The sequence below is a fragment of the Siminovitchia acidinfaciens genome (genome assembly GCF_003605385.1).
Lineage (GTDB): Bacteria > Bacillota > Bacilli > Bacillales > Bacillaceae_C > Siminovitchia > Siminovitchia acidinfaciens.
Genome location: NZ_QYTV02000004.1, coordinates 288,357 through 346,027 on the forward strand (window position 1 = coordinate 288,357; position 57,671 = coordinate 346,027).

The 57,671-nt window shown below is 44.9% G+C and carries 54 protein-coding genes (2 of these 54 cut by a window edge); 16 read left to right on the forward strand and 38 right to left on the reverse strand.

Going from position 1 to position 57,671, the window contains the following annotated elements:
* The 4 genes from hutI to D4T97_RS11290 form a co-directional block, all read right to left on the reverse strand.
* Window positions 1-798 carry the 5' portion of an imidazolonepropionase gene (hutI, locus tag D4T97_RS11275; RefSeq protein WP_126050728.1) on the reverse strand. 513 nt of this gene lie to the left of the window's left edge, so the window shows 798 of its 1,311 coding nt (coding positions 1-798); the start codon lies at window positions 796-798; its stop codon lies off the left edge, out of view.
* Window positions 795-2,477 carry a urocanate hydratase gene (gene hutU / locus D4T97_RS11280; RefSeq protein ID WP_126050729.1) on the reverse strand — a complete coding sequence of 561 codons (1,683 nt, stop codon included), beginning with the start codon at window positions 2,475-2,477 and terminating at the stop codon, window positions 795-797. Before hutU ends, hutI begins: the two co-directional genes overlap by 4 nt.
* 78 nt (window positions 2,478-2,555) lie before the next feature.
* Window positions 2,556-2,801: a ferredoxin gene (locus D4T97_RS11285; RefSeq protein WP_126050732.1), complete on the reverse strand. Its 246-nt coding sequence runs from the start codon at window positions 2,799-2,801 to the stop codon at window positions 2,556-2,558.
* Window positions 2,802-3,069: 268 nt separating this feature from the next.
* A complete protein-coding gene (locus tag D4T97_RS11290; protein WP_126050734.1) occupies window positions 3,070-4,092 on the reverse strand; it encodes an NAD(P)/FAD-dependent oxidoreductase in 1,023 nt (340 codons plus the stop codon).
* A 650-nt stretch (window positions 4,093-4,742) separates the two neighbouring features.
* Here D4T97_RS11290 and D4T97_RS11300 point away from each other — a divergent pair.
* Window positions 4,743-6,059 (forward strand): Na+/H+ antiporter family protein, encoded by a 1,317-nt coding sequence (locus D4T97_RS11300; RefSeq protein ID WP_126050738.1) that lies wholly within the window; start codon window positions 4,743-4,745, stop codon window positions 6,057-6,059.
* 856 nt (window positions 6,060-6,915) lie between these two features.
* Here D4T97_RS11300 and nadA read toward each other — a convergent pair.
* The 3 genes from nadA to nadB form a co-directional block, all read right to left on the reverse strand.
* Window positions 6,916-8,022, reverse strand: coding sequence for a quinolinate synthase NadA (nadA, locus tag D4T97_RS11305; protein WP_126050740.1), 1,107 nt, complete (start codon window positions 8,020-8,022; stop codon window positions 6,916-6,918).
* A 503-nt stretch (window positions 8,023-8,525) separates the two neighbouring features.
* On the reverse strand, window positions 8,526-9,392 hold the full coding sequence (gene nadC / locus D4T97_RS11310) for a carboxylating nicotinate-nucleotide diphosphorylase (RefSeq protein ID WP_126050741.1): 867 nt from the start codon (window positions 9,390-9,392) through the stop codon (window positions 8,526-8,528).
* Window positions 9,361-10,956 carry an L-aspartate oxidase gene (nadB, locus tag D4T97_RS11315; protein WP_126050743.1) on the reverse strand — a complete coding sequence of 532 codons (1,596 nt, stop codon included), beginning with the start codon at window positions 10,954-10,956 and terminating at the stop codon, window positions 9,361-9,363. The genes nadC and nadB overlap by 32 nt, the downstream gene beginning before the upstream one ends.
* 103 nt (window positions 10,957-11,059) lie before the next feature.
* On the opposite strand from nadB, the gene D4T97_RS11320 reads away from it, so the two are divergent.
* Window positions 11,060-12,181 carry an IscS subfamily cysteine desulfurase gene (locus tag D4T97_RS11320; RefSeq protein WP_126050745.1) on the forward strand — a complete coding sequence of 374 codons (1,122 nt, stop codon included), beginning with the start codon at window positions 11,060-11,062 and terminating at the stop codon, window positions 12,179-12,181.
* 505 nt (window positions 12,182-12,686) lie between these two features.
* Window positions 12,687-12,968 carry a hypothetical protein gene (locus D4T97_RS11325; RefSeq protein ID WP_126050747.1) on the forward strand — a complete coding sequence of 94 codons (282 nt, stop codon included), beginning with the start codon at window positions 12,687-12,689 and terminating at the stop codon, window positions 12,966-12,968.
* Between the two features lie 464 nt (window positions 12,969-13,432).
* On the opposite strand, the gene yhfH is transcribed toward D4T97_RS11325, so the two are convergent.
* A complete protein-coding gene (gene yhfH, locus D4T97_RS11330) occupies window positions 13,433-13,561 on the reverse strand; it encodes a protein YhfH (RefSeq protein ID WP_126050750.1) in 129 nt (42 codons plus the stop codon).
* Between the two features lie 217 nt (window positions 13,562-13,778).
* Between yhfH and D4T97_RS11335 the strand changes: the two genes are divergently transcribed.
* Together D4T97_RS11335 and D4T97_RS11340 are read left to right on the forward strand one after the other, a co-directional pair.
* Entirely contained in the window at window positions 13,779-14,765 is a 987-nt protein-coding gene (locus D4T97_RS11335) for a processed acidic surface protein (protein WP_164525550.1), read from the forward strand.
* Window positions 14,765-15,379: a class D sortase gene (locus tag D4T97_RS11340; protein ID WP_126050753.1), complete on the forward strand. Its 615-nt coding sequence runs from the start codon at window positions 14,765-14,767 to the stop codon at window positions 15,377-15,379. The genes D4T97_RS11335 and D4T97_RS11340 overlap by 1 nt, the downstream gene beginning before the upstream one ends.
* A 985-nt stretch (window positions 15,380-16,364) precedes the next feature.
* On the opposite strand, the gene D4T97_RS11345 is transcribed toward D4T97_RS11340, so the two are convergent.
* From D4T97_RS11345 to D4T97_RS11390, 10 genes are all read right to left on the reverse strand, one after another.
* Window positions 16,365-17,411 (reverse strand): NAD(P)/FAD-dependent oxidoreductase, encoded by a 1,047-nt coding sequence (locus D4T97_RS11345; protein ID WP_126050755.1) that lies wholly within the window; start codon window positions 17,409-17,411, stop codon window positions 16,365-16,367.
* Window positions 17,412-17,638: 227 nt separating this feature from the next.
* Window positions 17,639-18,409, reverse strand: a complete 771-nt coding sequence (locus D4T97_RS11350) for a TerC family protein (protein WP_126050757.1) — start codon at window positions 18,407-18,409, stop codon at window positions 17,639-17,641.
* 12 nt (window positions 18,410-18,421) lie between these two features.
* Complete coding sequence (locus D4T97_RS11355; RefSeq protein ID WP_126050759.1) at window positions 18,422-18,682, reverse strand: ferredoxin; 261 nt, start codon at window positions 18,680-18,682, stop codon at window positions 18,422-18,424.
* 105 nt (window positions 18,683-18,787) lie between these two features.
* Window positions 18,788-18,967, reverse strand: a complete 180-nt coding sequence (locus tag D4T97_RS11360) for a hypothetical protein (RefSeq protein ID WP_126050761.1) — start codon at window positions 18,965-18,967, stop codon at window positions 18,788-18,790.
* A gap of 36 nt (window positions 18,968-19,003) precedes the next feature.
* A complete protein-coding gene (locus D4T97_RS11365) occupies window positions 19,004-19,354 on the reverse strand; it encodes a 2Fe-2S iron-sulfur cluster-binding protein (RefSeq protein ID WP_126050763.1) in 351 nt (116 codons plus the stop codon).
* Between the two features lie 231 nt (window positions 19,355-19,585).
* A complete protein-coding gene (locus D4T97_RS11370; protein ID WP_126050765.1) occupies window positions 19,586-20,089 on the reverse strand; it encodes a GlcG/HbpS family heme-binding protein in 504 nt (167 codons plus the stop codon).
* 389 nt (window positions 20,090-20,478) lie between these two features.
* On the reverse strand, window positions 20,479-21,945 hold the full coding sequence (locus D4T97_RS11375) for an aldehyde dehydrogenase family protein (RefSeq protein WP_126050767.1): 1,467 nt from the start codon (window positions 21,943-21,945) through the stop codon (window positions 20,479-20,481).
* 201 nt (window positions 21,946-22,146) lie between these two features.
* Window positions 22,147-22,875 (reverse strand): TenA family transcriptional regulator, encoded by a 729-nt coding sequence (locus tag D4T97_RS11380; protein ID WP_126050769.1) that lies wholly within the window; start codon window positions 22,873-22,875, stop codon window positions 22,147-22,149.
* A gap of 154 nt (window positions 22,876-23,029) precedes the next feature.
* On the reverse strand, window positions 23,030-23,797 hold the full coding sequence (locus D4T97_RS11385; RefSeq protein WP_126050771.1) for a creatininase family protein: 768 nt from the start codon (window positions 23,795-23,797) through the stop codon (window positions 23,030-23,032).
* 77 nt (window positions 23,798-23,874) lie between these two features.
* On the reverse strand, window positions 23,875-24,207 hold the full coding sequence (locus tag D4T97_RS11390; protein ID WP_126050773.1) for a 2Fe-2S iron-sulfur cluster-binding protein: 333 nt from the start codon (window positions 24,205-24,207) through the stop codon (window positions 23,875-23,877).
* A 355-nt stretch (window positions 24,208-24,562) separates the two neighbouring features.
* Between D4T97_RS11390 and D4T97_RS11395 the strand changes: the two genes are divergently transcribed.
* On the forward strand, window positions 24,563-24,895 hold the full coding sequence (locus D4T97_RS11395; protein ID WP_126050775.1) for a hypothetical protein: 333 nt from the start codon (window positions 24,563-24,565) through the stop codon (window positions 24,893-24,895).
* A gap of 840 nt (window positions 24,896-25,735) precedes the next feature.
* On the forward strand, window positions 25,736-27,106 hold the full coding sequence (locus D4T97_RS11400; protein WP_126050777.1) for a hypothetical protein: 1,371 nt from the start codon (window positions 25,736-25,738) through the stop codon (window positions 27,104-27,106).
* Between the two features lie 131 nt (window positions 27,107-27,237).
* On the opposite strand, the gene D4T97_RS11405 is transcribed toward D4T97_RS11400, so the two are convergent.
* From D4T97_RS11405 to yyaC, 3 genes are all read right to left on the reverse strand, one after another.
* Entirely contained in the window at window positions 27,238-28,686 is a 1,449-nt protein-coding gene (locus D4T97_RS11405) for a hypothetical protein (protein WP_126050779.1), read from the reverse strand.
* 545 nt (window positions 28,687-29,231) lie between these two features.
* The gene (locus tag D4T97_RS11410) at window positions 29,232-29,912 is read right to left on the reverse strand and encodes a GntR family transcriptional regulator (protein WP_126050781.1); all 681 of its coding nucleotides are present in this window, start codon (window positions 29,910-29,912) and stop codon (window positions 29,232-29,234) included.
* Window positions 29,913-30,006: 94 nt separating this feature from the next.
* Window positions 30,007-30,579 carry a spore protease YyaC gene (gene yyaC / locus D4T97_RS11415; RefSeq protein ID WP_164525551.1) on the reverse strand — a complete coding sequence of 191 codons (573 nt, stop codon included), beginning with the start codon at window positions 30,577-30,579 and terminating at the stop codon, window positions 30,007-30,009.
* Between the two features lie 229 nt (window positions 30,580-30,808).
* Here yyaC and D4T97_RS11420 point away from each other — a divergent pair, with 229 nt between their 5' ends.
* Window positions 30,809-31,282: a hypothetical protein gene (locus tag D4T97_RS11420; protein WP_126050785.1), complete on the forward strand. Its 474-nt coding sequence runs from the start codon at window positions 30,809-30,811 to the stop codon at window positions 31,280-31,282.
* Here the strand turns inward: D4T97_RS11420 and D4T97_RS11425 are convergent.
* The 3 genes from D4T97_RS11425 to D4T97_RS11435 all read right to left on the reverse strand — a co-directional run bounded on the left by D4T97_RS11425 (window position 31,274) and on the right by D4T97_RS11435 (window position 33,931).
* Complete coding sequence (locus D4T97_RS11425) at window positions 31,274-32,401, reverse strand: hypothetical protein (RefSeq protein ID WP_235872223.1); 1,128 nt, start codon at window positions 32,399-32,401, stop codon at window positions 31,274-31,276. The two genes, D4T97_RS11420 and D4T97_RS11425, sit on opposite strands and share 9 nt — an antisense overlap.
* A 15-nt stretch (window positions 32,402-32,416) precedes the next feature.
* The gene (locus D4T97_RS11430; RefSeq protein WP_126050790.1) at window positions 32,417-33,439 is read right to left on the reverse strand and encodes a Nif3-like dinuclear metal center hexameric protein; all 1,023 of its coding nucleotides are present in this window, start codon (window positions 33,437-33,439) and stop codon (window positions 32,417-32,419) included.
* A gap of 129 nt (window positions 33,440-33,568) precedes the next feature.
* Entirely contained in the window at window positions 33,569-33,931 is a 363-nt protein-coding gene (locus D4T97_RS11435; RefSeq protein ID WP_126050792.1) for a Na-translocating system protein MpsC family protein, read from the reverse strand.
* Between the two features lie 563 nt (window positions 33,932-34,494).
* Here D4T97_RS11435 and D4T97_RS20975 point away from each other — a divergent pair.
* The 3 genes from D4T97_RS20975 to D4T97_RS11445 all read left to right on the forward strand — a co-directional run bounded on the left by D4T97_RS20975 (window position 34,495) and on the right by D4T97_RS11445 (window position 38,011).
* Window positions 34,495-34,611, forward strand: coding sequence for a symporter small accessory protein (locus D4T97_RS20975; protein WP_328588768.1), 117 nt, complete (start codon window positions 34,495-34,497; stop codon window positions 34,609-34,611).
* A complete protein-coding gene (locus tag D4T97_RS11440) occupies window positions 34,608-36,212 on the forward strand; it encodes a sodium:solute symporter family protein (RefSeq protein WP_126050794.1) in 1,605 nt (534 codons plus the stop codon). Before D4T97_RS20975 ends, D4T97_RS11440 begins: the two co-directional genes overlap by 4 nt.
* Window positions 36,213-36,502: 290 nt before the next feature.
* Window positions 36,503-38,011: a glycine betaine uptake BCCT transporter gene (locus D4T97_RS11445; RefSeq protein ID WP_126050796.1), complete on the forward strand. Its 1,509-nt coding sequence runs from the start codon at window positions 36,503-36,505 to the stop codon at window positions 38,009-38,011.
* 553 nt (window positions 38,012-38,564) lie between these two features.
* Here the strand turns inward: D4T97_RS11445 and D4T97_RS11450 are convergent.
* From D4T97_RS11450 to D4T97_RS11495, 10 genes are all read right to left on the reverse strand, one after another.
* Window positions 38,565-38,945 (reverse strand): 5-carboxymethyl-2-hydroxymuconate Delta-isomerase, encoded by a 381-nt coding sequence (locus D4T97_RS11450; protein ID WP_126050798.1) that lies wholly within the window; start codon window positions 38,943-38,945, stop codon window positions 38,565-38,567.
* Between the two features lie 78 nt (window positions 38,946-39,023).
* On the reverse strand, window positions 39,024-39,809 hold the full coding sequence (locus D4T97_RS11455) for a fumarylacetoacetate hydrolase family protein (RefSeq protein WP_126050800.1): 786 nt from the start codon (window positions 39,807-39,809) through the stop codon (window positions 39,024-39,026).
* A complete protein-coding gene (locus tag D4T97_RS11460; protein ID WP_126050802.1) occupies window positions 39,809-40,594 on the reverse strand; it encodes a fumarylacetoacetate hydrolase family protein in 786 nt (261 codons plus the stop codon). The genes D4T97_RS11455 and D4T97_RS11460 overlap by 1 nt, the downstream gene beginning before the upstream one ends.
* A gap of 339 nt (window positions 40,595-40,933) precedes the next feature.
* Window positions 40,934-41,392, reverse strand: coding sequence for a flavin reductase family protein (locus D4T97_RS11465; protein ID WP_126050804.1), 459 nt, complete (start codon window positions 41,390-41,392; stop codon window positions 40,934-40,936).
* A gap of 150 nt (window positions 41,393-41,542) precedes the next feature.
* A complete protein-coding gene (hpaD, locus tag D4T97_RS11470) occupies window positions 41,543-42,526 on the reverse strand; it encodes a 3,4-dihydroxyphenylacetate 2,3-dioxygenase (protein WP_126050806.1) in 984 nt (327 codons plus the stop codon).
* A 14-nt stretch (window positions 42,527-42,540) separates the two neighbouring features.
* Window positions 42,541-44,016, reverse strand: coding sequence for a 4-hydroxyphenylacetate 3-monooxygenase, oxygenase component (hpaB, locus tag D4T97_RS11475; RefSeq protein WP_126050808.1), 1,476 nt, complete (start codon window positions 44,014-44,016; stop codon window positions 42,541-42,543).
* A 19-nt stretch (window positions 44,017-44,035) separates the two neighbouring features.
* Window positions 44,036-45,577, reverse strand: a complete 1,542-nt coding sequence (gene hpaE, locus D4T97_RS11480) for a 5-carboxymethyl-2-hydroxymuconate semialdehyde dehydrogenase (protein ID WP_408021600.1) — start codon at window positions 45,575-45,577, stop codon at window positions 44,036-44,038.
* 150 nt (window positions 45,578-45,727) lie between these two features.
* Window positions 45,728-46,657, reverse strand: coding sequence for a 2,4-dihydroxyhept-2-ene-1,7-dioic acid aldolase (gene hpaI, locus D4T97_RS11485; RefSeq protein WP_126050812.1), 930 nt, complete (start codon window positions 46,655-46,657; stop codon window positions 45,728-45,730).
* A 168-nt stretch (window positions 46,658-46,825) separates the two neighbouring features.
* Window positions 46,826-47,497, reverse strand: coding sequence for a GntR family transcriptional regulator (locus D4T97_RS11490; RefSeq protein WP_408021603.1), 672 nt, complete (start codon window positions 47,495-47,497; stop codon window positions 46,826-46,828).
* 83 nt (window positions 47,498-47,580) lie between these two features.
* Window positions 47,581-48,924, reverse strand: coding sequence for a hemolysin family protein (locus D4T97_RS11495; RefSeq protein ID WP_126050814.1), 1,344 nt, complete (start codon window positions 48,922-48,924; stop codon window positions 47,581-47,583).
* Window positions 48,925-49,198: 274 nt separating this feature from the next.
* On the opposite strand from D4T97_RS11495, the gene D4T97_RS11500 reads away from it, so the two are divergent.
* Window positions 49,199-50,053 (forward strand): undecaprenyl-diphosphate phosphatase, encoded by an 855-nt coding sequence (locus D4T97_RS11500; protein WP_126050815.1) that lies wholly within the window; start codon window positions 49,199-49,201, stop codon window positions 50,051-50,053.
* Between the two features lie 412 nt (window positions 50,054-50,465).
* Here D4T97_RS11500 and D4T97_RS11505 read toward each other — a convergent pair whose 3' ends face one another.
* Genes D4T97_RS11505 through D4T97_RS11520 form a run of 4 tightly spaced genes read right to left on the reverse strand, consistent with a single transcriptional unit; the run spans window position 50,466 to window position 54,070 of the window.
* Window positions 50,466-51,185, reverse strand: a complete 720-nt coding sequence (locus D4T97_RS11505; RefSeq protein ID WP_126050996.1) for an IucA/IucC family C-terminal-domain containing protein — start codon at window positions 51,183-51,185, stop codon at window positions 50,466-50,468.
* Window positions 51,166-51,993 (reverse strand): ABC transporter ATP-binding protein, encoded by an 828-nt coding sequence (locus tag D4T97_RS11510; protein ID WP_126050817.1) that lies wholly within the window; start codon window positions 51,991-51,993, stop codon window positions 51,166-51,168. Before D4T97_RS11510 ends, D4T97_RS11505 begins: the two co-directional genes overlap by 20 nt.
* Before the next feature lie 20 nt (window positions 51,994-52,013).
* The gene (locus tag D4T97_RS11515; protein ID WP_126050819.1) at window positions 52,014-53,069 is read right to left on the reverse strand and encodes a FecCD family ABC transporter permease; all 1,056 of its coding nucleotides are present in this window, start codon (window positions 53,067-53,069) and stop codon (window positions 52,014-52,016) included.
* Window positions 53,066-54,070: a FecCD family ABC transporter permease gene (locus tag D4T97_RS11520; protein ID WP_126050820.1), complete on the reverse strand. Its 1,005-nt coding sequence runs from the start codon at window positions 54,068-54,070 to the stop codon at window positions 53,066-53,068. Before D4T97_RS11520 ends, D4T97_RS11515 begins: the two co-directional genes overlap by 4 nt.
* Window positions 54,071-54,247: 177 nt before the next feature.
* On the opposite strand from D4T97_RS11520, the gene D4T97_RS11525 reads away from it, so the two are divergent.
* The 4 genes from D4T97_RS11525 to D4T97_RS11540 all read left to right on the forward strand — a co-directional run.
* Entirely contained in the window at window positions 54,248-55,219 is a 972-nt protein-coding gene (locus D4T97_RS11525) for an ABC transporter substrate-binding protein (protein ID WP_126050822.1), read from the forward strand.
* A gap of 88 nt (window positions 55,220-55,307) precedes the next feature.
* Window positions 55,308-55,721 (forward strand): DoxX family membrane protein, encoded by a 414-nt coding sequence (locus D4T97_RS11530; protein ID WP_126050824.1) that lies wholly within the window; start codon window positions 55,308-55,310, stop codon window positions 55,719-55,721.
* 90 nt (window positions 55,722-55,811) lie between these two features.
* A complete protein-coding gene (locus D4T97_RS11535) occupies window positions 55,812-57,221 on the forward strand; it encodes a LysM peptidoglycan-binding domain-containing protein (protein ID WP_126050826.1) in 1,410 nt (469 codons plus the stop codon).
* A 321-nt stretch (window positions 57,222-57,542) separates the two neighbouring features.
* Window positions 57,543-57,671 carry the 5' end (the start) of a ring-cleaving dioxygenase gene (locus D4T97_RS11540; RefSeq protein WP_126050828.1) on the forward strand. Its footprint extends 831 nt past the window's final position, so 129 of the gene's 960 nt are visible here — the first part of the coding sequence; the start codon lies at window positions 57,543-57,545; its stop codon lies beyond the right edge, outside the window.

Sequence of the window (57,671 nt, forward strand, 5' to 3'; positions counted from 1 at the left end):
CTCTGCTCCGCCATATGGCGCAATTTCATCGGCATGAATTTTTGGAGTAAGACCATAACGCTTGCCCGCTTCTAAAATCCTCTCCGACTGTTCAGGTGTATAGACATCTTTCTCACAGAATACATCGTTAAACTCAGCCAATTTTTCTTCGGCAACGACAGGAAGCATTTCTTCGATGACAATGTCGACGAATTCATCTTCACGCCCTTTGTACTCTGGCGGAACCGCATGGGCACCCATAAATGTCGGTACAATATCGACCGGATGGGTCTCTTGCAGCTTTTTCATGACGCGGAGCTGCTTCAATTCAGTCTCCAGATCCATTCCATAGCCGCTTTTTCCTTCAACAGTTGTTACACCATGGGCAAGGAAGGAGTTCAATCGGCGTGTAGACTGCTCGATCAATTCCTTTTCTGAAGCTTCCCTTGTCATGCGGGTGGTGGCATGAATGCCTCCACCCGCGTTCATGATCTCCATATACGTGGAACCTTCAAGCCGCATTTCAAATTCCCGTTCACGGCTTCCTCCGTATACTACGTGTGTATGAGGATCGACAAGTCCTGGGGTTATCAAATGGCCGGATGCATCCACAATATCCGCTTCATGCGCTCTTGAAGCATATTGCTGTTCAAGCTCCGCCGTTGTTCCTACTGCCTTGACAACACCGTCCTCAAGCCACACACTTCCATCTTCAATTATTCCAAGTTCAGACATTGCCTCTCTTGAACGCGGTCCGTTCACATCAGAAGCAAGCGTTGCAAGCTGCGCCGCGTGTTTGATCCAAACAGGCTTAGTCAATTTTGGTCACTCCTTTTATCAAGCATTGGAATTTTCATACCTGTTTCACGTGCTTTATTGATTGCAATATCATAACCTGCGTCAACGTGGCGGACAACGCCCATTCCAGGGTCAGTTGTAAGTACGCGCTGCAGACGTGCTTCCGCTTCTTTCGTTCCGTCAGCTACGATAACGACTCCTGCATGGAGAGAGTAACCCATACCTACACCGCCGCCGTGGTGTACGGATACCCATGTAGCTCCGCCGACAGCATTGACCATCGCGTTGAGGATCGGCCAGTCAGCCACAACATCCGAACCATCTTTCATCGCTTCTGTTTCTCTGTTAGGAGAAGCAACAGAACCAGAGTCCAAGTGGTCACGTCCGATTACGATCGGCGCTTTCAATTCTCCGCTTGCAACCATGTCGTTAAGGATTTTTCCAAAACGCGCACGCTCGCCATATCCCAGCCAGCAAATACGGGAAGGCAAACCTTGGAATTCAATTTTTTCCTGAGCCATGCGAATCCAGTTGCAAAGGTGTTCGTTATCGCTGAATTCACGTAAAATGGCTTCGTCTGTTTTGTATATATCCTCTGGGTCTCCAGAAAGTGCCACCCAGCGGAAAGGACCTTTACCTTCGCAGAATTGCGGACGGATATAGGCTGGAACGAAACCAGGGAAGTCAAACGCATTTTCTACCCCTTCGTCTTTGGCCACTTGACGAATATTGTTTCCGTAGTCAAAAGTGATTGCGCCTTTCTCCATCATTTCAAGCATAGCCTTTACATGTACAGCCATGGAGGCTTTTGAACGCTTCACATACTCCTCAGGATCGGACGCGCGCAGCTTATTTGCCTCTTCGATGGATAAGCCCGTTGGAACATAGCCATTGAGTGGGTCATGTGCAGAAGTCTGGTCAGTAAGTGCATCAGGAATAAAGTTTCTTTTGATCATTTCAGGAAGAATCTCTGCCGCATTGCCGACAAGACCAATGGATAATGCTTTTCCTTCTGCTTTTGCTTCATTAGCCAAGCGAATCGCTTCATCCAAAGAATCCGTTTTTACATCTGTGTAACGGGTTTCAATCCGGCGGTCGATTCTCCATTCTTCTACGTCGATCGCAATACATACCCCGCCGTTCATTGTTACCGATAGCGGCTGTGCACCACCCATTCCTCCAAGTCCAGCTGTAACTGTGATTGTCCCTTGAAGCGTTCCGTTAAAATGCTGCTTCGCAAGCTCGGCAAAAGTTTCATAAGTTCCTTGGACAATTCCTTGGGAGCCGATATAGATCCAGCTTCCCGCTGTCATCTGCCCATACATCATCAAGCCTTTTTTATCGAGTTCATGGAATGTATCCCAATTGGCATAGGCCGGTACAATGTTCGAGTTGGCCAAAAGAACTCGCGGTGCGTCTGTATGCGTTTTAAAAATAACGACAGGCTTACCTGATTGGACGAGAAGCGTCTCATCATCTTCCAAATTTTTCAAGGATTCAACGATAGCGTCAAAGGATTCCCAGTTACGGGCAGCTTTTCCAATTCCTCCGTATACCACAAGCTCTTCGGGAATTTCAGCCACTTCTTTATCCAGGTTGTTCATTAACATGCGGAGCACTGCTTCTTGCTGCCAGCCTTTCGTATTTAATTCAGTTCCTCGGTAACGGATAATTTTGTTTTCTGCAATTGTTGTACTCATCTTTTTCCTCCTGGCGTTTATCATTTTTTATATATAAAAAATCCTTATTGGATTGAAACTACTTTTCTTTTAAAAAATCTATGCTTCAACTGAATCCTTTTTAAAAGGAGTGTCTGCAACTTTAATAGATTCAGTTGGACATCCATCACAGGCATCTTCCAAATCATATTCGAGATCATCCGGTATCTCCGCAGTCCCCTGATTATCATCAAGCTTAACAAAGGAGAATCCACTGTCATTATGGTCAAAAATATCCGGCGCCGTTTCGCTGCAGGCTCCACAAGCTATACAAGTATCCTGGTCCACTATTGAATATTTCGCCATTGTTGCACCTCCGATTGAATCGTCTTCTAAAAAAAGATAGGTAATTATAAAATCATCGATATATTTTGTGTCCAGCTCAAGCGCGCCAGAGTTTATTCGAGGAAGCCTTGTTCAGCTCGTCGCAAAGCTGCATGAAGCATATTCAAAGATGTTTCTCACGATGTAATTAAATAAGCAGCCTTGCTGTGGCGGCTGAAAAACTGCCTCATCAAAATTCTTCTTGTGCTTGTCGCCTAAGGCTGCGCGCCTTACGCATTTCTCTAAAAACTTATGAACGGACCGCTGCCTTTTTTTCTTTATTTTCCATAATCGTTGTGCTGTGAAGGGGCTGAACCTTTGCACTTGGGTCGACAAGAACCTTTGCATTACTTACTGCAATGGGCGCTTCTCCGAAACCGGTTGCAATCAGTTTCACTTTTCCGTCATAGGTGCAAATATCTCCTACTGCATGGATCCCTTTTATATTGGTCTCCATTTTGGAGTTGACCAGAATCGAATTTTTCTCTATCTGCAATCCCCAATTTTTGATAGGGCCCAAAGATGATATAAACCCGAAGTTAACGATGACCGCATCCACATCAATCACTTTTTTCCCGCCTGCTCCTAACTCTTCCACAACAACCTGTTCAATTTCTTTATCTCCCCATAAGGCAGTGGGAACAAACGGTGTCATGACCTCAACATTTGATGCTTGCAATTGCTCGACACTGCTTTCATGTGCGCGGAATTTATCTCGCCGGTGGATGAGCGTTACTTTTTCGGCAATCGGTTCAAGCATCAATGACCAATCAACAGCGGAATCCCCGCCGCCGAAAACAGCTACTCTCTTTCCGGCAAATCGATTTAAATCATTCACAAAATAATGCAGGTTGCTTTGTTCAAATCTTTCCGCACCTTCCACCTGCAGCTTCCTGGGGGTGAAGGCTCCGTTTCCTGCTGTAATAATGATTGTCTTCGTATGATGTGTTTCCGAGTTTGTTATAAGTTTGAATGTCTCATCTTCCTGCTTTTCCAATTGTTCGACCGATTGATTCAGACAAATTGTCGGGTTGAACAGCTTCATTTGCTCTTTCAGATTATCCACCAGATCCTGAGCAAGAATCTTTGGGAATCCGGCGATATCGTAAATATATTTTTCCGGATATAGAGCTGACAGCTGCCCTCCCAATTGCGGAAGACTTTCAATAATTTTCACTGACATCTGCCTCATGCCGGCATAATAGGCGGTAAATAATCCGACCGGACCGCCGCCAATTATAGTAAGGTCATACATCTCCTCATTGCGGGGCATATCTTTCACTCCTTATAGATTGGAAGTTGAATACATTTTAAGTAAGCTAGAGGGCTATCTTTATTGACTTTCAATCCATCGCATCCTCCTTCAGCTAATTTTTTGAAATATTTATTAAATCATTTATACATCATCTTTCAATAAATTCTAAGGGTTTTCAAGGACCATGCTAAAAATATTAATCATATAACAAGAAATTATAGCCTGTTTGAAACCATCCGATTTGAAATGGGGATGGCTGCATTCTGGGAGTATTAATAATTAATGAGAAAACAGAATTGGATATTTCTTTTACTACATTAGCAGACTGAAGACAGAAAATACCCTCAAGTTGAAAAAGTGCAATAAATGATAAATTAGGGCGGTTACTAAAGTCCGATTTATCGTTTATGATGAAAAAAATCGAAAAACCAAACATTTTCATCTTGTTGGAGATCCGGCCTGTTACTTCCTTAACCTTAGTAATATTAGTCGGGCTGGTTTTTTGTTTTATTTTAATGGCATCATCCCTATTTATGAAAGGGCTTACGATACCGGATGAGTGATGGTTTAACTTTAAGGAGGTGATACCCAAGTAGAATTCCCAATATTTTTTCTTTTATATATTTAGTTATTTCTAGACCCACCAAAATGAAGGGGGAAATGTGACAATGACCGCAGTAGTTGTTTCTGTATTAATCATGTGTGCGCTGAGCATGCTCAGGGTGAATGTTTTAATTAGTGTTTTAGTAGCTGCTCTTAGCGCTGCCTTACTTACCGGAGCATCCATGACTGAAGCAATGAACATGCTCATCGCGGGGATGGGCGGACAAGCTGAAACAGCAATAAGCGTTGTTTTACTCGGAATTTTCGCAGTAATGATTCAATATACCAAGATCACCAATATCTTGGTCCGGAAGCTTTTGAGTTTCTTAAAGGGAAGACGGGGCTTTATTGTAATGACAATTGCAGGAATCTCTTGCTTTTCACAAAACTTGGTCCCTGTGCATATTGCCTTTATTCCTATTCTCATACCTCCGTTGCTTCATTTGTTTGACAAAATGAAAGTGGACCGCCGGGCTGTTGCCACGGCACTGACTTTCGGATTGAAATTTCCATATATCATCATCCCTGCAGGTTATGGGTTGATGTTCCATCAGATTATTCAAACCGAAATGAAAAACAATGGAATGACGATTGGGATTGGACAAGTTGCCCTTTCTTTGCTTATTCCTGGTTTATCATTGGTCGTCGGCTTGTTGATAGCCGTATTTTTCACATATCGTAAAGAAAAAGACGCACCTGCTGCTGTAGGCGTGGAGCATGACCTTGCGTCGGCAGAAGTTTCTGCCACAACAGAAGAGGTTCAATTTAACAGACAGCACATGATTACATTGATCGCTATAGTATTGGCCGTTGTCCTGCAAGTGATTACCCATTCTCTTGCTTTGGGTGCTCTCGCAGGGGTTCTCGTTATGTTTATCGCCAGGGTTGTCCCTTTCTTAAAAGGCGATGAGATTGTCGATAATTCAATGAAAATGATGGGGAACATTGCCTTTGTTCTATTAGTAGCTTCGGGATATGCGGCAATACTGAAAGAGACTGGGGCAATTGACCAAATGAACGCGGTTACGGAAGGATTCCTGGGTGACAGCAAGTTCATGACCGCTTTGATCATCTTAACGATAGGCTTGGTCATCACCATGGGTATCGGGACTTCCTTTGGAACTATTCCTATCTTGGCAGCCGTTTATGTCCCTCTATGTTTGACAGCAGGATTTTCACCAATGGCGACAGCTGCCTTAATTGGAGCGGCAAGTGCATTGGGTGATGCGGGTTCACCTGCCTCTGACAGTACACTCGGCCCAACCATGGGATTAAACGCCGACGGCAGACATGACCACATTTGGGGTACGTGTGTCCCTACTTTTATACACTTGAACATCCCTTTGTTTATTGCTGGGTTGGTCGCTGCGATGATTTTATAAGTTTTTCATTGTCGGAGCCGGGCGAAGTTTGTCTGGTAAAATATGTGTGAAAAGGGTGTGAGTCCGCTCACACCCTTTTTCATGTGCATGAGAGAGGAAGGGCTTTCTATAATTGGTAGGTGTTCTTATAAGAGAGTTGGAGAGATTATTAGAGAGTTGGAGAGATTATTAGAGAGTTGGAGAGATTATTAGAGAGTTGGAGAGATTATTAGAGAGTTGGAGAGATTATTAGAGAGTTGGAGAGATTATTAGAGAGTTGGAGAGATTATTAGAGAGTTGGAGAGATTATTAGAGAGTTGGAGAGATTATTAGAGAGTTGGAGAGATTATTAGAGAGTTGGAGAGATTATTAGAGAGTTGGAGAGATTATTAGAGAGTTGGAGAGATTATTAGAGAGTTGGAGAGATTATTAGAGAGTTGGAGAGATTATTAGAGAGTTGGAGAGATTATTAGAGAGTTGGAGAGATTATTAGAGAGTTGGAGAGATTATTAGAGAGTTGGAGAGATTATTAGAGAGTTGGAGAGATTATTAGAGAGTTGGAGAGATTATTAGAGAGTTGGAGAGATTATTAGAGAGTTGGAGAGATTATTAGAGAGTTGGAGAGATTATTAGAGAGTTGGAGAGATTATTAGAGAGTTGGAGAGATTATTAGAGAGTTGGAGAGATTATTAGAGAGTTGGAGAGATTATTAGAGAGTTGGAGAGATTATTAGAGAGTTGGAGAGATTATTAGAGAGTTGGAGCGATTATTAGAGAGTTGGAGCAGCCGGGAAGGGTTCCCCTTCCATCGGCTGCTCCACTAATTATTATATTTATATAGAGAATAGACTTCCGTTCGGTTTTAATCCGAATTTTTATCAGGATAGCTCCAGCATCCGATCTAGTGCTAATTTTGCAAACTCAGCAGTTTTATCATCAACTGAAATTACGTTATGTTTTTCTCCATCAGCAATAGTTTCAAGGCACCAAACCAGATGAGGCAAGTCAATCCGGTTCATGGTCAGGCACGGGCACATGTGCGGATTCAACGAAACGATATGCTTGTCCGGATGATCCTGAATCAGGCGGTTAACTAGATTCATTTCGGTACCAATCGCCCACGCAGTTCCTGGCTCTGCGTTTTCTATTACTTTAATAATATAGCTTGTTGATCCGTTCAGGTCCGAAAGCGCCACGACTTCACGCGAACACTCCGGATGGACGAGCACTTTCATTTCCGGATGATTGCTGCGGATGTCCTCGATATTTTTCACGGTAAAGTTTTCATGAACGGAGCAATGGCCTTTCCATAGCAAGACTTTCACTTTTCCAACAGGACCATCATACTCCAGTTCATCTGTGATCGGGTTCCAGACGGCCATTTCATCAAGACCTACACCCAGGTTATAGGCAGTGTTTCGTCCGAGGTGCTGGTCAGGTAAAAATAGTATTCTTTCCTTTTGCTCAAATGCCCAGCGAACCATTTCTTCCGCGTTGGATGATGTGACAGTGGCACCTCCGTTTTCTCCGACAAATGATTTGATTGCTGCAGTCGAATTGACGTAAGTGAGCGGCAGAATTGTCTCACCGAATATGGCGGTCAACTTCTCCCACGCACGCTCGGTCTGATAAATGTCAGCCATGTCCGCCATCGAACAGCCCGCGCGCATGTCCGGAAGGTACACTGTTTGATTCTTCGTTGTTAAAATATCGGCTGTCTCAGCCATAAAATGGACTCCGCAAAACACAATGTGCTCCGCTTCCTCGTTCTTTTCACAAAGCTGCGCGAGCTGCAATGAATCACCCGTAGCATCCGCAAATTGGATAATTTCATCTTTTTGATAATGGTGACCGGGAATAAAAAGCTTGCTTCCAAGCGCTTCCTTCGCAGCGCGCACCCTTCCCTCCAGCTCCTCCGTTGACATGTTGCGATACTTTTCTGGCAGCACATTTGTCTGCTTTTCCAACGTTTGAAAAATACTCATACCCCTTAAATCCTCCCTTGTTGTAAAAACTCTTTAAGTGGGACGGCGATTGCCGCTCCGTGTGTTTTAAAATGAGTGGTGCGGTTCAGCGGAGCTGAACCCTTCACTTTTTACAGCTCCTAGTAAAACTCGGCGTCCAGACCGAATAGTGTTAGTCCTTAGCGAGCGGATAGTAATTCAAGCAAAGTGGATAGTGCTCTTCGAATTCTGGTCATTATTTTCGAAAAGACGATAGTATTTTTAAATTCCGGACAGTATTTTCGAAAAGCAGATAGTATTTCTAAATTCTGGACAGTATTTCCCGAAATGCAGATAGTATTTCAGAAAAGACAATAGTAATTTTTAATTTCACTACCACAAGACAGCATTCTCCCACCTTGCAGAATCCACAATAACCTAACTGGCTAGTATTCTTGAATTCACTTATACCTGGCCGCTTTGAACGCTTGAAGAGTTTTCAAAACCCCGATTCATCCAAATATCCCCAACTACCACATTTTCCCTCAAACTAGCAGTGTTTCAGGCATCGCGACTTGCGCTCCAACCTTCACCTTTGCACTGATATCCAGGGCAGCAACCGAGTGTGTCAAGAATCCGAGCGATATATAATCGACCCCCGTATCGCTGTACGAAGCGAGGTTATCGATCGTGATTCCGCCGGACGCTTCGGTCACAATACCTTCCGGAACCAGCCCGATCCACTCTTTGATTTCTTCGGGTGTCCGGTTGTCGAACATGATGACATCAGCTTTAGCAGCGACGGCTTCGAGCACCATTTCTTTCGTTTCGGTTTCAACTTCGACCTTAACCATGTGGCCCACCTTTTCTCGGACCGCCGCAACCGCTCCTGCAATCGATCCGGCGAATGCGATGTGGTTGTCTTTCAGCATCGCCCCGTCATACAGGCCATAGCGGTGGTTCTGACCGCCGCCGCACCGGACCGCGTATTTCTCAAGCATCCGCAAGCCTGGCGTCGTTTTTCTAGTGTCACATATTTTCGTATAATCACTGTTCAAAATTTCGACAGCTTCCCGTGTTTTCGTCGCAATTCCGCTCATCCTCTGTACAAGATTCAAAATGACGCGCTCGCCTTTCAGCAGGCTGTCCACCGGCCCCCATACAGTCGCCAGCACCTGTCCCCTTTCGATTTTTTCCCCATCACAGACAAAAATGTCATACCGCAGCTCCGGCTCAAGGATTGGATATCCTGTCCGGATGATGTCTTCCCCGCAGAATACGCCGCTTTCTTTAGCAATAAAATTGACCTCACCAAACTGACCTCTTCCGAATATTTGGCTTGTAACGTCTCGGTCTCCGATGTCCTCCAGGAAAAATTGCTCAAGTTGCAACCGCAGTTTCAATTGGTTCATTGCTTTCATTCCTTTTTTGAATAATTTGCCTGGTCATCCAGTCGTTATTGTTTTCAGCGGGGTAGTCGCGGCGAAAATGTCCTCCCCTGCTCTCTGTTCGCTTCAAAGCTGATTCCGTAATCAGCCAAGAAGTGATTAACATGAACACCTTCGTCATTCCTTCAATTGTCAGGTGATCCAAATCAGCATTCAATAGGTCTTCTATTTGAAAACTTTCAAGCCAGTGCTTTTGTGTGACTAAGCCTTCTTTAGACCGGACGATACCGACGTTGTCCATCATGAAGTTCTGAATATCCTTGATTTCCGGCAAAATTCCGATAGCTTCCAGACTATGGCATCCATTAATTACCGACGATTGATAAGCCCGATTATTAAATGTGCCTATTTCACGCGGACCACTACTGCCATTAAGCCACTCCGACAATTTCTTTCCCATAAAAAGTCCTTCAAGCAGCGAGTTGCTTGCCAGACGGTTTGCTCCGTGCAGCCCTGTACAAGCAGTCTCACCGATAGCATACAATCCATCGATGCTTGTCCGGCCGATCAGATCCGTTTTCACGCCCCCCATTAAAAAGTGACTACCGGGAGCAACAGGAATCCGGCATTTCCAATTTACGTGATTTTTTTCACACAAAGCGGTAATCGTCGGGAACCGCTCGGCAAAATTTTCAATGGTCGATACATCCAGGTAAACTTGTGTCCCGACACGCAAATAATCGTAAATTGTCTGCGCAACGATATGCCGCGGCGCTAGGTCTCCTAATGGGTGGATGCCTTCCATGATTGCTTCTCCCGCCTCGGTGACGAGACTTCCGCCATCCCCGCGGACAGCTTCCGAAATTAATCCATGAGTTTTTCCATCCAGGTAAAGCAGGGTTGGATGAAACTGGATAAATTCCATATCGGCGATTTCGGCTCCTGCTTTATATGCGAGCGCAATGCCATCCCCTGTTACGGTTTCCGCATTGGATGTGTGACTGTAAAGCTGGCCGCACCCGCCTGTTGCCAAAACAATATGGTCGGCATAAAACGATTCAATGTTGCCAGCTGCATTTTTACCCTTAGCTCCTATGCATCTCTGCCCGGAGGAATCTATGATTAAATCATACACAAACATATTTTCAATGACTGTAAATTTACCGGCTATGGTCGACTTGAAGTGCTCCATGATCCGCCGGCCGGTTGCATCTCCGCCTCCGTGAACAATTCGATTTTCACTGTGCGCGCCTTCCATTCCAAGCAGAAGTCCGCCCTGTTCATCCGTATCAAAGCGGCAGCCGGATTCCCACAGTTCTTGAATCAATTCTGGCGCTTCCCTAGTCACCGCCCATGCTACCCCGTGGTCGTTATGAAACCTGCCGGCTTCCACCGTATCGGCAAAGTGGCTGTCAGGACAATCACTCTTGCCAATGGCAGCGGCAACTCCACCCTGAGCCAAGTTAGAATTTCCACTTTCCAGAACAGACTTTGTGATAATTATCACATTCTTATCGTCATAAAGACGCTTCGCCAGCTGCAAAGCGGCCACGCCGCTTCCAATAATTAGGACATCCGCCTTTTTCATCACGCGCCTCCTAGTATTTACAGGTGTCTTGACACATATATTTACATACTATTACACTTATGACAAGTCTTTTTTATAAAATTCATAGAAAGCGGGATTACAGGTGAAATATTTTGATTATGCCGCCTCCTGTCCGTTGGATCAGGAAGCCGCGGAAGTCTATGTAAAAGCGGCGTCTTCTTACTATGGGAATTCAAGCAGCCTTCACGATATCGGTGATCAGGCAAATGAGCTTTTGGAATACAGCCGGAACCAATTCGCCCGATTTTTCGAGGTATCAAAGGACGGCATTTATTTTACAAGCGGAGGATCTGAAGGTAATTACTTGGCCTTACAAACGTTATTGTCAGGTAAGGTAAAAAGAGGAAACCATATTATTACAGGAATGGCGGAACATTCCTCGGTTTTGAATACAATGGAAAAATTACGACAAGCGGGATGGGATATCACGAAGCTTCCTTTTGATTCAGGTGGGAGAATTGACGTGGAAACTTTCAGGAACGCCATTCGCGAAGATACCGTTCTGGCAAGCATCCAGCACGCAAACCCTGAAATCGGAACGCTTCAGCCGATTGAAAAAATTGGCGCGCTATGCAGGGAGCATAATATTCTTTTTCACAGTGACTGCGTTCAGTCTTTCGGAAAGGTTGATGTAGCACAAATTGCCCGGGCCGTTGACAGCCTGACGATTTCCGGGCATAAATTTTACGGACCAAAAGGAGTTGGGGCGGTTTATCTGAATCCTGCTCTTAGGTGGGAGTCATATGCTCCCGGTACAACACACGAAGGCGGATTCCGTGCGGGAACAGTGAACGTGCCGGGGATTGCAGCCATGACCGTGGCGGCGGAAAAAGCGATGAAGAATTTGGAAGTTTATGAGGAGCATTACCACATGCTGCGGGAAGAATTTTTGCAGTCACTCGCGCCTGTTAGGTCGTGGTGCACCGTTTATGAAGCAGACCTGCCTTCCACAATCGGCATGAGAGTGGACGGGCTTGAAGGGCAGCTGATCATGAACGAAGCGAACTTGCGCGGATTTGCCATCTCGACGGGAAGCGCCTGCCAGGTGAGTCTGCAGGCGCCGTCGAAAACAATGGTCGCACTTGGCGTAGAAGGGAAAGCAGTGAAAGAGTTCATTCGAATCACGTTGGGCCGGGAAACGAAAGTGGAGGATGTTCGGGAGTTAGGCGAGGCGCTTGTAAAAATTGTCAGGGAGAATGGATAGGAGCCGAGCAAGGAAAACATAATATCGTTACAAGAACTAAAGCGCAAGCTCCTTACTTAGCACGGGCTAACAAGCTGATTCCGAAGAGGCTGTTCTTCAAGCGGACTTCCGTCACCATTAAGTGAAACTTCTTTGAGTATGCTTCATCCTTACGTCGGGCTGAACAAAGAAGCTTTCGCACGGGAGCAAAACCTTGTAGGCTTGATCCTTGCGGGGCTAGGCGCTGAAGCTGGACGTAATATAGCACTCCAACAAAGTTATCTGCACAATAAGCATTGTAAAGTAAGCTCAACAAGCCGACAGTTAAATGTCGGCTTGTTTCTGTTTGTTACCTAGATTAACAAAGTATTTCTTTTTTTAAAGCTAATTAACAATTTATTAAAGATTTGGTTAAAATTGGATATTTCGACAAACGTTTTAAAGTAGGTTGCTACAATGGCTTTAGGTAAACGAAAGGAGTTGAAAACCACCCTTTTTTTTAATAAAAATAACCGGAGGTATGCAAATGTTAATTAAGCGAGTTTGGAAACTATTCGTTACTGGTCTTGTTTTATTGGTTGTTACTGCCTGCGGTGGTGGTCAAGACGTGCCTCCTCAGGAGGAGCCGGCTGATATGGAGGAATCTCCAGTGGACGGCACGAATACAGAGGAACCGGCTGGAGATATAAATGAAGATTCTTCATTAGATGAGACAAATATTGAGGAGCCGACTGAAAGCCCGGCAGAACCTTCAACCGGTGAAACGGGTACAGAAGCGCCCTCAACTGATAGCGATGGAAGCGACTGATAGTTAGAGATTACTGTACATGTCCAGGATAAGCGTACAATAGTGCCGTCAAGAGCCTCGCCCCCTTCAATCGAGGTCGAGCCCGACAGCCCTCGAGTGAGGCTCAAAATATGCTTTAATGATTCGGAGCTGAGCCGATAGGCCAAAACATGATTTTGATGAACCCAATAAGTCAAAACCTCACTTTTATGAGTGGGGGTAGACCCAAGCCAGGATCTTAGTTTTATGAGCCCGAACCCAGCAGAAATCAACCAAACCGAACGAGATATGGCCAAAGAAGATCGCGCTGGGGAGAGACGCACCACGGAACGTTAATAAACACTCAATCTGTTATATATCACACTCTCTGCTTTCGGCCGCATGCCGAAAGCTTTCTTTTTTAAAAAACAAAAATAATCTGCTCTGTCTCAACTAAGAAACAAGCAGATTATGGAGAGTCCTCATATAGTTTTTTCAATGTATCATTACTCCTCTGTTTTACTTAAGCACCGCTCACACTCGTTGAAATAGCACTCGTGCATTTCATTCATTTCTTCTCCGCATTGGCAGCATTGTTTGGCAGGAATATTTCTATAAAACTCTATTGGCATCATTTTGGATGGCCTCCCTTTTTGTTATTAAACACATTGTAGTATAACAGTTTAATAAAGTCAACATCTGTTATATACCTGTTTTATATATATTACATTCAACATGTAAATAAATGTGCTAAAAATAGACCAAACATATTTTTACAAAATATACTATTCACGGTTTGGGATTTCGAATATAATTATGTAGATATTTGATAATTTAAGGGGGAGTCTCATTTTGAAGCGTTTGTTGCCAGCATTACTTGCGGCAGTTCTTGCTATTTGGACGCTGCCATTATCCGCTTTTGCGGCGGTGGATTCGAAAGATCCGAAGTTTCAAAGCTATTTGAAAGAAATTGGAATGTCCGAGGAAGAGTTTGCTACATATTTTATGGATGTCCATGATTTCACTCTTGAAGATTTCGATTCTGTTCAGGAAGTAAAAGATTACTTGGGCGATACAGTAAACAAAGAAAACCTGAAAGCCCTGCTTGCTGATTATGAAATGACACAGAAAGAGTTGGAACAGCTGCTTGCCGAACAAGGTAAGTCTTTGGATGATTTCATTTTCATTGATGACCTTGAAGCTGAACTTTATTATTTGTCAGTTGAGGCTATCGATGAAGAAGCTGCGATTGCAATCCTTGGTGAGTTTGGACTTACAGCTGAAGAGATGCAAAGATTGGCAGACCACTTGGAAAAAGTAATGGAAAATGCTGATGAGGAAGAATTTTTAGACAAACTATTAATCTTGGGCGACCGCTTGATGGCTTTCCCGGAATTCGATAGTTCCTCAGATCTTACTCCAGCGCAGATCGCCGAACTGCTTAGTATTTGGGACGAGCTCCTGGATCTTTTTCAAGTAAAAGTAGATTACTATCTTGTAAAAGATGGAATTGAAACGCCGATTTCCATGTCCGCTCTAGTCCAGATGGATACAATTGACGGTGCGGATTTACTAATAAAAATTTACTCCAAAGACGGAGTGTTCCTTGCCGACTTAATCATTACTAAAGAAATGTTCGGCTCGGAAATTATTAATAATGTTGGCCAAAAAGCAGAAACTGCAGTAAAAACTGCTGCCGGAAAGCCCGTTGTGAAAACAGTGAAAGGCGGAAAGCTGCCAAACACCGCTTCCGACTACCTTCCGAAGGCGGCTGCTGGACTTGCGTTCATCATTTTTGGCGCCTTCTTATTCCGTAAATTCAAAGTTAAAGGTGCCTAATGAAACGTTTCATTCTCATTGCAGCGGCAGTTGGAATGATTGGACTTGGCACTTGGCTTGCCGGAACAAATGCCTTCAAATTTTTGACGGGGTATATGACAGTAGATAAAGTCAGTTCAGAGCCTGCGCCCGTCAAACAAGAAGAAGCACCACCAGTGGAAGTGCGTGAAACGAAAACTGTCGTTTATGACGATCGGCCCGAAGAGGGCGAAATCATCGGCGATTTGATCATCCCTAAACTGGATGCAAAGCTGCCGATTTTCCATGGTACCGATGAGGATGAACTGGAAAAGGGCGTTGGCCATTATGCCGGCAGCGTCCTTCCCGGGGAAAAAGATAATTCGGTACTTTCCGGTCACCGGGATACCGTCTTCAGACGGCTCGGCGAAGTGGGAAAAGGCGATACATTGATCGTTACCACGGCTAAAGGTGAATTCACTTATAAAATTCGCAAGGTTCGAATTGTGGATGCAGACGACCGGACAGTAATCGTTCCGAAGCCGCGTGCCACCTTGACCGTCACCACATGCTACCCATTTAGGTACATTGGCGATGCGCCCGAACGATACATCTTGGTTGGCGATTTGATCGACAGTAAAAAATATAAAGAGTGAGGAGCCGTGCCGGTTGGTGCGGCTTTTTTTGCGTCTGCGCTCACAGGAGGGGGCAGTGGTACGAGGGTTTGAGCTGCTTTTACATGCGGGGGTGGTGAGTTATACGTGGGCTGGAGCAGTTATAAGAGAGTTGGAGCAATTATAAGAGAGTTGGAGCAATTATAAGAGAGTTGGAGCAATTATAAGAGAGTTGGAGCAATTATAAGAGAGTTGGAGCAATTATAAGAGAGTTGGAGCAATTATAAGAGAGTTGGAGCAATTATAAGAGAGTTGGAGCAATTATAAGAGAGTTGGAGCAATTATAAGAGAGTTGGAGCAATTATAAGAGAGTTGGAGCAATTATAAGAGAGTTGGAGCAATTATAAGAGAGTTGGAGCAATTATAAGAGAGTTGGAGCAATTATAAGAGAGTTGGAGCAATTATAAGAGAGTTGGAGCAATTATAAGAGAGTTGGAGCAATTATAAGAGAGTTGGAGCAATTATAAGAGAGTTGGAGCAATTATAAGAGAGTTGGAGCAATTATAAGAGAGTTGGAGCAATTATAAGAGAGTTGGAGCAATTATAAGAGAGTTGGAGCAATTATAAGAGAGTTGGAGCAATTATAAGAGAGTTGGAGCAATTATAAGAGAGTTGGAGCAATTATAAGAGAGTTGGAGCAATTATAAGAGAGTTGGAGCAATTATAAGAGAGTTGGAGCAATTATAAGAGAGTTGGAGCAATTATAAGAGAGTTGGAGCAATTATAAGAGAGTTGGAGCAATTATAAGAGAGTTGGAGCAGCCACGGAAGGTTTCCCCTTCCGTGGCTGCTCCAAGCTCATCTCCCTTCTGAAGCGTCTTGCACTAATCCCAGCCGTGTCACAGTTTCCTACTCAAAACAAATAATCCCCCTAACTATTGGAGGATTACCATTGTGTGAACTACCGCAAAATCCAATCACCTAAATAAATCCAGACAGCATCATTTCTACAGTGAGGGATTGTGCCGTCAAGTATGGATCGCTTTTTTCTCTTTTTTCGCCAAAGACTTTTTTTCTTCTTTTTCCCCCATGATGGATGTGCTATGTTGCGGCTGCAGCCTGGCTTTTGGATCGATGTGCATTTTTGCGTTGCTCACAGCAACAGGTGCTTCTCCAAACCCGGTAGCAATCAGCTTCACTTTTCCTTCATATGTGCAAATATCGCCAACTGCATAGATTCCTTTGATGTTCGTTTCCATTTTCGAATTGACGACAATCGAATTCTTTTCAATGTCTAAGCCCCAGTCCTTGATAGGGCCGAGAGAAGAAATAAAGCCGTAATTAACGATAACATCATCAACTTCGACCACCTCCTTGCGGTCACTCCCTATCTCTTCTAGTACAACCTGCTCTATCCGGCCGTCCCCAATCAAGTCTACCGGTACAAACGGAGTCCGTATCTCCGCCATCGAATTTCGCAGCTGGTCCACGCTGCTTTCGTGCGCCCGGAATTTGTCCCGCCTATGTACAATCGTGACATTTTTGGCAATCGGCTCAAGCATCAATGACCAATCGACTGCAGAATCCCCTCCGCCAAACAGAACGACGCGCCTTCCGGCAAATTGATTCATATCTTTGATAAAATAATGCAAGTTCCGTCCTTCAAACCTTTCGGCTGCTTCAAGCTGGAGTTTTCTTGGCTGAAACGCGCCATTCCCTGCTGTAATGATAATTGTTTTTGTATGATGTACTTCTGTATTTGTGGTGATTTTGAAGGTCTCATCCGCCTGTTTTTCCACCTGTTCGACTGATTGCCCCAGACAGACGATAGGGTCGAACTGATACATTTGCTCACAAAGTCCATCTATAAGATCCTGTGCTCTCACTTTTGGAAATCCAGCGATGTCATAAATATATTTTTCGGGGTATAGGGCTGCCAGCTGGCCGCCCAATTGCGGTAAGCTTTCAATGATTTTCACTGTCATCTGTCGCATTCCTGCATAAAAAGCTGTGAAAAGTCCGGCCGGCCCTCCACCGATAATAGTCAAATCGTATAGTTCTTCATCGTGCAACATCTGCGTCGCTCCTTTGGAAAAATTTTATTTCTTTAACTCGACGGTCATTTCGACTTCAATCGGCTTGCCCGAGTTAATGAAGCCACTCCAGGCTTAGCGATATAGCCGCCAAACACTGTTTATGAGCCAGGTCTACCGGTGCATCAGCAAGTATCTGCCGCTTCTAATCCGTTTTCAAAAAATTTTAATCCCCGAGCTTACAAGCATTTTCATTTCTCCACTTACTCTCAACCAAAGCGCTCTCTTTCCTCGGTACGGCTCTGCTTTTTCGCCACCACATAACCACTCACTAAAATACCAATAAATACGGTCCAAAATATCGCTTTCCATGTAAATGAATTAGGAAAAGCATACTTTAAAACAGCGACACGCGGATGTGCGAGAGTCAGGACCGCCAATTTTACGCCGACCCATCCGACCAGCAAAAATGCAGCCGACTCAAGTACCGGAAATCTCTGAAGCAAGCGAACAAATGTGACGGCAGCAAACCGCATCATGATCATGCCAATGACACCGCCGATAAAAATGACAATGAACTGGCCTCCGTCAAGTCCGGCGACTGTAAATTTCCCAAGTGGTGTCAAAGTCACGGCCAGTGCAACAGCTGCCAGCATGGAATCCAGGGCAAAAGCAATATCTGCCAGTTCAACTTTTAACACCGTCATCCAGAAAGAAGACCTCTTCCCCTCTTTTAGCCGGTCGCTGTCCTTTTCCTTCGCCCTTCCGATAAAATGGTTGAAGCACAGATACAACAAGTAGGCCGAACCAATCGCCTGAACCTGCCAGATGTTCACTAATGCCACGATGATGAACAGGGCTGCAAACCGAAATACAAAGGCACCCAGCAGACCGTAAAACAGCGCTTTCTTCTGCTTGTCCCTTGGCAAATGCTTCACCATTACAGCTATCACTACTGCATTATCAGCTGCTAAAACTCCTTCAAGGCCTATTAAAATCAATAAAATCCAACCATATTCCAAGAGCAGGGTAATTTCCAAGCAGGTTGCCCCCTACGTTGTGACCTTTTCAAATTTGTCCGGATCACCCTCGAATGATTCCTCTGAAATACGGATGGAACCCGATGGGCACTCCTCAAAAGCGTCCTGTACATCCTCTTCGAATTCTTCATCCACTTGGGCGGTCCCTCGATTATCGTCCTCCATCACAAAGGCCAAACCCTCTTCATCGTAGTCATATATATCCGGTGCAAGCGATCCGCATGAACCGCAGCTTATGCAAGTATCCCTATTGACGATCGTATATAACGCCATATCAAGTCTCCTCCCTAATAAAAGGATGGCTGGCTTCAGCTATAAAATGAGGTGTCATTTTGCCGAAAGATCCTCTGCAATGACACCTGCACACATCACATATTATCAACTGTCCACCCCGACCTTTTCCTTTTCTTCATATTGTAGAATCCTTTGTTCAAAATGCAGTTTGACGATTGCATCCCTTTCGCAAAGAGAACATCGCATTCGACAACGCGGCTTGCTGACATGAGGAGCTTTTGCAAACTTGACTGCTTCTTTTAAGTGATCGACGCAAACCCACATCGCTCTCCCTCCCCGTTCATTTAACAATCCACCGGTTTACTTAACCTGAGCAGGCTTTCTGTCAAGCTTGTCCGGCTTCCTTTTCTTCACCTGTTTCGTAATTTCCATATCCCAGGCAACAGCGACATCTCCATCTTTAACAAATGTTTGGCATCCAAGGCGATATCCTTTTTCCAACCACTCTTCGCCAAGCTTTCTTTGCTCCTGCCTGGTGACTTTATCCAAATGCTCAGCACCTTCTACCGGCTTAAAGACACATGTTCCGCAAATTCCACCGCCACACAGATTCGGAAGGTCCCCATCATAACGGAGAGACATTCTAAGAATATTGGAGTTCTCCGGGACATCAAATGTTTTTTCGCTGTTGACAAAATGAATTTTAGGCATATCCTAGCTCCTCCTTTTCTTTTGGTATATGGTATACCAAAGTAAGCAAAATAAAAATTATGGTGTAAACCAAGGGCCCAACTCTCATTGAGCCCTCACTTTGCTTTTCAGGTCTTTCAATCACCCTTTGTAAAAAATTGCTTTGCAATCTATTTTTTTCAAAGAATCTATTCTGTTATGAATTTCAATGCCTGAAAGTTTTATTTTTAATCCGATGCATCATTTCAAAGCTTATTTTTTAATGTCTGCCTGCGTCTCGACGGTCATGCCTTCTTTTTCCAAATGACTTTGCAAAGCTTGGAGCGCAGCTGTACCAACCGCTGTATCCTGTTCCCCGTTTCCGCCGCTGATTCCTACTCCTCCAACCACTTCACCGTCAACAACGATCGGGAATCCCCCGACAAAGATAGCAAACTTTCCCGGAAACATAAGTTGAATCCCATATGCTTCGTTTCCTGGAAGTGCCGGACCATTCGGCTCTGTGTTGAACAAGTGAGTGGAGCGCTTATGGCCTGCTGCCGTAAAGGCCTTGGCAATTGCAATTTCCGGTCCTGTGATTCGCGCTTCATTCATCCTTTCAAGAGCGATCAGATTTCCGCCCTCGTCCACGATGGCGATCGTTTCCGCCACGTTGATTTCTTCTGATTTCTTTTTCGCAGCTTCAATCATCAGCTTGGCTGCTTCCAATTCAAGTTTAATAGCTGTTTTAAAAATCTTCTTCTCTGTCACTGACATGTGTTTTTTTCCTCCTTTATTAAATCTAGCCTTAGGTGCGATCGGCTCGAAGTCATAAGTCAAATTACTGTGATGACTAAAAAGCTGCCTCCTCAGGAACCGTCTTATTTGCCCGCGCTGAGCAAGGCGCTTTCACTTTTCTTTTTGTCCAGCTGCAGGCGGCAGGGGCTCGAGGCCGCTTCGATCCGGTCAATGAAGGCAAAGAACGCCTTCACCGCCCGGCTCTCCAGCGCTTGTCGCCCCTAAGCAGCCGCCTTCCGCTTTTCTAGTGTCCAGTTGCAGCGCCTAGCCCCTCGAGGTCACAAGCCGCTTCCCTGTGGTGGCTGAAAAGCTGCCTCCTCGGGAACCGTCTTGTGCTTGTCGGGGCTGAACAAGGCGCTTTCACTTTTCTAGTAACCGACATAAACTGTTTTCACTTGCGAAAAGAATTCTAATCCAACTCTTCCTGATTCACGGAAGGTGGCTGTACTTGAGTTTTTGAATCCGCCGAACGGAGCATTCATCAAGTTCCCTGTAGTTGTCCTGTTCACTTTTACCGTACCCGCCTGGATGTTTTTCGTGAATTCGTTTGCAACTTTCAGGTTGTTGGTCACGATGGAAGCGGACAGGCCGTAGTCTACCCCGTTCGCAATTTCCATGGCTTCTTCGTATGTAGACACTTCAATGACGGCGACAACCGGACCGAAGATTTCTTCCCGCGCGATGCGCATATCAGGTTGTACGTCTGTAAAAATCGCCGGTTCCACATAATAGCCTTTGGCATACTCTCCGTCCGTAATCTGCTTGCCCCCGTAAACGAGGTTCGCGCCTTCCCGAGTACCAATGTCAATATAGTTCAGGATGTTTTTCAACTGACGGTTGTTGGCGACCGGACCAATTTTGACTCCTTCTTCAAAGCCGTTGCCGATCTTTAAGTTCTTCGTTTTTTCAATCAATTTGTTGATAAATACTTCCTTAATGCTTTTCATAACTATGACACGGCTTGTTCCAGTACAAGCCTGGCCTGTCAGCGCAAAAGCCCCGTTGATTGTAAGCGTCGCAGCCAGGTCCAAATCGGCATCTTCCATAATGATGATGGGATTTTTTCCTCCGAGCTCCATTTGTGTCCTTGTGGAAAAGGAGGACTTGCTGTGTATGTCTTCTCCCGCTGCTGTGGAGCCAGTGAAAGTAACGGCCTTGATTGCTTCGTGAGTCACTAATAGATCGCCGATGTCAGATGACTTTCCGGTTACAAAATTGATAACCCCTTTTGGTATCCCTGCATCCAGAAGTGCTTCAACCAGCCTGAAGGCGATGAGTGGTGTGTCTGATGAGGGTTTGAATACCACGGTATTTCCAGTGATCAAAGCCGGAGCAATCTTTCTGGCTGGAATCGAGATTGGGAAGTTCCAAGGCGTGATGACAGAAACCACCCCAAGCGGTTCGCGTTCTGTGGACACCTTCATGTTCGGATCATCATGCGGGAAAGTCTCACCTGTGAACGTTTGACCTTCCACTGCATAGAAGCGGAGGGTCTGGGCGGATCTGATCACTTCGTTCCTGGCATCGTTGACATGTTTCCCTTCTTCCCTCGTCAACTCCTCAGCCAATGTATCAACGCTTTGCTCCATAATATCCGCCGCTTTGTTTAAAATGGCAGCCCGTTTGGACGGCGAAGTCGCAGCCCATTCAGGAAAAGCTCTGGATGCTGCTTCAATCGCCTGGCGGACGTCTTCTTCATTGGATGCCTGAAAAATCCCTACAATTTCTTCCTTGTTGGCCGGATTGATGCTAGAAAATGTTTGGCCGCTTTGGGATTCACTCCAGCTACCGTCTATCAAGTTTTTAAAAGTTTCAACCTTCGTAGTAGTCAGCAACGTTTATCACCTTTTCATTGATATTTCCAATGGAGTGACCGCCCGCTCATAGATTGATAGACTTGGAAGTAGCCAGCGGTCATCTTTTAAAAAAATCGGACCTGCGCCACGGGCAGAATTACTCTATCCTGCCAAACCATTGATGCTCTTATTTCCGGCCCGGGCTTGTTCGATTTTAAATCCGATTTTGCCAGTGCATTATTAAGATTGGATCAATTCTCCAAGATCCTGTTCAATATATTCTCTCCACAAGCCATCCATATACATGCGGCGCATTTTCGCTCCAGTGCGAACAATTTCGAGGCAGCGTTGCTGTAATTCAGGCGTGTCCGCGTGCTCAAGAACAATCTTGTATCCGCGCTCGCCATGAATTTCGTCAGATACGATGTGAAGATCGAAGAATTCAATCTCTTCATCTGTAAATCCGTATTTTTCCCTCAATGCAGGTGTCTGTTTTCTATAGATGTCAGGAACTTGAGATTCAAGACCGACTACGAGTGCAGCTGTTGCAACAACGAAGTTTTCACGGGCTGCTACTGCATAGCACCAGCTTTGAAGTCCTAGTGTTGTAATTGCCATATTGTCAGGATTAACAACTCTTTCAGCAGATGAACCGCAAGCTTCTGCGAAACGGATCAACAGGTCTGTGTGGCGGTCGCCTGCAATTTCTTCTTCATACATATTTTGAAGCGTGAAGTCCTTTGCACTTAAAAACTTCTCATCCATCGGAGTATTATGGTAGATATACGCCAGGTAGTCAGCAAACGGCCCAACATAGTGATAATGGTTTTCGGCCCATCTCGCGAAGTGTTTTCTTTCAAGCTTTCCTTCTGCCCAAGCTACAGTAAAGGGAGCCTTTTGGCTGTGATTTCCTGCGATTGCAATCTCCAATTCTTTACGAAAGTCCTCTTTTGATAATAGTTCTGCCATTGTTATTTTCCTCCTCGAATATTGTATTTGATATTTTGTATACCATTTAAGTTAAAAAATAAAGTGGAGTTTTGTCCGTTTTTAACTCAATGGGAATTCCTAGATTCATATAGTAAAACTTAGCTTTTAAAGGTGTTAAAAATTGAGGTTGGTGTCATAGTATTTTGGAATCTTCTTTTATTAATTTCATCATTTCACTTGAGAGATTATCAAGCGCTTCTTCGACGATTTGCCTGCCAATTTCGAAATCAGCTTTTGTAGCATCTCCGATGCAGCCATTTTTGGTCATTTCTTCATACCGATAGAAACCTTTTAGTGCCTTTCCCGGTCTAAGTTGGGTCCATCTTCCCGGCTCCTGTATGTCCCCTCTTTGCAGTTTGTCTGCACGAATGAGCTCTGGGGCCAAGTAGAGCGCTTCAGAAATTTCCCTTTCACAGCTGTGCCCGAACAATGTTGAATGAACGTTTTCAGCTATTGCATTTTTTGCCGAAGCGGTCGTTTTCGCATAATACACTTCGACATTCATTTCTTCGGTAATCATGTTCATTGCCACATCCAGGGTTGACTGATTGCCGCCATGGGAATTTAAAAATAGAAATCGCTCAATGCCATGATGCTTCAATGACGAAACTATATCCTTCAGCAGCATGATTAATGTTGTAGGTTTCAGCGAAATCGTTCCCGGAAAATTCAAGTGATGGGTGGAAACGCCCATGTTGACTGTCGGTGTAATGATGGCGTATGGATATAATCTCTCTCCTAGTTTGACGGCCATCCTTTCTGCCAAAACCGCATCGCAGCTTTCTACCATATGAGGGCCGTGCTGCTCATGCGCTCCAACGGGAATGATCGCCAGCCTTACTTGCTTTAATGATGCTTCCACTTCTTCCCATGTCATCTTCGTCAGTTCATAACAATTCATTTAGCTTCACCTTCTGCGCCATTGTCACCGCTTTCAATTAACCGTGATGCTTTACGCTCCACTGACCGCCGCCACTACTATGTTGTTAAAGTAGTCTTGCGCTTCTTTGGAGGCTTTACGGTAATGTTTTCCTGAGAGATTTCGATATCTTCCTTGATATATAACTGGCAAGTGAGCCGGTATCCTTCATCGAGCTTATCTCCAAGCATGTTCTTTTCTTTCCAGTTTGGCGTATCCAACCCTTCTGCCCCGTTAATTACCCTGCAAGTACATCTGGTGCACTTTCCCATGCCGCACCCATACTTCAATTTCGGAAACTCCTTGATTCCTGCCATGACTACCAGGTTGGCATTTTCTTTCACTTCCTGCTCTATAATCGTCCCCTCCACATGAAGTGTCACTTTTGGCATTTTAAGCATCCCTCCTTTTTTCGGAAATCTTTAACTTGGGTATATTGTATACCAAGACATTTGGAAAGGCAAGTGATTTTTTAAAAAACTCTAACACTTGGGAATTATCAATTCAAATGAGCTATTGACTACTATACTACTTACAAGGCTTTGCAGTGTCAAGTCTGTTATCTGAATTATTCCATTTAATTAAAATGTTCAAAACATAGTGTTGAATAATTGTAAAGCTTGGTATAAACTACTAGTAAGTATTTGGTATACAATGTTCCAAGCAAGGAGGTGCGACCAAGCTTCCTGTCACTGTAGTATTTGTATTTTGGTAAGCGATTACAAAAAATTAGAGGAGTGTTTTAAAATGGGCAAGTATATTTTATTGACGAACAAGGAGACTTTCCAAACGGATCTGAGCAACGATGGACTGGAGATTGTGGAAACATACAACTTCTATTTTTTTGAAAAGCTGCGGGCAAAGTATTCAATTGCCAAAGTAGTGGATGAAAACGCCAGAATAAAAATGTCAGAGGAATATGAAGGAAAGGAATATGTGAACCATATTCGTGTCAAGTTCTTCGAGCGCTTCGAAACAATTGAAGAGGTCCGTGAAGAGTTATATGAAATTGTCGACCGCGATGAAACAGATCCATCCGCCAATTCAAGGCTGGTCAAACTGGAGAGCGCTTCAGCTTAAGAGCAAATGCGCAAGTGCCTGTTCATTGACGTACAGACTGAGCTGAAATATGGAAGGCGGCCGTTTAGGGGCGACAAGCGCTGGAGGGCAAGTCAGTGAAGTCGTTCTTTGACTTCATTGGATTGACCGAAGCGACCTCGAGCCCCTGCCGTCTGCAACTAGACAAGAGTGACTCCAACGAGATAAAGGAAACACGGCGATGAAGGCCGCCTCAGAACGCGACATCCTGTCGCTTCGCTTGCACTAGCACTTCCTGTGCGTCGGTGGCACTAGGACGTCCTGTCCGACGGAGCCGATGTTGACTTATCGTAGGCAAGCTGCATCTTCGAGAAACTCCCTGCGCTTTGCGACGAGCTGAACAAGGCATCTTCGAATCAACTATGGCGCAGGAGCACCAGAGGCGCGAAGTCTGCTAGTCGATAGGCGCTGGAGCTGGACGTAGCATAATTCGATTAACAAGTTAGCTATAGACATGGAATTTCGGTTTACTAAACGATGAATAAAGCGATCCCCTCCTAAATTAGGAAGGGATCGCTTTTTCTTTTGATTTAAAATTTGATCATTCTTCTCAGCCGAGCAAGTTTCCTATCCGCCTTTTCCTGCGCTTTGCCAAAGCCGAATAAATATTTCATCATATAGCAGCTCTCCCTCACGTGATTGTTATCTATATTATAACCGAACTTTCCATTTTGGTATACCAAATACCAAAAATAATGTATAATATATGCAATCAATAGTCGCATATTTCATGAAATTGACAAAATTGTATGCCAAGTCATGAATTCTTTCTTGAAAACAAACGGAACACGGTTCATATTCTATTTATAAGGAGGCTGCTTGATGTTAAATTTATTGTTCCTCATTGTATTATTTTTGTATTTTCTTTCTATCCTGGTTCCATCTCTTGGGCTGTCCGGATGGATATCAGTCCTTTGCATGATCATAGTCCTTTGTACATTTTTTAAAACATCAAGGTTTGTCCAGGTGTTAGGGAGTATATTTCTGACAGCGGGGGCATTCCTGCTTTGGAACACAGGGGTACACTGGACTCAATACATCTTATCCTTCGGTCCGATGCTGGATTTGCTGATGATGTTTACATTAATCCCTATTCTGGGAATTCCTATCACTCTGGGCAGGTACAGTGTAGACATTCAAGGAATTTTACATAATAAAATTAAGACTAATAGACATTTATATATGCTGACATCGGGGATTTCCTACTTTTTCAGCATCTTTATGAATTTGGCAACTTTGCCAATGACCTATTATTCTATCAAGCCAGCGTTGGAGGGGTTTCCAGTCCAGCATTCGGAACGGTTCATGAGCCGGGCAATCACTAGGGGATTTGCGATGCCGCTCATCTGGGCTCCAGTGACTCCGATTGTCGGGATTGTCATCGGCGTAACCGGCGTCAGTTGGGTATCCATCCTCCCTTATGTTGTGCCGCTTAGCATATTCGGATTGATACTTGACTGGTATTTAGGCTCACGGATTTCGAAGAAGCGAATACAATCTACTCATGCCATGGACGAGATGGCTGCCACATCGGAAAAAGAACCGAGCAACCCTAAGAGGATTTTTCAAATATTGCTCGCTATTATCTTTTTTATTGTATTCGTATCTGTAGGGGAAACATTTCTTCCTTACTCATTTTTAACACTTGTTTCACTTTTGGTCATTCCATTCTCATTTGCATGGTCCCTATTATTAAAAAAAGGAAAAGAATTTGGAGGAGCGTTCCGAAAACATTTTCAATCCTTCTCCAATAATATGAGAGATCAATTTTTCTTATTTTTATCAGCAGGTTTCTTTATCTCAACGATAAAAATATCACACAGCAACGAATTGGTGAATGTCTGGATAGTCAATTTGATCGGGGCGATCGGTACGAATTTCTTTTTAATGCTGCTGCCGCTTATTCCATTAGCTTTTGCATTTCTTGGATTTCACCCAGCTGTCACACTGGCATTGATGGCAGAGACCTTAAATCCGGACATTACACACATATCCGCTCATATACTGACTGTCGCCATGCTTTCCGGTGCAGCGTCGGCATTTTTGATTGGTCCTTACAATGCAACCATCGGCCTTATGTCCAATATTGTCAAACAAAGTTCCTATAAAGTGTCCAACTGGAATATGCCGTTTACCGGCATATACATCGTATGTACGATTATTTATCTGTTATCGCTGCAATGGCTGACCTAGAAAAAGGAGGAAAAGGGGCCTGACCCCCGGCACATTAAGGCGCTAATGTGCCGGGGATCAGGCCCTAACAAAAAAAGATGCCTTTCCATATATTGGGATTCAGGCATCCAAAAACAGTACATAATATATTTTTACCAAATGATTATGGCGACGGTTGTAGCAGCCAACAGGCTGACCATGACTGGGATGAAGTTTCTGCGCGCCAATTCGATTGGCGATATTTTTAAGAATCCGGCAACTGCCACCAAGGAAGACCAGGCAATGATTGTTCCTCCACCTGTCCAAATGGCTCCCATCTGGCCAATAGCCGCCATGGTTGATGCATCGATGTTAGCACCCGAAGCCAAAGCACCTGATAGAGCACCTGTTAATGGAAGGCCTGAAAAACCTGAACCATCCAAACCTGTGATGATTCCGATCAGCAAGATGCCGTACCCTGCAAAAACTGGATTTTGCGGTATGTAGACTTGTCCGGCCTGGATTGCATCAAACAGGAAGGCAGGTGTTGCAGCATCTTCCCCAAGTGACAGAATCGCTGGTGTGAAGTCACTGCTTCCCATGAAGAAAAATCCGGCAATCGGTATGACTGGAGCCATTGCCTTAAATGCAAAGACAAAGCCATCGGTTAGATGTTCACTGATTTGATCAAGGGCCTGTATGCGGTTTAATGCGATTGTTGCTAACACCAACAGAATTGTTGCCACACCACCGACAAATGCAGCGCCATCTGTACCTTCAAAGCCGGAGCCTCCGGATATTTTGAATTGGAACATATAAATCATGACAGCAAGCATGGATAGGGGGACGATGAGTGCAAATGCTTTTCCCCATCTCTCTTTTCTTTGGACGATTTCTGCATCCTCTTCAACTGTAGCAGCGAGTTCTCCTACTTCTTCGAAAAAGCTCTCCTGCATTTTCATGTCTTCCTCAGATGTAGCACTTTTCTTTGACATCGCTTTTCTTGCCGAAAAATAAACGATGGATAAAGCACTGAATCCGGTAATCAAAGATAGAACCATCAGTTTGTCTGTAATCAGCGCCTTGTCTATACCTGCGGCACTTGCACTGATAACGGGTGCTACCTGGATGATATAGTCCGAAGACAAAGCCATCCCCTGGCCTGATATGACAACAACCATGGCGGCGACCATGACAGGAACACCAGCACGGACTGCTGCAGGTACCAATAAAGCACAAATGAGCGGGACCGCGGGAGTCGGCCAGAAAAAGAGCGAAATGACGTAAGTAGTTGCAAATAAAATGATAAAAGAAACATGGCCGTTAACCATCACCTTTTGGAGTGGCTTGATCAATTTCTGATCGGCTCCAAGTCCTTTCAACGCATTCAGCAAAGCAATCATAAGAGAGATGATCAGAAATATGCTGAAAAGTTCTTTGGCTGCGACAAGGTTAGCATTAAACACAGCTTGAAATCCGCTGACGATATTACCTTTGTACACGGCTGCCACAAGAAATGTTCCAATGATGATCGGCAATACAACGCCTCGTCGGAAAAGCATAGTAGCGATTACAACAACTGTTACAAGCAAATAGAGCCAATGCGCTAAGGTCATTTCCATGAATTTTATCCCCCCAACTGTGTTTTTATCAAAAAGTCCTTACTGGGTAACTTCAGTCGTTCTTGCTTTACATCTCCCCCCTTCTATTGAAAGCGCTTTATTAAAGTGGCAAAAACTTACCGCCTTAGTATTGGCGGCATAAAAAATATTCCATTTTGTGTTTTGTATACCACTTTAAGTAATTGAAAGATCACCATAATGGTTATTAATATAACATCGTATTTCTCTCAAGTCAAATGATTTTGAAAATTCCTTTTGGTGTGAATTGAATATCTAATGGTGATAAAATAACGTCTGCAGGGAATTTCGGCAAGACAAGTTTGAGCTTTTCTTTAAGTCAAAAATAAATCAGCAATGAACATAGCAATGTAACTAAGAGCTTAACACAGGATATCGTGACTGGCATCTAAGTGCAAAGCGAAAAGAGAATTTTGCGGCATGCTTAATCAGTGTGAGTGATCTTATTTTTCGGTAGACGACTCCACAGATCGAATAAGAAAATGGAAAAAGGGGTTTGGCTCCTTTATTGGGCCTGCCCCTTTATTTTATATAGTCGTCGAAACTTCTTTTTCACCTGTGGTTGCCTCAATATAGGCGTTTTTGGAGTTTTCAATGTGAATTTTCGTCAAGTACTCCGCCATCTCCACTTCTCGGTTGCAAATCGCCTTCATGATAGCCAGATGCTCTTCCATAGATTGCCTTGGCCAACCTTCCTTCTTGAAGCCTCTCTTAGCAAAGGCACGGATATAATCCGTAAGGCCCCCAAGAATTTCATAGAGCTTCGAATTTTTTGCGGCACTGTATAGAAGATAATTCAGTTCACTATGCAGCTCGGCGTAATCCGTTTCCGTGCTCTTCAACTGTTCTTCCACTCTCTCGATGCACTCCTTGAATTTCTTTTCGGTTGCATCATCCAGTTTTTGTGCTGCAAGCTTGGCTGCCAATGATTCCAACGAAGAAAGGATGGTGAACGTTTCTAATATTTCTTTTTCGGATATATCAGCAACAATCACCCCTTTTCTTGGGATGGTTTTTACAAAACCTTGGGATTCCAATCGAAATAGCGCTTCGCGGATTGGAGTTCGGCTTATGTTCAATTTCTCCGCAAGCTCACGTTCAATCAGGCGGTCCCCTGTCTTTAATTCTCCTTCTAAAATAAGGTTTTTAAGATGTCTGTACGCCCTCTCGCGTATAGAGAGAAGACTCTCTTCTGTCCAGCTCGTCAAGTTGCATCCCCCCTTCTGAGATGAATATTCTCTTCGGTATACTTTATACAAATTATACTTGACTTTTCTGTAAATATCAAATAATGGATGAATTTTACTTTAACTTGATTGAACTGAGGACCTCCGTAATGAGCCCTGCAAGGGTTGAAATGTCCTCCATATTCGCTTCGGTCAATGATTTTTCCGGAAGTAATGGATCGAGCTCATTGACCACAGCTCTAATATGATGTTCACCGATAGGATGAAGGGTTTGATTAGCCGCCCTTCCAGGGACAAGTGGACCTTTCATCAAGTAAATCTCGCCGACTTGACTAGCATCTCCCAAACTGGCATCGATAGGAAAGATGAGCGGGTCGGCGAATTTGTTATGTATATTCTCAAGGGCGGCATTTAAATTCAACGCGTGAACAGGTTCGTCCATTGTGCCAAATACATGAAATGACACCCCTTTTTCCTTTAACATGCTTCCTACCATTGGTCCCAATGAATCTCCGGTTGACCGGCTGGAACCGATGCAAAGAAAAATAATGTCTTTAGAAGCTGAGTTCTGAAGAATTTCAATGATCATATTCTTCATTGCCTCTATATCGCCCTCTTGGGCAGAAATGGCAAAAATCCTGTTTGAATTCTTCTTTTCTTTTTTTCTCCGCTTAAATAGAGCAAACACCGGCCTTCCCCCTCCTTGAGTATTATACCCAAGATGCCGAGCGGTTCTCATCTTTTTGAGCTTACAGGATTTAATTACTTTTAGGGGGTGTTCAATGGGGAAGCGGTGTTGGAACTACAGCTTGAGAGACCGATTTTTGACAAGCACCCAAATAAGTGAAAAAGACCAGCTACAAACCGGTCTGCTTCACTCATTTTTTCATATATTTGATTAAGGAGGTCTCATCCTTATGCATATTGGATTTGAGCTGATGACGCAAAGGACGTGGACCATTTTACCAGGCGCTTCTTTTACGACTTTCATTTTGTGGGATAATGAAAAAATACCTTTATCGATTGGAAAAGATGTTTTTCATGTTGCGGGGACAATACTTCCGGATAAAATTTTGACCGGAACCGGAAGGTTCCATCATTCTTCAGAAGGCTTGATCAATCGTTTTGAACCTCTGCAATCAAAGCCGTGCCGCCTCGTTTCCTGTCCAAAAGATCCTCCGGCTGCTCTCCACCTCGAAATCTCGGTTCCTAAAGCTGAATTAGTGGATACAATATACCAAACAACTTTTATAAAAATGTGGATAAGGAAAAACAGCAGGGTCGACAGTGCTATTCTCTACTTTGATCCACACTCTGTCCAAAATATCCAGAAAAATCGATTTCTGGTTGACCTCACACACACATTGAAGCGGAGCATTTCATCACACTAGTATAGGCGTCAAAAAGTATACTACCAGGAAGGCGGTGATCAGCCGCATAACAATCCCGATGACCGCAGCTGTCATAGCTTCTTTTTCATTCAAATCAGAGTTCGCTGCCCAAATAACAGGGATTTGCCCCAATATGGATGACAGCGGCAATCCTGAAGATGCCAGTACAAAAGAGCCGATGACCAGGCGTGGATCCATAGTGGAAGCCACTTCAGCCAATTGAGCCATTGCAAGTGTCGGAGAGGCAAGAATGGACAAGATTCCCGTTTCCGGATCAATATTCAATGTCAGCAAACCAGAAGATAAAGCGGATTCAATCGGCTTCCAGACACCGATATACTCCAATAACCCGATGACTGCAAACACTGCAGCGACGGCAGGTATGATTAAAAGAAAGACCAATTCTGCACCTTCACGGGCAGCATTGAACAAGGTGGGCAAAGCTCCTGTTGTGGGGGTGAATTTAGGCAGATTTTCAATATCGACCGCTTTTGTGTCACGATAGATGGTCTTGGATAAAATCAAAGGTGCCACAACGACTGGCAGAAATACAGCCACAACAACAACGACAAATGCATTTACACCCACCGCTGTCAATGCAATCATTCCCAGCATGAAGGTAGAGAATGACTGTTGCGACTGAACCATAGTGGCCACCGCCATCTTCTGCTCCGCTTTCGTGGCTCCCGAGCGCACGAGAATCGGCCCCGCAATTTTTCCGGCAGCGTTAATATCGCCGAGGATATTGTAAATGCTTGGAATCAATACAGCTGAATTGATTTTCAGCAGCTTCGTAACCGGAAGGAATACACGGATCAACGCATCAGTAAAACCGAGCCTTTCCAATGTGCGACCAATGATCACACTGACAATGATAGTCACCCCGACTGTACCCGTCAAAAACACTTCGACGACAACAGGAAATACCTTATCGACCATTGCGGAAAACAGACCCGCCAATGTTCCGGGAGAGATCATCATGACTGACAAGGAGGCAATAATTAAAGCCAAGCCCACCAGTTCAATTTTTTCCCACTGCCGCTTACGGGGAACCGATTTACTGGCGGCTTCCTCTAGAGATACTTCTTCTTCCACAAGAGGTTTAACTTCACCCATCATCCATTCACTCCTTCATTATGATAACTCGGCAACCTTCTTCTTGACCAAATACTTCGACGCCATCTGCTCTGCATATTCCATCATTTGAGGTGTGCCAACGGCTCTTGCCGGCAGACTTGTCACACGTTCTCTGAAAACGACAACCTCTACACCAGGGAGAAGCATGTCCAGTGCATAGGCGAGCGGAAGCCCATTTTCAAGAATTTCCAGCACATGGCAATTTCCGACGACAAAATTCAGGTTCAATTCTTCAGCAGTCCGGATCAGTTCATGCCCATCATACACACGACTGATGGAAGCAAGGACGGTATCGGCTTCCGGGTGTTCCTTTGCTACCTGCCGTAAATGTTCTGGCGTAAATCCAGTATGCGGAAAAATATGAATGATGTTGTTTACCGGGTTGTCCGCTTCCCCTCGAAGAATCCGTCCACGGGTGACCACGCTTGTTTCGGTCATCGATGCGTTCTTCCGAATTTCTTTTTCCAAAAACAGCAGATTATTTTCTTCTTCCAACCCCATAAACAGATCTAACCGATTTAAAATATCACTAAGCGTTTTTACCCCAGGCAGAGTCTTTCCCACAAACAGAACGTTTCCTTCCAGCCCTCCGTACGAAATATCCGTGCGATAAACTTCATGCCCATGTAAAAAAGAGATTCCTGGATGCAATCCATGAAAAGCTTCATGCAATTCAAATGCCGAAATATTGTAAAGCCCTAGATAATTTTTTAGAGTGACCCCACCGGAATTGGCGGCCTCCGCAATCGGATGATGTGCTACGATGGCATCAACGCCGGTTGCCCCTGCAAGTTCGATTGAACCTTCCGTCATTGTCATTGTTACGGCAATCTTCTTCACCTCTCTTTTTTTATCTCCATATACGAGTCCTGGCGTCTCAATAATATCCTTTCCCGGAATATTGGAAGATTTTCTAATGACAAATGGATGCTCCTGTTTGTCCACCTCACTGAGCGAATGAATCACCCTTCCTCCTGTAATTTCATCCAATGCATTTAAAACATCCTCAACTGTATGCATAAACTTTCCTCCCTTATGGTTTTTGATATAAAAAAAACGTCAGCACAAATCAGACAGATAAACATCTGCGGATTCGCACTGACGGCTTTTATGCGCTCAAATGAGTTCATTTGACCAGTCAAGTTAGATTCAATTGGAAAGATATTGGCTGACATCTTTATCAAGAACAATGATGGTCACTGCCAGTTCTAAAAATGGATCATAGTCCTTTAAAATGGAAATGACCTGCATCCCGTACTTATTTTCAACCAATTCCCTGAAATGCTCTTTATGGCTGTCAATAATGGCGACATCAGTCAAGCGGGTAATTAAGCGATTAAACTCGTCCAAATGCTTAAGAGAAGGGATTCTCTTATGATAGGCGAAAATTAATATCTTATCCCCGACAATTTCAACCTTCTGACTTTTGACCCCAATATCAAACATGCGCAGATTGAGCTCATTGTAATCTCTTATCAGCTCCTGTTTAAAAGACCCGACGGCCAGTTTCATTCAATTATCACCTTCTTTTGAAAAGAAGATTCCAAATACTTAAACAGTAATCTACCATACTATTTTCCGTATGTAAACCCTTACATTGAATTTTTTTAAAAAAATTGTATTTTATATACCAGCTTCGTTGAAAAATGAAAGAGAGAGCAGTGACGCAAGAGTTTGGGGTTTATACGTGGATAAGGGCCGTTATTCACTGGGTGAGGCGGGTTATTAGAGAGTTGGAGCAATTATAAGAGAGTTGGAGCAATTATAAGAGAGTTGGAGCAATTATAAGAGAGTTGGAGCAATTATAAGAGAGTTGGAGCGGCCGAGCGAAGGCTTCTCCTCCGCCGGCCGCTCCGAACCTACCTACCCAAAAACTCCCAATTGCCTCCACTTGTATCCCTGCCGTCCGCAGTCCGATTTTTTCCGGACATGACGAGTAACTAATCCTAAAGATGTATTGACAATCATATATGAAAGAATATATTATAAATTATATGATATAAGGGTTTAGTCATTTTTTTCCAAGCTTTTAATAAATGGAATGTAAGCGTTTGAAATGCAAGGAGGAGACAACAATGCTAGGTATGGAAGATCCTATTATTCTATTGGGTTGGGGTGGAACAGTGCTTTCGATGATTGGATGCGTAGTGTTTGGGGTCATTATGTGGAATAAAGGAGCTGACTCCGAATGAATTATCCCGTGTTAGCTGCTCTGTTTCTCGTTTATATTGGTATTATGTCAGCGCTTGCATACTATGGATACAAGCAGACAAAATCGGAATCGGATTATCTCGTAGGTGGACGAAATATCAGTCCTACGGTCATGGCGCTTTCTTACGGGGCGACGTTCATCAGTACTTCCTCAATTATCGGGTTTGGCGGCGTAGCGTCTCTTTACGGTTTCAGTTTGCTTTGGCTGGCGCTTTTAAACATTGTCCTTGGTGTCGGCGTCGCATTCGTTGTTTTTGGGACAAGGATCCGAAGATTGTCCATAGAATTGAACTCATATACGTTTTCAGATTTGCTTGGAAAAAGATATAACTCAAAGTTTTTGACAATTTTTACAGGGGCAATGATTTTCTTGTTCATGCCTGCTTATACAAGTATTGTCTTGATTGGCGGCGGAAGGTTTTTAGAACAAACTTTGTCGATGAATTTTAATATTGCCCTGCTTGTTCTCGCCATGATTGTCGGGGTGTATGTCATTACAGGCGGAATCAAAGCGGTAATGTATACGGATGCTTTTGCTGCTATTGTCATGCTGTTTGGAATGATCATCTTTCTTGTAACCACTTACAATTACCTCGGCGGAGTCAATGTTGCACACGGAGCCTTAACAGCGATGAAAGATCTGGTCCCCCAGAACCTCGTTGAACAGGGGCATCAGGGCTGGACTTCAATGCCTGCTTTTGGCACTCCTTTATGGTGGACGATCGTCAGCACAATCATCATGGGTGTGGGCATCGGAGTCCTTGCGCAGCCTCAATTGGCGATGCGCAGCATGACGGTCAAGGATGACCGTTCTTTATACCGTTCGGTCCTTGTCGGAGGGATATTCATCTTCTTTATGACGGGAGCCGCTTATATGATTGGACCGTTGACGAACGTCTATTTCCAGGAAACTGCTGGCATGCTGGCCATTGATGCGGCAAAAGGGAACGTGGACCTGGTCATTCCTACTTTTATCAACTCGTTGATGCCGGACTGGTTCATTTATTTGTTCACACTGACTTTGCTATCAGCAACAATCTCAACAATCAGTTCCCTGATCCACTTGCAGGGTTCGGCATTCGGTGAAGATATTTTGAAAAACATGGGGATGGAACGATTACTTGGAATGAGCTTGTCGAGGATGGGCGTATTAATCGGAATAGTGGCTGCTGTTATTTTGGCATACATCATGCCTGCCGGTGTCATCGCTCAGGCTACAGCTTTCTGGTTTGGAATCTGTGCCGCCGGATTTTTGCCGACATTGGTCGGAGCCTTGTTTTGGAAAAACTCAACCAAGGAAGGCGCGGTTGCCAGTACAATCACAGGCTTTGTAATCAGCGTCTTCGGATTTCTGTTTTTACACCAAAAAGAAGCGGCAGCGCTTGGCGTTTCCCAAGCCATTTTTGGAAAAACGACATTACTTGGCTTTCCCTGGACGTTTGTCGACCCCATGTTCTATGCACTTCCTTTGTCAACCATTGTCTTTATTGCAGTGAGTCTTGGTACAGGCAAGAAGCATAAAGCCAAAGCGGAGTCGACAGTTTCGGATCGTGCCGATTCCGCAGAACAATCCCTCTCATAACCCGGTCCATTAAAGTATTAAAGTATTAATGGACCGGGGGTCTGACCCCCAACTTTGATCGGCGTGCCCTTCGTGGCACGTTTTTTTATATTTTTTTTGGGGTAAGAGGTATCTAAGTCTCTTGCTTCAGAAAAAATGTATGTCACTTTTTTTTCTGTAAAAGGGTATGCTAATTTATGACATTTTTTTTAAAGACCCATCAATGGGTTGAATCAGACCATTAACATTGTTATGGTTAGGAATGTTATAAAAATGTACGTACGGTCTCCATAGGAAGGAGAGGTTTCATTTTGTGGAGTAAAGTTTCAAGTGTTTTTTGGGTATCGGCTGCCATATTGATGGTCGCTGTCGTTTTTGGTGTAGTTTCGCCTGACCAATTCGAGTCAGCTACTTCAAATATAGAGTCGGTAATCACTTCAGGATTCGGATGGTATTATTTGATTTTGGTCACAGTTATAGTGGCATTTTGTGTTTTTCTTATTTTCAGCCCAGTAGGTTCGATCAAGCTTGGAAAACAGGATGACAAACCTGAATATTCCAAGCCGACATGGTTCGCCATGCTATTTTCAGCCGGTATGGGCATAGGCCTTGTTTTCTGGGGAGCGGCCGAACCGATATCCCATTTTGCTATCGACCCTCCCACGGCTGATCCGGGAACAGATGCTGCGATAAGAGAATCGATGCGTTTCACATTCTTTCACTGGGGAATTCATGCCTGGTCTGTCTATGCTTTGGTTGGCCTCTGTCTCGCCTATTTCAATTTCCGTAAAGGGCGGCCTGGTTTGATCAGCGCAACGCTCAGTCCCATATTGGGAAAATATGCTCACAGCAGGCTGGCTATGCTCATTGACATCATTGCTGTTGTGGCGACCGTTGTCGGAGTGGCGACAACCTTGGGCTTCGGAGCTGTTCAGATTAACGGCGGGCTTGCCTATTTGCTGGGAATCCCGATTAGTTTTTCCATACAGTTGATCATTATCGTTGTAGTGACAGCCTTATTCACAATGTCTGCCTGGTCGGGCCTGAGCAAAGGGATCAAATATTTGAGCAATACTAATATGGTGCTGGCAGCTGCACTATTGGTACTTGTATTCATACTGGGTCCGAGTCTTTTTATCATGAACATGCTTACTGACACGATAGGAGTCTACGTGCAAAATATTATTGCGATGAGTTTCAGGATTGCGCCGCTTGAGCCGGGTCAGCGTGAGTGGATTAATGGATGGACGATTTTCTATTGGGCCTGGTGGATTTCATGGTCGCCGTTCGTCGGGATCTTTATCGCCCGCGTTTCCAAAGGAAGGACCATTCGGGAATTCATGATCGGGGTCCTGCTCCTCCCTGTCCTCGTCAGCTTCATTTGGTTTGCTGTATTCGGAACGACTGCCATCGACGTTCAGATGTCTGGTGCAGTCGATCTAACGAAGTTTGCTACGGAAGAAGTGCTCTTTGCAATCTTTAATGAAATGCCGCTGTCTGCTGTTCTGTCGGTAATCGCGGTGCTCTTGATCGGAATATTTTTTATTACATCCGCTGATTCGGCCACGTTTGTACTTGGCATGCAGGCATCTTACGGCTCATTGACGCCTCCAAACAGTGTAAAATTAACCTGGGGCTTTATCCTTGCGGCGATGGCTTCCATACTTTTATACAGCGGCGGGCTACCTGCATTGCAGAACGCGCTGATCATTGCAGCTTTCCCATTCTCCATGATCATGATATTAATGATGATTTCCATCTACAAGGCGCTTCGTCAGGAGCGGAGGGAACTAGGGCTTCAGAGAAGAAGACGGGTTTAATGAAGAGGCCGGCTGCTCTGCAGCCGGCTTTCTGCTTGGGATGTGTGCTTTATTCACGGGGCTGCCTGTTATTGGGTATCTGCTCATATGCTATGGCAGGATGCGGTTATAAGAGGGTTGGAGCTTTTATAAGAGGGGTGGAGCTTTTATAAGAGGGTTGGAGCTTTTATAAGAGGGTTGGAGCTTTTATAAGAGGGTTGGAGCTCAGGCCGCCGATTCCGGCAGCCTGCGCTCCATTCTTTTTTATTTAAACTATAGAAATAACAAAAATTTGTCCTAGCTTTTCAAACAAGTATAAGTTATGTCTAGCTTCAGGCGCCATCGGCTCGAGGTCACAAGCTGCAAGGAAGCTTATTCAGGATGAATGTGCTCCTGCGCCATAGCTTATTTCGAGGAAGCCTTGTTCAGCTCGTCGCAAAGCCGCATGAAGCATATTCAAAGATGTTTCTCACGATGTAATTAAGTAAGTAGCTTTGTTGTGGTGGCTGAAAAGCTCCCTCATCAAAATTCGTCTTGTGCTTGTCGCCGATTAACGGGCGCCTTACGCTTTTCTTTATTTATACCGCTTATGAATATTGTTCTGTTTATAAGTAGGTCTCGTGAATTCCTCCACTTCCATGGATAGGGCGAGGTACCTTTTGTCAAACAGGGCGGCGAAATGCTCCTTCACGACGTCAAACAGCTTGTCGCACGCGGCCGTCAGCTCCTCTTCAGAGCGGCCGCCGCCGATTCTCAACGAGACGTGGACGAATGCATCGTCTGCCGCCCCATCGGCGACGAAGTAGTCCTTAAGCTCAATCGCTCTGGAACGGATTCCGCCGATTGGAAAGACGCCGCCGCTGTCGATCATGGACCAGTTTATTTTTTCAAGGAGCACGCCAATATTGGCTTCCTCTTTAATGTTGTCTGTATATTCAACGATGACATGAGGCATCAGGAATCCACCTCCTCGTAAGATTTAAATAGTGAAAACACGCTTAACAAAAAATTTCATTGTCGATAAAATAGTCAATTATTTTACTGCGCTGTACACCGGGTTGCTTTTAATTGAAAAAACTTCGTCTCCGACGATTGTATTTTTTAGCTGACCTAATCCTTCGACCTCCGTGATGACTTCATCCCCTGCAACAACATCGACTGTTCCTTTCGGAGTTCCAGTTAAAATGATGTCATTTTCATCCAACGTCATGAAGCTGCTCAAGTATTCGATCAGGAAAGGAATGTCAAAGATCATATCTTTTGTCGTTCCTTCCTGTTTCAACTCGCCGTTCACATATGTTCGGAGCTTCAGATTCATCGGATCTTCGATATCGGCAGCGTCGACGAACCATGGGCCAAGCGGCGTACAGGTATCACGGTTTTTCACCCGAAGGTTCGGACGGTAATAGTTTTCAAGATAATCACGAAGGGCATAATCGTTCGCGATTGTGTAGCCTTTTACATAATCATAGGCATCTTCGTGCTTTACATTTTTGGCTTTTTTGCCGATGACGACAGCCAGCTCGCACTCATAGTGCATGTATGTAACGTCTGCCGGCCGGCGGGTCTGTGCATTGTGGCCAATGAATGCGTTCGCTCCTTTTAAAAATACCAACGGTTCCTCTGGCGCTTTAAAAGCAAGCTCACCTGCGTGGTCGGAATAATTGAGGGCAAGAACAAAGGTTGTCCGTGGCTCAATCGGCGGAAGCCAAACGACTTCATCTTCAGAAACGACGCGTCCGTCCAAAAGTTCAATTTGTCCGTCCTTTTCTACAGCATCATGGATTGCGCCAAAGCAAGCTACTCGTGCGTGTTTCATTATGCGTGACCTCCTAGCTTCTCTTCTGAAATAACCCTGTTCACTAAAACACCGATTCCATCGATTTCAATTCTGACTTCGTCTCCGTCTTTGGCGTGCGGTGGCTGTTCCGGAACCCCGACAAGCAAGACGTCGCCTTTTCGAAGTGTCATGAACTCAGTCACATCTTCAAGCAGGTTTGGAATCGAACGGATCAAGTTCTTTGTGTTATTTTCCTGCATCAGTTCGCCGTTAATATATACGCGAGTTTCCAATTGTCCCGGGTCCGTCACGTCGTTTTTGGAAACGATCCACGGCCCGACTGGACAAAATCCGTCGCGGGCTTTCTGCTTAATTGCAGGGCGGTAATAGCTTTCATGCGGAATGCTTACATCGTTTGCAATCGTGTAGCCTTCGATATATTCATTGGCATTTTCGGCTTTTATGCGAGTAGCTGTTTTTCCAATCACAACAGCGAGTGCTGCACCGATTTCCAATTCCTCTTCCCCTTTCGGAAGCAGGATTGGCTGATTGCATCCTGACAGCGTGTTCGCCGGCTTGATGTACAAAATCGGCGCCTTTGGCGGCTGTTTATAGGGTGCTTCATTAAATTGCTCTTTCAATTCGTCATATTTCCCCTGATAATTCAGCAGAACTCCATATACTGTCCCCTTCACTGGCGGGTTCCAGGATACATCCGAAACAGGCTGCTTCCTACCATACAGTTCGACTGTCGCCTCTGCTGGATTAGCCTGTATCTCATTCCAGACTCCAAGCCCGTGAAGGCTTGCTTTTACTAGATTCATGTTCTCACTCCTCGTTTTTTGGCGGTTAAAAATGAACAAGACTTTTTATGCAAGTAGTACTTTCTATTTTTTTAAAAAGATATTCGGGTACGTCGATTCTGCGACGTTTTGGGTTCGTGAACATTTCATAGTGACCGAACAAGAGGTTTTTCAAACGACTCGGGAGCCACGAGCCTGTTCTCTTTTAAAAAACTGGCCCCCAACAAAATGTCTTCCACGGACCAGCCGCCTAAAAGCACACCTCAAGCAAAAATCCCTACAGCTTATCTCAGCGCCTCCCTGACAGAAACATCCCGTCCGTCTTCCGCCAAAAGTGCACGGAGACGGGCGGGACCCTTTTTAAACGACTTTTCTATATTTACCTTCGAAGAATCCGAGCGCGTCTCCGTCTGTGACGCGAAGATCCGTCACTTCACCGATGTAAAGGGTATGGTCTCCTGCGACTACTGCTTCGTGCACGTTGCATGTCAGGTTGACCAGTGCATCCTTGATGACAGGCAGTTCGTTGAAGTCATCGAACTCTATCTCTCTGTCTTCTTTGATTTGGCCTGCAAAGTAGGCGGACAAATCCTGCTGCTCATCGTTCAATACACTGACGGCAAATTTGCCTGATTCTTTGATAAGTTGGTTCATGTTGGCTTTTTCGCCGATGGAGATTAGGACGAGTTTCGGATCCAAAGATACGGACATGAACGCATTGGCTGTCATACCATGAGCGTTTTCGCCGACCTTCGTTGTGATGACTGTAACTCCTGTAGCAAATTTCCCCATGGCTGTTCTAAATAGGCGATCATCCATGTCTATTCCCCCTCTGTTGGCTAAAATTGTTGTTTACTCCTCTGTAAAAAGCTGGGTAACCCAATATCATATTCTAACGTGGCGGAAAGCCCACCAATTGCTGAATGCAGCTGGATTTCAGCCGAATCAGCTCTAAAAACGCACCCCTCATCAGATAATGAATTCCGGCTTGCGCTGTTCAAGCTTCGGCTGCTTCGTCGGGACTTCCTTGCCGCTGATGACATCCAATACAACAGATGCTTCGTTGAACCAGCTGTCAGGTGCCGCATGGCCCCAGAACGTTTGGCGCATTGGGTCGTCGATGTCCCAGCGGATCGGCTTGAAGTCCGGATCGCTTGTCAAATAGTCGCCGCTGTACAGCTCGAGACGGTGTCCGTCCGGATCTCGCAGATAGAGGAAAAATGCGTTGGACAAACCATGGCGTCCAGGTCCTCTTTCAATGCTTTTTCCATATCCTGAAGCTGCAAGCACGTCGCACGCATGGATCAAAGCAAGCGGGTCAGGAAGCCAGAATCCGATATGATGTAGACGCGGTCCCACTCCGTTCATGAACGCTTGGTCATGAACCGTTTGCTTCCGGTGAAGCCAGGTTGCCCAGACTTTTCCTTCCTTCGTATCTGTATATTCGGAACAGGCGAAGCCCAAATCTTTCATATAGAAGTCCTGTGCTTTTTCCACATCTTCGACCATGCAGTTGAAATGGTCAATCCGTTGGACGCGCGCTCCTTTATACAGGTCATAACGCTGAAGGAGGCGCTCCACATGATCCATTTTTGCAAAGAATTCCAGAGGCAGGCCCGAGACGTCCTGCACGCGAAGTGCGCGTCCCAGGGCAAGCTGCTCTCCCTCTTTGATCCATTTCGTTTGAAACCCTTTTTCTGTAAAAAATTCATCCAGAGCATCCAGGTCGGCGTCTGATGACACCTTATAGCCAAGAGCTTCCACGACCGGCTTCTCGGCCTTCTTCAAATGGATGCTGTGGTGATTATGCTCTTCCAATCCTCTTAAATACAAATTCTTTGAATCTGATTCTGTTTCAATAAAACCCAGTGTATCTACGTAAAATTTCCTTGACGCTTCTAGATCAGTAACATGTAAAACTGTACGTGCACAACGAATGATATTAAAATCCATCAGATTTCATCCCCTTATGCTTTAATAAAATTTGGCTTGGAGGAAGGGTCCTTTTTAAGGAACTCTGAAACAAAGTCTTTATATTGATCTTTTTCGAATCCGTCGAAGTATGTCATGCCCATACGGATCGGATCTCCGAAGAAGTAGTACTCGTAATGCGCCTGTCTTGAACCGAATGCGCTCAATGTCATATCCCATGCCAATCTGAACAATTGGACACGCTCGTAACCGTTCAGGTTTTTACCTTGAAGTCCGCGGTCAAGGATGGCCCCGATTTCTTCGTTTTGGAAGTCCGCTTGTGTCGGGATACCCATCAAGCCGGATGCGCCAAGGATACGGACGATTTCAACAAGACGCGGATAGATTCGCGGATACCAGTTGCGTGCTGCATCAAGTGCTTTGAAGTCAGGCGTCATCATGCCCCATTTGTCAATTTGTGCATTGTGCTCTGCTTTGTACATATGGGAACGCATTGTTTCCAATACAAGCATAATTTCTGCGCCTTTATCCTGTACGTGCTGGAATTGATCGATTCCGATGGCATCCATGATGCTCAAAGCAACACCGAGTATGAACTCAGTTTTTACAATATTTTTAGAAACAACCTGGTGTGACATGTGGACAACAGCGTTTGTCTCTTTGAAAGTCCTGTTGCACAGGCTGGCGTTTCCGCAAACGAATACGCGCTCCCAAGGAACAAATACATTGTCGAATGCTACGATGGCATCCCCTTCTTCAAAACGGGAAGATAGCGGGTGATCCCAGGTCGTTTTGCCATAGTCGAATGCCTCACGGCTGAGGAATTTCAAGCCTTCCGTGTTGTTCGGGATAGCAAAAGCGAGTGAATATGGATCGTCCTTTGTATCGGATTTGTTTACAGTAGACGGGAAGACAATCAACTCGTCTGTGATTCCGCCTTGCGTTGCCAACAAACGGATACCGTCAACGATAATTCCGTCGCTTCTTTTTTCAACCAAGTGAAGGGCTACGTTCGCATCTTTCTGCTCCGCCTGCGCTTTGGCACGGTTTACCTGCGGATGGATGAGCGTATGTGTCAAGCTGAGGTCGTTTTCGCGTGCATATTCATAGTATTTTCTTGAGTTTTCAGCAAACATCGGGTCTGCTTCCGCGAAGAAGTCAGCCGCAGCACCAGTTGCCATGATTTCAGCGTTCATGTAGTCCGGAGCGCGTCCCATCATACCGCCGGATGTGCGTGCCCACTCTTGGATTACTTCGCGGCGTGCAATCAAATCGTCGATTGTCTCAGGGATTTTGAAAGTCATCCCGACTTTGTCTCCTGTTGTCGGTGATGTGTAAAGCATTTTTTCAGGCTTTTCATATTGCAGGTCATACAAGCGTGCCATGGACTTTGTTACGCCCTGGAATGCTGGATGCTCTGTCACATCGTCGACTCTTTCTCCATGAATATAAATGTTGTTATTAGCCTTCTGTAGTCGTTCTAAATACTCTTTCCCCGTTTTTGCCGGCATTTGTATTCACTCCTTTTAATTACTTTCCGAATTGTGGTATATGGTGGTCACCGATGGCGACGTGGATGACTTTTGGTTCTGTATAGAATTCAAGGATTGCGTAATGTCCACCTTCGCGTCCGATACCGCTCGCTTTCGTTCCTCCGAACGGAATTCTGAGGTCACGTACGTTTTGGGCGTTGATCCAAAGCATTCCCGCTTCTACTGCTTGAGCAACGCGGTGGCCGCGTTTGATGTCGTTCGTCCAGACATAACCAGCGAGACCGTATTTTACATCATTGGCCGCTTGGACGACTTCTTCTTCTGTCTCAAATTCGATGACTGCCATCACAGGCCCGAAAATTTCTTCCTGGCAAACTCTCATGTCATTGGTTGCATTCAATAGAAGAGTAGGAGGTACATAGTTTCCAGCTTTGAGTTCCTCGGGAACTGTGCCTTGGATCACTTCGCATCCTTCTTCTTTTCCGATTTCAATATAGCTTTTCACTTTCTCAAAGTGACCTTTATCAATGAGCGGTCCCAATTGGGTTGAAGAATCCATCGGGTCGCCGACTTTGATGTTTTGAACTCTTTGTTTCAGAGCTTCGATAAATTTGTCTTTGATGTTTTTGTGTAAAAATACTCTTGAGTTCGCTGTGCAGCGTTCGCCGTTGAAGGAGAACAATCCCCATACAGCTGCATCAAGCGCACGGTCGAAATCAGCATCGTCAAATACGATCAATGGTGATTTTCCGCCAAGCTCCATGGATGTCTTTTTCAACGTGTCAGCGGAGTTTTTAATGATGACTGATCCTGTCACTGTTTCGCCAGTGAAGGAAATCGCTTCCACATCAGGGTGGGCTACGAGTGAAGCACCCGCTGTTTCGCCGAATCCGTGGACAATGTTGAATACGCCTTCAGGAAGTTCCGCTTTTTGAATGATTTCAGCCAATTTGTTCGCTGTCAGCGGTGAAAGTTCCGCCGGCTTTAAGATGACTGTGTTACCAGTTGCAAGCGCTGGTGCGACTTTCCATGTTGTCAGCATGAACGGGGCGTTCCATGGTGTAATCAATCCTACGACACCAAGCGGATTGTAAACCGTGTAGTTGACGAACTCGCTTCCTTGCATGTAGGCTTCCCCGTGCAATTTTGTCTGGACCATGCGGGAGTAGAAACGGAAGTTCTCTGCTGCTCTCGCTGCCATGTTTCTTGTCTGTGCGATTGGAAGTCCTGTGTCGAGGGATTCGAGATAAGAAAGTTCCTCGGCTTCTTCGTCGATAAGGTCTGCGATTCTTTCGATATATTTCATGCGCTCGGAAACTTTCATTGTTCCCCATGGGCCTTCTTTGAATGCCTTGGTCGCTGCCGCAACCGCTTTGTCGATGTCTTCTTTGCCACCTTGCGCCACACGGTTAATCGTTTTATTTGTAAATGGACTCGGGTTATCAAAAAAGGCACCGCTTTCAGATTCTGTAAACTGGCCATTTATATATAGCTTCACATCGGGCTGTTGGCTGTGTTCGCGTGTTTTTGCCTGTTCTGCTGTTTTTTGTGTCAAAAAAATCACCTTCCCTAAAAGCATGTAAGTGTAAGGGAGGCGGGCACGTGGCCCGCTTCTCTTTTAATCCCCGCGGTTGGCGGATCCATTGATTGATCTCTGAATATATTGGTATAGGTTTTGGCTTTTATAAGGATGCAAGAGTATAAGTTTTTTAAATGGTAGTTATATCTATTAGCTTTTTACCTCATCTTTAAGCTCAATTCCGTAGTTTACGAGAACTTCACGAAGCTCTTTTTGCAAGGCTTCGGATGGGATATCCATCGGCTTGCGCAATACTGGCTTGATTTTGCCCATCATGCCAAGTGCTGCTTTTGCAACAGCCGGGTTTGTATCTTTAAATAGAACATCATTAAGGTCCATCATTTCAAAGTGCATGTCTTGTGCACGTTTTACATCTCCTTCTGCCCAAGCTTCGTAGATTTCAGCAACAGGTCCTGGAGCAACGTTGGATGTGGCACTGATGTGACCTGCACCGCCGATTGCAAGCATCGGATAGCAAAGCAGTTCGATTCCGGAATACAGGTTGAAGTCACGGCCGACTTTCAAGAGCACGCGGTTTACGTGTTCGAAGTCTTTGTTCGCTTCTTTGATTCCGATGATGTTCGGGCAGTCTTCCGCAAGGCGTTTGATTGTTTCCACCTCAAGGTTCACTGCAGTCCTTCCTGGGATGTTATATAGGATGATAGGAATATCAACTGAATCAGCGACTGTCTTGAAATGCTTGTAGAGCGCGTGCTGGTTCGGTCTGTTGTAATAAGGAACGATAACCATTGCTCCGTCTGCACCCATTTCCTGTGCAGCTTTTGTCATTCTCATCGTTTCATTGTGGTTAGTGGATCCAGTTCCAGGTACAAATGGAACACGGCCTGCGACCGCTTTCATTGCAGTCTCCATAACAGTCAGTCTTTCTTCAACAGTCAAAGAGCTCGGCTCACCGCTTGTTCCAGTAACAGAGATTCCATGGCTTCCGCTTTCAATCTGCCAGTCAATCAGACTTTTAAACGTTTCCAAGTCAAGGCTTTCGTCCTCATTAAATGGAGTTACAACCGGAGCGATCGAACCTTTGAGTCTTTCTTTAGCTTCTTTGTAGTTGTACGACATATTCAAAATCCTCCTATATAAAAATTATTTTGAATGCTGATTAATTTTCTGAACACTTAAATCATATATGATTCCATATATTATGTCAAACACTTTTATAAAAAATAATTTGGTAACCGCTTACATTGTTGGTATAAAAGTAAGAAACAGCTTACCGTGTTCTGTTTCTTAACTTTCTGAGGTATTTTCCAATTTCATAGAACGGCGTCTTTCAAAGTCTTCCGCTGTACGAAGCTTATGCATGCGGACTAATTCCTCAATTTTTTGTGGGTCTGCTTTTTTCTCAAGCAATGAGATAATTTCCTCGTGCTCCTTGATGGATTCTTTCACCCTTACAGAGTAAAGCGTCGATCCGATTCCCCTGATGGAATCCAGGCGTTTCCATAAATTCTGGATGTTTTCAATCAGTACCCTGTTTGTGCTTTCTTCATAAATGATTTGGTGGAATTCTACGTTCAACTTTGCAAACGCAATGATATCAAAATCCTCCAAAGCCTCCTTCATCTGTTTATTTTTTTCTTTCAGCTTCATGATTTTGGCTGCGGGAAATTTTTGTGAGCAGGACGCCACCGCATATCCCTCAAGCACTGCAAGAACCTGAAGGTTCTCGTAATACTCAGACTCGTTGATAGGTGCAACAACAGGTCCGATGTTGTGCTTGTATTCGATCAGTCCCTCTGCTTCCAGCTGGCGTATCGCTTCCCTGATCGGAATCGAGCTCGTTTCCAATTCCCTTGCCAGTTGATCAATTACAAGCCTTTGGCCGGGTACATACACCTTCTCTACAATCCTTGACTTAATAATCCGATAGGCTCTTTGTTGTTTATTTTCTTTAATCATCATACTTTTATCATATTTAAAATCATATATGAAGTCAATAGGAAGGGAGTCAAAAAAAAGCGCCCATCCAGGCGCCCTTTTCATCAATCTTCATTATTTTGTTCTTCCGTCTCTGCTTCCACTTTTTCCTTGCCTTCTTTGAATACTTCAATAAAGTGGATTTGGTGCCCGTCCGATTCCGTGACTGTAAAGGCGAAGCCGTCTGAATAAAGGGTTTCTCCTTCGGCCACATCGAATTTTTTCGATAAAATCCATCCGCCCAGTGTATCTACATCTTCATCAGAAAGATGCGTTCCGAGCAGATCATTGACATCCGGTATGAGTACCTTACCGCTGAATGAGAAATGGTTCTCACCCAATTTTGTGATGTCTTCGACTTCGTCAGTATCGAACTCATCCCTAATCTCTCCAACAATCTCTTCTACAATATCTTCCACGGTGACAAGACCGGATGTGCCGCCATACTCATCAAGCAAGATAGCCATATGCGTATGTTCTTTTTGCATTTTTAAAAGCAAATCGCGGATTGGAATCGTTTCGATCACATGAATGACTGGCTTAATAAATGAGGAAATTTCAAGTTCTGTTTCAGAATCTCCGCTTTTAATCTGCTCCAGCAATATATCTTTTATATTAATCAAACCTATGATATTATCTTTGTCGCCTTCGTAAATCGGATAACGCGTAAATTTAACATCCTTGATCACGTCAACCCAGTCTTTGATTTCTTCATCGGTTGCAAATGACACCATTTCTGTCCGCGGCACCATGATCTCTTTGGCAACGCGGTTATCGAATTTAAAAATGTTCGTTACATATGTCAGCTCTGTCTGGTTGATTTCACCGCTTTTAAAACTTTCTGAAAGTATGATTCTCAACTCTTCTTCTGAGTGTGAAACCTCGTGCTCTGAGACTGAGTGAAGACCAAAAATTCTAACAAGCAGGCGTGCTGAACCGTTCAGCGCCCAGATGAAAGGGAACATGATTTTGTAAAACCAGATAAGCGGCTTTGCCGTGAGCAGTGAGACCGACTCCGCTTTTTGGATAGCCACGGTTTTTGGTGCAAGCTCCCCCACCACCACGTGTAAAAAAGTGATGATTAAAAATGTGATGGTGATTGAAAGGATATGGCTTACTGCGGCCCCAACCCCGTATTTGTCAAATAAAGGATCGAGCAGCGATTTAATCGCGGGTTCACCCAGCCACCCGATTCCCAAGGCTGTAATTGTGATGCCTAGCTGGCATGCGGACAAATATTCATCCATATGTGTGATGACATGTTTTACTGCCTTGGCAGCCGGCTTTCCTTCTTCAATCAGCTGATCCACACGTGTACTTCTGATTTTTACAATGGCAAATTCCGCTGCGACGAAAAATGCAGTCAATGCGATTAATATTGCGATTAAGAGTAAACTGGCAACGTCCAAATAGTTCGCCTTTCAAAGAAAGGCGTACACCTCCCGAATTTTATGTTTGCCTGTCCGGGAATTGTCCGAACACACTTTTATTAAAACATTATACTATACGATTTCCCAAGTTCATAACGTAAATAGTGGATAAATTTTTTAAGACCTGTAGTAATCCCTTTTAAAAGCCCGTCTATTTATTGTGGACAAGGTACAAAGACTTCTTAACATGTTTTCTTTTTTGAGTATAAAATGTAAAATTAGTCTATTGATAGAAAGAGAGGATTTTATAAAAATGAGCATTTGGGAATTTATTGTCGCATTATTACTGGGACTTGTGGAAGGCTTGACCGAATTTGCCCCTGTTTCTTCAACCGGCCATATGATCATCGTGGATGATATTTTATTGAAGTCGGCAGAATTGCTAAAGTCGCAGGAAATTGCCAATACGTTTAAAGTCGTCATCCAGCTCGGTTCCGTCATGGCGGCGGTCATCGTCTTCTGGTCACGGATTTTGGGCTTGTTCGGGATTCGTACCAAGAATGCCCCCGTTCCGGAAGAAGGCCATTCACGCCTGCGATTGACACACGTAATTATAGGCTTGATTCCAGCCATCATATTAGGCTTCGCATTGGAAGATTTCATCGATACATATTTGTTTTCAGTGGAGACCGTTTTGGTCGGCCTTGTGGGCGGTGCGATTTTGATGGCAGCGGCAGATTGGAAAGCAAGATCTGCTTCTTCGGCAAAGGAAAGAACAAGCCTTGATGACATTTCGATCAAGCAGGCTTTACTGATCGGCCTTTTTCAATGTATCGCCCTGTGGCCAGGATTCTCCCGTTCAGGCTCAACGATTTCGGGCGGTGTGCTGCTGGGAATGAAGTACCGCGCCGCAGCGGACTTCACCTTTATCATGGCAGTGCCGATCATGTTCGGAGCGAGCGCCGTCTCTTTATATAAAAAAATGGACCTGCTCACCGTTGATATCATTCCATTTTTCGTGGTTGGTTTCATCAGCGCCTTTATTTTCGCGTGGCTGTCCATTCGCTTCTTCCTGGCATTAATCAGCCGGATCAAGCTGCTTCCTTTTGCGATCTACCGCGTTGCACTTGCCGCTGTGATCTTGGTAATTTACATCAACATTAAATAAGGATTAGACATAGGAAAATGCACAGCGGGCGGCCGCTGTGCATCTTTTATTGGAGAGATGGTGGAGCTAATCAAACGTTTGTTTAAAATCTGGACGGGTTTTTGGGATTTCAAATTTTCCTTGATAGGACGCGCGTTTTCCCAACTAATTAAACGTTTGATTAAGAAAGACTTACCAGATAACTAATCAACTTGGTTAATATTATGGGTTTGACGCAAGGTGATTCGGTTATGGACAGGAGAGTGCGCTTCTTACCAGCTAATCAAACGATTGATTTAAATTTGGACGGGTTTTCGAGACTTCAGATTTCCCCTGGTAGGACGCGCGTTTCCCCCACTATTCAAACGTTTGATTAAGAGAGACTAGCCAGATAACCAACCACTTGGTACTCATCCGTCTTTTATCACGACTACTATTTGCATGCCCCGAGCGGACACGTACTGCATGTCCCTTTTTCTTGCTTTCTTAACATGTATGATAAACAGCAGGTTTTCCGTGCTGCGCCAGCACCTTTTGAAAATGGATACAGAGGGTTTTCCCTATAGGGGCCGAACAGTTTGCCGGGCGCTTCATGAAAAAGATAAAGGTAATCTGCTTTTGCACGAATATGAAGCTCCCCTACCATTAATTTTTCATATATCCAATGAATATATATGGCGATGTTTTCCCACATCACCTTTTCACTTAGCCGGGTCTGTTCTTTCAGTAATTGAACTAGAGGTGTAATGCAATGAGCAAACAAATCTTCTAGGACAGCCGCCCGCCACTCATTGCGGTCTTCACTGGGTTCTTGAACATCAACATCTCCGAGGAAAAAATCAGGAAGCCAAAGTTCAGCATTCGAATGATCAACCAATTTCAATTCCCGGAGGTCAACGTTTAACTTTTTGTCCAATACAGTCAGCGCATATAAATGAATGACAGCGTAAAAGCCCATTCTTTTAATTAAAAGGGAGCTGGTCACACATGCGTTTGGAGCTCCGATTCTACCGGTCAGCCAAGCCAAAAAATCAGGAAGCCGCTTCGGATCCAGCAGCGAAGCGTAGCCCACCGACTGGCCCGCATCTGCAACAGCAAGCCGGTATTCCATCAGTTTCTGAGTTTCTTGGTGACTAAGCCTGTTTTGCGACATGGATGTCCCTCTTTTTTATAATGCACCGGCCTTTACCATACGGAATGCAAAGTGGTGTCCCAAATAGCGGATCGACTGTCACTTCACAGTTCATGGCAAAGACATCTTGGACGAGCTTGCAGTTGACAACTGCTTCTGGTCTTCCCTGCGCATAGACTTTTTGGTCCCGAATGGCCACGATATTATGTGCGTACCTGCACGCTAAATTCAAGTCATGCAGCACCATTACAACCGTTCTGCCTTCTTTTTCATTTAAATCGAAAAGCAGATCCAATATCTCTATTTGGTGAGTCATATCCAAGTAGGTTGTGGGTTCATCCAGTAATAGGATATCCGTATCCTGTGCCAAGGTCATGGCAATCCACGCCCGCTGCCTCTGTCCTCCGGATAGTTCATCCACCGGGCGGTCCATAAAATCAAGCATTCCAGTTGCTTCCAATGCCTTCTTCACAATGGCTTCATCCTCTTTTGACCACTGCTTCAGCCATGTTTGATAAGGGTAGCGGCCCTGTTTAACAAGCTGCAGGACAGACAGTCCTTCCGGGGCAGTCGGTGATTGCGGCAAAATGGCCATCCGCTTTGCCACTTCCTTCGTCGGCAGTTTAGCGATGTCTTTTCCAGCTAAAAGGACAGACCCTCCCTTTGGCTTCAGCAGCCTAGCAATTGAACGCAGCAAAGTGGATTTTCCGCACCCATTTGCCCCGATAAAAACTGTGATTTCACCCTTGGGAATCGTCAAATTCAGTTCGTCGATAATGATTCTATCACCGTATGATAATGTGAGAGAGTCTGTTTGAATCGTCTCCATCTCCACAATCGGCCCCTTTATCATGAATTTCTTGTTTTGAATAAAAGATAGATGAAATACGGCGCTCCAATGGCAGCTGTAAAAACACCTGCCGGAACTTCCAATGGCAAAAACAGCGTACGGCCGATGATATCTGCGAGAAGTACGAGAATGCCGCCGATCAAAGCAGATGCCGGAAGCAAAGCCCCGTATGTCGAACCAACAAGCCTTCTTGCCATATGCGGTGCCATCAGCCCGACAAACCCGATACCGCCTGCAAAAGCTACGGCTGCTCCAACAAGCGCTGTACTAATTACAAGGAGGAAAAAACGCTGCTTTTGAACCCGGCTGCCCAACCCTATTGCCAGTTCATCACCTAGTTCTTGTACGTTAATCTTTCTTGCTGAAAATACCGCCAAGAGCAGCAAAAGCACAGCCCAAGGCACAAGTGTCTGCACGTTATTCCAATTCGATCCATTGACACTTCCTGTAATCCATATGTTAGCCTGAGCCGCTCTATGAATCGGTCCCATGATCATGAGAAAAGTGGTGATTGCCTTTGTGAGAGCGGCGATACCGATTCCAATCAGGACCATCCGGATCGGGGACACTCCCCCACGCCAAGCTAATATATATACGAGCAAAGCAGTCAGGAAAGCTCCGATGAAAGCAGCCAGCGGCAGCCAGTCTACACTGACTGTCAGTACATTATCTGAATTGCTGAATACGGTAAGGAAGCCGACAACAGCAGCGCTTGCCCCCCCTGTAATGCCAATGATGTCAGAGGAGGCCAGTGGATTCCGGATCATCCCCTGCAGAATCCCACCTGCTGCAGCTAACGCCATGCCAACAAATACCGCAATGATCGTTCTTGGCAAGCGAAAGTCGATGACAACGAGACGGTCCAAATCCGAGCCGCTTCCTGCAAAAACCTTCAGGACGTTCACGGGATTGATTTTTACATCGCCAAGACCAGTGCTTGCGATAATAGCAGCAAGTTGCAGTCCCAAAAGTACGAAAATCACAGCTGTTGCCCTTTGATCAATTAAAACTGAAAGTCTCTCCTTGAATAGGCGCACGCTTTGGTACTTTTTCATGATTGGTTGAACCCCTTTCTCGCAATATATATGAAAAAGGGAGTTCCGATAACGGCTGTCATTACTCCAACAGGCACTTCCTGCGGCATGAGCGCGTATCTGGCTCCAATGTCGGCGGCAACAAGCAAAATACCTCCCAATAATCCTGAAAAGGGAATCAGCCAGCGATGGTCGAAACCGATGAGCTTTCGCGCCAAATGGGGGATGATAATACCTATGAAGCCGATTGGTCCGGCCACAGCCACAGCGCTTCCCGCCAAAATGATCACTATTAAGCCCGCTGTCAGTTTAACCACGTTCGTTTTCAACCCCAGCCCTTTCGCGACATCTTCCCCCATTGCCAAGATATTCATTTTAGGCGCCAAAAGAAGAGCAAGCAGGAAACCGATGAGCATGTAAGGGAGCACAGAGACTAGCATGTCCATTTTTCTCCCTGCTACTGAACCGGCAAGCCAAAAGAGCACCTGTTCCAAAGCTGCCTCATTCATAACAAGTAAACCCTGGGTACTTGAGGAGAAAAGAGCAGCCATGGCAGCTCCGGCCAACGTCAGTTTCATAGGCGTCAGCCCTTCTCTGCCGACTGAACCGATCGTATATACGGTAAAAGCGGCGACCGCGGCTCCCAGGAAAGATATCCAAGCAAATGATTGCAGTCCAGTGATTTTTAATAGAGTTACAGCAACGACTACTGCGAATCCTGCCCCCGCGTTGATTCCCAATATGCTCGGTGAAGCAAGCGGATTTTTCGTCAGTGTCTGCGCGAGCACTCCCGCGATGGCAAGGCACGCCCCTACCGCCGCAGCAATCAGAGCCCTTGGCAGTCGGACCGACTGGATCACGATATGTTCGTTGGAACCGTTAAAGTCCCTGAAGGCATCCAGCGCCGTTTGTATAGATGTATCTGTATAGCCAAAAACAATGCTCATTCCCATCAGCACTACCAGTGCCAGCACACCGCCTAATAGGAAGAGGGTTTTTATTCCTTTTTCTTTTGTCAGCATTCTTGAAAAATACCTTTCTGTGACACTTCTTCTTTTAAATTTTAGTTTATGGGAAGCCGGTGGTGAAGTCAATGACTTTGATAATCATTTTCAATTAGTTGTTGACAAAGTTATATACCAGCTTTTATGATAAAAGTGCACTAATTGAAAACCATTATCATTATCAGGAGGAGAACAATGAAATTACATAAAGGGTTACTTTTAATCTGGGCGATCATCATCGCCTTGGCCTTGGCTGCCTGCGGGAACGGCAGCAAGAAAGAGGAAGGCAATAAAGAAGATGCTGACAAGCAAGGCGGAAGCAGTTATAAAATTGAACATGCCATGGGTACGACAGAAATTCCTGATACACCTAAACGCGTCGTGATCTTAACAAATGAAGGAACCGAGGCTCTTCTTGCTCTTGGTGTGAAGCCTGTTGGAGCGGTAAAGTCATGGGTCGGCGACCCTTGGTACAAACATATCAGTGACCAAATGGAAGGCGTGGAAGTAGTTGGTGATGAGTCTCAGGTGAACGTCGAAGCCATTGCCAAATTGAAGCCAGATCTTATTATCGGTAACAAAATGCGCCAAGAGGCTATCTATCCTCAACTTGAAGCCATCGCTCCAACCGTGTTTGCGGAAACCCTTCGAGGTGATTGGAAAGAGAACTTCAAGCTTTATGCAAAAGCGGTCAATAAAGAAGACGAAGGTGAAAAAGTCATCGGTGACTTTGATGCCCGTATTGATGGTTTCAAAGAGAAGTTCGCAGACCAGTTGGATAAAGAAATTTCACTTGTCCGCTTCATGGCCGGCGATGTCCGCATTTATCATAAAGATACGTTTGCCGGTGTGATTTTGAATCAAATCGGATTTGCACGTCCGGAAAGCCAGGATGTCGACGATTTTGCCGAAAAGAATGTATCGACTGAACGCATCCCTGCCATGGATGGAGACATCCTCTTCTACTTCACATATGAAACAGGAGATGGCGAAGCAAAAACTTTGGAAGAAGAATGGCTGAAAAACCCACTCTTTAAGAACTTGGAAGCCGTTAAAACCGGAAACATCCACAAAGTTAATGATTCCATCTGGAACACGGCCGGCGGTGTCATTGCAGCTAACTTGATGCTCGATGACTTGGAAAAAATCATGGAAAAAGCGAAATAATTATAAGGGGTCAGACCTCCACCGCGTTAACGTAGAGGAGGTCTGACCCCTTTTTACTTATAATAGACTTTAATAGGAGGTGTGCAATGTGACGAAATTTTTTATGCAATTATGCCGATTGTTTCTAGGGATTATTTTTTTGGTTGCAGGCATAAACGGTTATTTTGTCATCTTTGAATTGGAGCCCTTTATAGCAACCAGTCCAGAGGCGATGGCCTTATTCGAGTTCGACTATCTGTTAGTTGCCGAAAAATCTTTGGAAATCATATGTGGCGTATTACTTTTAAGCAATCAATTTACTCCATTGGCTATTACGATATTATCACCGATTGTCGCCAATATATTTTTACTTCATCTGTTTGTGGACCATTCACTGCTTCTTCTTGCCGTCTTACTAGTCCTCGCCCACGGATACCTGTTGTTCTACTATAGAAAAAGTTTTATCAGTTTAATAGAGAGGAAGCCCAATAGGGGTCAGGTCCCCGCTGCGGTTACGCGTTAATTTCAATGGAGGCCAGACCCTCTTTTTTAATTCTTGCCGCCGACTTCTGCGCATACATTAGTCATATGACTTGTATAGGAGAGGATGTCTATGATTATTCATGTTGTCAGCAGCGGGGAAACTTTAGCCGAGATTGCCCGCCGTTATGGCAGCCAGGTTTCGCAAATTGCGACGGCAAATGAATTGCCTGACCCGAACCGGCTTGTGGTCGGCCAGGCCCTTGTTATCCCTATTGCCGCCCAGCAGCATATCGTTCGGAGCGGGGAAACCCTATGGCAGATCGCGCAGAGGTACGGCGTTTCGCTTGACGCCATTGTACGGCTGAACCAATTGGCGAACCCTAACATGCTTAAGCCTGGCACTGTTCTGGTCATTCCTGCTCGCGTTCATACAGTTCAAGCCGGCGAAACCCTCTGGCAAATTGCACAGCGTTACGGAACAACGGTTCAGGAAATTGTAAAATTGAACCGGATTCAAAATCCGAATCTTGTTCAGGTTGGCGCTGTACTGACAATCCCTTTTCCAAAGCCCGTCATTGATGTTAATGCTTATACCATCAATATGGGTGAGACCGGTGCAAGGGAAGTCCGCGAAGTGGGCAGGCTCCTTACTTACGCATCCCCATTTGCATATATCATGAAAGCGGACGGTACCCTCGAAGCAATCAACGATGTCCCAATTATTCAAGCTGCACAGGAAAGACATGTCGTCCCCATGATGTGCATCACCAATTTTTCATTCAGAGACCCGGGTACCACACTGGCGCATACGATCCTATCGAACCCTGAAATCCAAGAACGGCTGTTAACGAACGTGGTAAATATAATGAATGAAAAAGGCTACCGCTTATTGAACGTCGACTTTGAGAATGTCAGGCAAACTGATCGCGAGGCCTATAACCAATTTCTTCAGCGGGCGGTCGATCGCTTGCATCCGCTCGGATATTTTGTATCGACTGCCCTGGCTCCCAAAACAAGCAGCGAACAGAAAGGGCTTTTATACGAAGCCCACGACTACGCGGCACATGGAAGAATTGTCGATTTCGTCGTGTTGATGACATACGAGTGGGGATACCGCTTCGGACCTCCGCAGGCCATTTCTCCACTCAACCAAATGCGGCGAGTCATCAATTATGCCGTCACTGTCATCCCCCGAAACAAAATCATGATGGGCTTCCAGCTGTACGCCCGCGATTGGCTCACACCCCATGTTCAAGGACAGGAAGCCGAAACGTTTGATATGCAGGAGGCGGTCCGCAGGGCATTAAAATACGGGGCCGCCATCCAGTACGATGAGAGAGCGCAGTCTCCATTTTTCCGATATACGGACGAACAGGGACGCGGCCATGAAGTATGGTTCGAAGATGCCCGCAGTGCCCAGGCCAAGTTCAATTTAGTAAAAGAATTCGGTCTACTTGGCGTGAGCTATTGGGTACTCGGCTATCCGTTTCCGCAGAACTGGCTGCTGTTAGAGGATAATTTTATTATTAGAAAAATGTAGAACTTGAATCCGGTCGGAGAGATTCGTCCGGATTTTTTACTTTGACATCAGATATTTAATCGCGTATGATTTGAGAAAAATTTAAGGGGGCGAGCGGTAATTTTGGGGTTCGAATGCTAAAAAGCGGGCTTCTCACATTAAATCGCGAATTTCACGCTGTGAATCATGGATTGCACACTTTGAACAACAGGTTTCGCGCTTTGGAAATGACTCGGGGTTCGCTCATATAGTAGCAAGTTTCAATCTTTCAAAACCGCTAGATCTTAACCGAGACTTTCGCTCGCTGAATCGCCAAACTATCCTTAAAAAGGAGGCACAAACATGGAATTAAAAGGAATCCACCATGTATCCGCCATGACGGCAAACGCAGCACAAAATCTGGACTTTTATACAAATACATTAGGAATGCGTCTAGTGAAAAAGACGGTGAATCAGGATGACCCATCAGTT

Coding starts and splice junctions, on each gene's coding strand:
- D4T97_RS11325 (WP_126050747.1), top strand. CDS start 12,687: ATGTTAATTAAGCGAGTTTGGAAACTATTCGTTACTGGTCTTGTTTTA.
- D4T97_RS11535 (WP_126050826.1), top strand. CDS start 55,812: ATGATTATTCATGTTGTCAGCAGCGGGGAAACTTTAGCCGAGATTGCC.
- D4T97_RS11300 (WP_126050738.1), top strand. CDS start 4,743: ATGACCGCAGTAGTTGTTTCTGTATTAATCATGTGTGCGCTGAGCATG.
- hpaI (WP_126050812.1), bottom strand. CDS start 46,657: ATGTCGTACAACTACAAAGAAGCTAAAGAAAGACTCAAAGGTTCGATC.
- D4T97_RS11425 (WP_235872223.1), bottom strand. CDS start 32,401: ATGATGGGTGAAGTTAAACCTCTTGTGGAAGAAGAAGTATCTCTAGAG.
- D4T97_RS11500 (WP_126050815.1), top strand. CDS start 49,199: ATGAGCATTTGGGAATTTATTGTCGCATTATTACTGGGACTTGTGGAA.
- D4T97_RS11465 (WP_126050804.1), bottom strand. CDS start 41,392: ATGGATGATCGCCTATTTAGAACAGCCATGGGGAAATTTGCTACAGGA.
- nadA (WP_126050740.1), bottom strand. CDS start 8,022: ATGAGTATTTTTCAAACGTTGGAAAAGCAGACAAATGTGCTGCCAGAA.
- D4T97_RS11510 (WP_126050817.1), bottom strand. CDS start 51,993: ATGGAGACGATTCAAACAGACTCTCTCACATTATCATACGGTGATAGA.
- D4T97_RS11390 (WP_126050773.1), bottom strand. CDS start 24,207: ATGCCAAAAGTGACACTTCATGTGGAGGGGACGATTATAGAGCAGGAA.
- D4T97_RS11450 (WP_126050798.1), bottom strand. CDS start 38,945: ATGCCTCATGTCATCGTTGAATATACAGACAACATTAAAGAGGAAGCC.
- D4T97_RS11525 (WP_126050822.1), top strand. CDS start 54,248: ATGAAATTACATAAAGGGTTACTTTTAATCTGGGCGATCATCATCGCC.
- D4T97_RS11370 (WP_126050765.1), bottom strand. CDS start 20,089: ATGTCAGTGACAGAGAAGAAGATTTTTAAAACAGCTATTAAACTTGAA.
- D4T97_RS11355 (WP_126050759.1), bottom strand. CDS start 18,682: ATGGCGTTATATACGATCGTCAATAGGGATACTTGCATAAGCTGCGGT.
- D4T97_RS11385 (WP_126050771.1), bottom strand. CDS start 23,797: ATGAATTGTTATGAACTGACGAAGATGACATGGGAAGAAGTGGAAGCA.
- D4T97_RS11440 (WP_126050794.1), top strand. CDS start 34,608: ATGAATTATCCCGTGTTAGCTGCTCTGTTTCTCGTTTATATTGGTATT.
- D4T97_RS11405 (WP_126050779.1), bottom strand. CDS start 28,686: ATGGAAATGACCTTAGCGCATTGGCTCTATTTGCTTGTAACAGTTGTT.
- D4T97_RS11520 (WP_126050820.1), bottom strand. CDS start 54,070: ATGCTGACAAAAGAAAAAGGAATAAAAACCCTCTTCCTATTAGGCGGT.
- hpaE (WP_408021600.1), bottom strand. CDS start 45,577: ATGCTTTTAGGGAAGGTGATTTTTTTGACACAAAAAACAGCAGAACAG.
- D4T97_RS11285 (WP_126050732.1), bottom strand. CDS start 2,801: ATGGCGAAATATTCAATAGTGGACCAGGATACTTGTATAGCTTGTGGA.
- D4T97_RS11340 (WP_126050753.1), top strand. CDS start 14,765: ATGAAACGTTTCATTCTCATTGCAGCGGCAGTTGGAATGATTGGACTT.
- D4T97_RS11505 (WP_126050996.1), bottom strand. CDS start 51,185: ATGTCGCAAAACAGGCTTAGTCACCAAGAAACTCAGAAACTGATGGAA.
- hpaD (WP_126050806.1), bottom strand. CDS start 42,526: ATGGATTTTAATATCATTCGTTGTGCACGTACAGTTTTACATGTTACT.
- D4T97_RS11490 (WP_408021603.1), bottom strand. CDS start 47,497: ATGATTAAAGAAAATAAACAACAAAGAGCCTATCGGATTATTAAGTCA.
- D4T97_RS11455 (WP_126050800.1), bottom strand. CDS start 39,809: ATGAAACACGCACGAGTAGCTTGCTTTGGCGCAATCCATGATGCTGTA.
- D4T97_RS11430 (WP_126050790.1), bottom strand. CDS start 33,439: ATGCATACAGTTGAGGATGTTTTAAATGCATTGGATGAAATTACAGGA.
- nadC (WP_126050741.1), bottom strand. CDS start 9,392: ATGAACCAATTGAAACTGCGGTTGCAACTTGAGCAATTTTTCCTGGAG.
- D4T97_RS11515 (WP_126050819.1), bottom strand. CDS start 53,069: ATGAAAAAGTACCAAAGCGTGCGCCTATTCAAGGAGAGACTTTCAGTT.
- D4T97_RS11435 (WP_126050792.1), bottom strand. CDS start 33,931: ATGAAACTGGCCGTCGGGTCTTTTAAACAGGAGCTGATAAGAGATTAC.
- D4T97_RS20975 (WP_328588768.1), top strand. CDS start 34,495: ATGCTAGGTATGGAAGATCCTATTATTCTATTGGGTTGGGGTGGAACA.
- D4T97_RS11360 (WP_126050761.1), bottom strand. CDS start 18,967: ATGTGGGTTTGCGTCGATCACTTAAAAGAAGCAGTCAAGTTTGCAAAA.
- D4T97_RS11345 (WP_126050755.1), bottom strand. CDS start 17,411: ATGTTGCACGATGAAGAACTATACGATTTGACTATTATCGGTGGAGGG.
- hutU (WP_126050729.1), bottom strand. CDS start 2,477: ATGAGTACAACAATTGCAGAAAACAAAATTATCCGTTACCGAGGAACT.
- D4T97_RS11460 (WP_126050802.1), bottom strand. CDS start 40,594: ATGAATCTAGTAAAAGCAAGCCTTCACGGGCTTGGAGTCTGGAATGAG.
- nadB (WP_126050743.1), bottom strand. CDS start 10,956: ATGAAAAAGGCGGATGTCCTAATTATTGGAAGCGGCGTGGCCGCTTTG.
- hpaB (WP_126050808.1), bottom strand. CDS start 44,016: ATGCCGGCAAAAACGGGGAAAGAGTATTTAGAACGACTACAGAAGGCT.
- D4T97_RS11420 (WP_126050785.1), top strand. CDS start 30,809: ATGCATATTGGATTTGAGCTGATGACGCAAAGGACGTGGACCATTTTA.
- D4T97_RS11380 (WP_126050769.1), bottom strand. CDS start 22,875: ATGGCAGAACTATTATCAAAAGAGGACTTTCGTAAAGAATTGGAGATT.
- D4T97_RS11400 (WP_126050777.1), top strand. CDS start 25,736: ATGTTAAATTTATTGTTCCTCATTGTATTATTTTTGTATTTTCTTTCT.
- D4T97_RS11365 (WP_126050763.1), bottom strand. CDS start 19,354: ATGCCTAAAATTCATTTTGTCAACAGCGAAAAAACATTTGATGTCCCG.
- D4T97_RS11395 (WP_126050775.1), top strand. CDS start 24,563: ATGGGCAAGTATATTTTATTGACGAACAAGGAGACTTTCCAAACGGAT.
- D4T97_RS11290 (WP_126050734.1), bottom strand. CDS start 4,092: ATGCCCCGCAATGAGGAGATGTATGACCTTACTATAATTGGCGGCGGT.
- yhfH (WP_126050750.1), bottom strand. CDS start 13,561: ATGATGCCAATAGAGTTTTATAGAAATATTCCTGCCAAACAATGCTGC.